Below are 43,193 nucleotides of genomic sequence, written 5' to 3' on the forward strand. Positions count from 1 at the left end.
ACCCCAAGCCGTTCATCTGGACCAAGACCGCCGACGACATCCTCGACACCCTCGCCGCATACTGCACACGAATTAACGACTCAGGACACTAGGAAACGCTCTTCCCAATACGTGTCGTATAGGCGCCGGTCAGTCGGCGCCGCGCCCGCGACCGCGGCGTGGAACACATCAGGACGAAGCAGCACGGCGCCGGCAGCAAGATAGCCACTGAACGACCAGCCCCGGATGCCCACTCGTTCCAAGTCCATGGCGTCGCACCGTTGAGCCGCAGCGTGCAGCCCGTCGATCTGGTCGTCCAGAACAGGTGCGAGCCGATCACCAAGAATGGCTCGCTGCCACCGCACCCCGCGCCCGGGGGTACCGCGCCCGTCCGTCGCCAGCACGGCAAACCCTTGCTCGGCATACCACTGGCACACCGCCGTGTACCAACCGTGGGCCTTTGTCACGACTTGCATGCCGGGCCCGGCGTACGGGCTGAGCAGAACCGGGAGCTTGGCCACACCCGGCTCGTACCAGGAGGGAAGATGCAGTCGACTGCGCAACTGCCGCTTCCCCAACGTCAGGTGGACTGGCCGGGGCGTGACCAGCGGCTGTTCCACCAGGACCGCGATACAGCCGACCTGCTTTCCGTCCCGCAGCACCGTCACCGTGTGCCCGTCCAGAGTTCTGCTGTCCAGCACGAGTGTGTCGCCTCCGGCGGTGGCTGTGTGCACCCCCGGAGTCTGCGTCAGCCGCTCAAAGCCATACCCAGCCTCATACGACCAGACATGCACTTCTGTCGGCTCTTCGCTCGCGGCGAATAACACCTTTTCACCCACCGACCCCAGGACGGCGCGCACCTGGAGCCCGGCTGGAGCGAAGACACCGCCTATCCGGATCGTGCGCTCATCACCGCGGACCTGAGGCAGCACCAGCACTCCCGATGCGGTGTGCAGCGGAGCACCCGGCGGAAACTCGACCCAGCCCTGATCGGTCTGCTGGGACAGTTGCTCGACGGAACCGTTCACGGGGTTGACCCGCAGAACCCACATCGTGCGCTGGTCGCGAGTCTGAAGACTGATCACCGGGCCACTACTCTGCCAGTCAGCACTGACGACGTACTCGAACGCGAGGCCCCAACTGTTGGCCGGAGCGTCCTTCGCAGGAGCCTGACGCGGCAATCGAACCGGCGTGTGCCGGCCAGCGACCGTCACCAGGTGCAACGAAGTGATCGCGTTGGCCGTACCTGCCGCTGGATAGCGAATCGACCGGGGCGATTGGCCAGGATCCGACGGATCGCTGAGATAGCGGCGCTCCACCACGGAGGTATCCACTCGGGCAACGAGCAGCGCATCGCTGCCCGGAGACCACCAGTAGCCGCGTGACCTGCCGATGGAGGCGACAGCACTGTAATCGGCCAGTCCGTAGGTGGTCTCCGCGGTCTCGGGCTCGGCGAGCGGCCGGTCTCCTGCCCCGTCCGTACCGACCACGCGAAGGGCGCCTCCAGTGACGTAGGCGATCAGGGTGCCGTCCGGGGAGGGGCGGGGATCTCTCACCGGGCCGACGGTCTGGATGCGACGTGGCAGGCTGCCGTCCGTACGCACGGTCCAGAGCGAGCCGTCGACGGTGTATGCCACCACCCGAACATGACGGTCGGTCGCGTAGGCCTGCACTCCGGCCGAGCTCACGCGGGTCGGTTCGGGACGGATGCGCTCTGCTTCCATGGCCTTCTCCTCACCCCCCGGCTGCTGCTGGATCGGCGAGGATCCGCTCCTCACCGCTCTCGTACATCCACAGCTGGACGCGCGGAACGACACCAGATTCGGAGCGGAGAAACAACACACGGTCACCGTCAGGGGAGACGGTGAACTCGCGTGGAACTCCGAGCGAGAAGCGGCGTGTCCGGGCGAACTGGCGGGGGAATCCTTCGGTATCCATGATCTTCGCAATCTCCGTAAGGGCTTCGCAGCCTGCGATACCGCAACGCAGGCGAGGTCCCCAGAACTTGGGGACAAAAAAAGGCTCCAGGTCGGAGACCTGGAGCCTGCAGCACGTGTTGTGACGGGGATCGGATGACTTCCCCATCAGCCCTCGTTCAGCGATGACGTCAGCCGAGCAAGAGCCGGGGAGCATTCTAACATTCACGATGCCGGTGGGACCAGGGAGACGTTTGCGACGGCTCGCAGGGCCACCGTCGTGTCGATCACGGGGATCCTTGAGCCCCGTTGAGACACACGGCGCTCATCCACACTTTCATTGAGTCGCGTCGTGCAGCGCGTCCTGTGAGACAGCTGGGATTCTGAGACATGCGAACTATTGATAAGGGCGGCACCATCGAGTCGGACGACGGCGAGAGCCCCCGGCAGGGCGCCCGCCGCGAGACGGCGGAGGAGATCGGACTCGACCTGCCGCCGGGACGGCTCCTCGCGGTGGACTGGACGCGCGGCGAGGCACGGCCGCCGATCGTGGCCTACGTCTACGACGGCGGGGTGCTGGCGCCGGAGCAGTTCGACGCGATCCGGATCCAGGAGGACGAACTCCTCTCCTGGCGGCTGGTGGACCGCGCCGACCTCGACGGCCACCTGCTCGGCAGGCTCCGGCTGCGCATCGGCGCGGCACTGGAGGTGCTGGACTCCGGCGCGGGCACGGCCGAGCTGGAGGACGGCGTACGGGTCCCGGACCAGGAGCACTGACTCCGGCCCTGCCGCCCGTCGGCCCGGCCGGTCCGGGAGCGGTCCGCGGGTGATCGCCGGGGACGAGCCTGCCGCGGATGGTGGCGGGGCAGACGCCGCGGGTGCCTCCGGCAGCCGGTGACCCGGCCGGGGCCGGTATGCGCCGGGGCCGGCGCGTGCGGGTGGTCACGGGGCCGGCGGGCGGCGGTGGCCGCGTCGGCCGGTCCGGCGGGCGGCGGTGTCCGCGTCGGCCGGTCCGGCGGCTCAGCCGGAGGCTCGGGTCACGCGGAGCCCTCGCCCTCCAGCCCGGCCCGGATACGGCGGGACGGGCTGAAGGCGTACAGGTCCAGGATCTCCGGCGGGTCCGCGAGCCCGGGCCCGCCCTCCCCCGCCCAGGTGGCGATGTCGGCGACGGCCTGCGGGTCGTTGACCAGCCCGAGCCAGACGGGCCGGCCACCGGCGCGACGGCCCTCGGCCGAGGGCTGCACGACGATGACGTTGCCGTGCTCGCAGGCGTCCAGGCACTCCACGGCCCGCACCGTGGCGGCCCCGTCGAGGGAGCCGCGCAGCTGCGCGAGCTGCCCGGCGTGGTCCACGCCGGGGATCTTCGGGGTGCCGCAGCAGCAGCCCCGGCAGACGCTCACGGTGGGCCGGGACGGCCCCGTTCCGGCTGCCTTGCGGGGGCGGCGGCTCATACGGGTGCACTCCCGGGGACGGCGTGGCTGGTCACCCCAGGACTGTACCGAGCCGCTCGTCCGCAGGTCCGATGGGGTATCGTTGACGGCTGCGAAGGGGAGTAGCCCCGCAAACCGGTCGTCGACACACTGGAGCCCCCGGGTTCCCGGTGGCCGGGCTCGTGGATCATCACGGGCGGGCGAGACCTTCGGTCAGGTATGACACGCCCGCGCCCTGCGGGCGCTGCCGTCATGCCGGGCCGAGTGGTCCTCCGAAAAGCCCGAGTGGCACTTCGCGGAAGGCCCCGGGGCCCGGCTCGTACAGAAAGCCACCCGGAATGCATCTCGACCTCCTGGCGATCCTCACCGCCTTCGGACTGATCTTCCTCGCGGAGCTCCCCGACAAGACGATGTTCGCCTCGCTGGCCATGGGCACCCGCATGCGGCCGCTCTACGTGTGGTTCGGCACCTCGTCGGCGTTCATCGTGCACGTCGCCATCGCGGTCGGGGCGGGTGGTCTGATCAGCCTGCTGCCCGACTGGATCGTCAAGCTCGTCTCGGCCGCCCTCTTCGCGTTCGGCGCGTTCATGCTGCTCCGCAGTGGTGGGGGTGACGAGGAGGAGGACGAGGAGATCAAGACGGTCACCGGGTTCTGGCCGGTGTACTCGACCGCCTTCATGGCGGTGTTCATCAGCGAGTGGGGCGACCTGACCCAGATCACCACCGCGAACCTGGCCGCGAGCAACGGTGCGTGGTCCACGGCCATCGGATCGGCGATCGCCCTGATGTCGGTGTCCGCACTGGCGCTGCTCGCGGGCCGGTTCATCGCCAAGCGGGTGCCGCTGCGGACCGTGCAGCGCATCGGCGGGCTGTGCATGCTCGGTCTGGCGATCTGGTCGGTCGTCGAGATCTTCACCAGCTGACCGTGCGGGCCGGGGCCCTGCGGGGCCCCGGCCCGGTGAACTCCCCGGCCCCAGCTCGCCGCGGGTCGAGGGGCCGGCGCCGCACCGGGTCGAGATGCGGCCGCGGCCGGGCCGGTGCGTGTGTGCGGGGCGCCGGGGCGGGCGGAGCTGCCCGGCCCGACCGCCGTCCTCAGAAGAGGGCCGGCACCTCGCCCTCCTCGCCCCGTTCGAAGGCGAGCAGCCGCTGCTTGCGGTCGAGCCCGCCGCCGTATCCCGTGAGGCTCCCCGAGGCCCCGATGACGCGGTGGCAGGGAACGATGATCCCGATGGGGTTCCTGCCGTTGGCGAGACCGACCGCCCGGGAGGCGCCCGGTTTGCCGAGGTTCTCGGCGAGTTCGCCGTAGGAGCGGGTCTCACCGTACGGAATCCGCACGAGTTCGGCCCAGACGCTCCGCTGGAACGGGGTGCCGGCCAGGTCGAGCGGCAGGTCGAACTCCGTCCGCTCCCCCGCGAAGTAGGCGTTCAGCTGCCGGACCGTCTCGGTGAAGGGCCGCGGATCGGGTGCGCCGAAGGTCTCCTCGGGCGGCCGGTGCCGCTGCCCCGTCATGTACAGACCGGACAGCACGCCGTCGGTCGCGACCAGGGTGAGCGCGCCGTACGGGCTGTCGACGACCGTGTGCTGCCGGTGCGTCGTGGATGTGGTGGTCATGGTCCGTCCTCACGCCCTCAGGCGGGCAGATGGTTGATGGGGTGGTCGTCGACGGTCCACAGGTACTGCACGGCGTACGCCCGCCAGGGGCGCCATCGTGCGGCACGTGCGGTGAGGGCCGCGGGGGTCGCCGGGAGGCCGAGCCGTCCGGCCGCCTTGCGGATCCCGAGGTCGGTGGGGAGGAAGGCGTCCGGGTCACCGAGGCCGCGCATGGCGATGGACTCGACGGTCCAGGGGCCGAAGCCGGGCAGTGCGGACAGCTCCGCGCGGGCCCTGTCCCAGTCGGTGCCCTCCCCCAGCCGCAGGGAGCCGTCCGCGAGCGCGGCCACCAGCGTGGTGAGTGTGGTGCGCCGGCTGCGTGGGAGGGCGAGGGTCTCCGGATCGAGTCCGGCCAGGGCCGAGGGCGGCGGGAAGAGGTGGGTCAGGCCGCCTTCGGGGTCCTCGACGGGGATTCCGTGGGCCCGGACCAGCCGGGCCGCGTGGGTGCGGGCGGCGGCCGTGGAGACCTGCTGCCCGAGCACCGCCCGCACGGCGAACTCCTCCGGGTCGACCGTGCGGGGCACCCGGCGCCCCGGGGAGGCGTCGACCAGCGGGGCGAGCAGCGGGTCCGCTCGCAGCTGGTCGTCCACGGCGACCGGGTCGGCGTCCAGGTCGAGCAGTCTGCGGCAGCGGCTGATGGCCTGGGTGAGGTCGCGTGGGTCGGTCAGGGACAGCCGGCACTCGATGTGGCCGGACCGCGGGGTGAGGGCGACGATGCCGTGACCGTGCGGCAGGGCGAGGGTGCGGCGGTAGGCGCCGTCACGCCACTCCTCCACGCCGGGGACCGCGGTCGCGGCGAGGTGCCCGAAGAGGTTTCCGGGGGTGAGCGGGGCACGGTGCGGCAGCCGCAGGACGATGACCCCGGGGGTCACCGCGGTCCGGCGTCCGCGTGCCGCACGGGTGCGCAGCTCGCCCGGGGCGAGGGCGAAGACCTCCCGCACGGTCTCGTTGAACGTGCGGATCGAGGAGAACCCGGCGGCGAAGGCGACCTCGGCCAGCGGCAGCCCCGTGGTCTCGATGAGGACCCGGGCGGTCTGGGCGCGCTGGGACCTGGCGAGCGCGAGCGGCCCCGCGCCGAGCTCGGCGAGGAGCTGGCGCTCGACCTGCCGGGCGGAGTAGCCGAGCCGGGCGGCCAGCCCCGGCACCCCCTCGCGGTCGACGACACCGTCCTGGATCAGTCGCACGGCCCGGGCGACGGAGTCGGCGCGCGCGTTCCACTCCGGTGAGCCCGGGCTGGTGTCGGGCCGGCACCGCTTGCAGGCGCGGAATCCCGCCTGCTGGCAGGCGGCGGCACTGGGGTAGAAGGTCATGTTCCGTGCCTTCGGTGCCATGACCGGGCAGCTGGGACGGCAGTAGATCCCTGTGGTCAGGACCGCGGTGAAGAACCAGCCGTCGAAGCGGGCGTCCTTCGAACGGACGGCCCGCACGCAGCGCTCGGTGTCGTGGTGCATGCTCCAAGCATCGGGCACCGGGGACCGGAGAGCTGGCGGAAATCCGACATGGGCCTCGGGCGGGATTCCGACACCCGTGCGACCGGCCCCTGCGGGACGGACGCGCGCAGGAGCGCACCGCCCCGCAGGGAGAGCACCCGCTGGCAGCGTCCTTGGCCCAGGGCCACGGGGATCGTCGTGGTCCGAGATACTGCCGCGTGGTGACCGCGCAGCCGCGCGCCCCGACCGTGCGACGGGCCCGAGCGCCCCACGGGGTCGGTGGCAGCGCCGTCGCCGGGTGCGGAGTTCCGGCAGTGCTCCTCGACATCGTCCGAGACGGTCTCCCATCGGCGTCTTCGGCGAGGACCTGCTCGCGCCCCGGCCCGAGACCGCCTTTCCCCGTCCGCCACCGGCCGGGCGTCAGCCGGAGGGGCCGGGGTGGTGGAGCGCGCGCCAGTCCCGGGGGGAGAGGCCGTAGGCGCGTGTGAACGCCTTACTGAAGTGGGTCGCGTCCGTGAAGCCCCAGCTCCGGCCTATCGCCGCGATGGTCCGCTGCCGCCCGGCCGGACCGGCCAGTTCACGCCTGCACGCGGCCAGGCGGCGCGTGCGGATCCAGTCGCCGAGGCTGATTCCCGAACGGGACAGCACGGTGTAGAGGTGCCGCACGGAGATGTCGTGTGCGGCGGCGATCCGCGCCGCCGACAGGTCGGGGTCGGACAGGTGCTCGCGCAGGTACTGCGTGATCCGCAGGGCGAGCGTCGCGTGCAACGGAGCAGCGGTCAGCCCGGAGTTGCCGTGCTGGGTCGTCAGCACCGCACGGAGGAGCTCGATGCTGGGCTCCACGACGTGGTCGCCGTGCGTTCCCCCGTGCAGGTCCTCGTTCACGGCCAGTTGGGAGAAGTACGTGAAGGCCAGGCTCGCGAGGGGGTTGCCGGAGCCCAGGGTGACCGCGCCGGTGTCCCGCAGCAGCCGGTCGGGGAGCGCGAGTGCCGCCCGGGGGAACCGCAGGAAGTGGTGGTCGACGCCCTCGTCGAAGAGCAGGGTGTACGGGGAGATCGATTCGTAGACGGCCAGCTCTCCCGGTCTCAGCACGCATTCGCGGCCGTTCTGCACCACCATGCTGCTGCCCGAGACCTGGAGGCCGAGGAAGACGGTCGGCTCCTCGTCCACCCGGGCCAGCCGGGCGGTCCGGCGGACGGTCACCGAGGAGGCCCGCGCGGCGCAGAACCTGAGCGGCCCGACGGCACCGAGCCCGATGCGGACGGAGATGTCCTCGGCCGCGGGCCGGTGGTCGATGTCGACGGCGACCAGGGATTCCCACACCGCGTGCCGGACCACTTCCTCCCGGTCTCCCGGCGCCACGAACGCGGTGTCCAGGACCGGACTCATGAGGCGGACCTCCGTCCGGCACGCTCACGGCCCGGCGCCCCCTCGGCAGCCCGTCCCGCCACAAGCCCCCCTCGACACGCACGGTTCCGGCCGTCAGTCTGCCCGGGGGCGGGCTCCGCGCGCAATGCACGCCGGGCGGGCGCGCCCCCTCCCGCCCGGCACGCGGACGGACGGCAAGCCGTGCACACCTGGCCACGTCCCGTGCACGCATGGCCAAGTCGGGCGCCCGTGGTGACCCTAGGGTTCAGGAGCGGGGCCGGAAGCAGGGGGATCCGTCGGCTCCCCTGTCCGGCCGCGCCCGACAGGGGACCGCGGCCGACCGGAGGCCGACTGCCCGGTCCGCACCGGGCCGCTCCGTTGCGCCGCGCCGCACCGGGCACCCGGTGGCTCCGGCACGCAGACGCGTCCGGCGCCGCGGTGGGGGGCGCCCTCGTCTCCGCCCGACGTCACGGGCGGCACCGGGCGACGAGCACGCGTGTGGACCGGCCCGGCGGGGCGTTCGCACGCGTACGGGCCCCGTCCTCCCTCCGTCACCGGGGAACGGAGGGAGGGCGGGGCTCACCCCGGCCGGCCGGTCGCCGCGCCGGGCTCCAGGGCGTACAGCCGCGGCAGGTTGACCACGATCGCCTCCTGGGTGCTGCGCGCGATGACGACCACCGCCTCCTCGGTGGGGTCGGGGTTCTCCTCACGGTGCGGGACGAACGGCGGGACGAAGATGTAGTCGCCCGGTGAGGTGCGCAGCCGCACCTCCTCGGGTGCGTCCCCGGAGTCGTCGACGAAGACGAACTCGGGGTGCCCGCTCACCACGTGGATGGCGGTCTCGGACTCGCCGTGGTGGTGGTCGGAGGACGCGGTGGCGGGTGCCACGTGGGTCTGGCCCATCCACAGCTTCTCGGAACCGACGGTCTTCCCGCTCACGGCGCTGAACCGGCGCATACCGCCGGTCTGCGCCGTGTCCCCGTCCAGCGCGTCCGCGCGGATGTGGTGCAGACGGGTGCGCAGGGGGGCCGCGGCGCGGCCCGGCTTCTCGTGGAGATGGGGGTGGAAGCCCTCTCCCGGGGTGGTCAACGGCTCGCTCATGGCAGGGACGCTAGGGCGGCGGCAAAAAGGATGTCAAGAGGTGTCCTTTCCGCTTCACCTGCGGCAACGTTCCCGCAACGCAGGGGGTGGGCAGTGCGGCGGAAGGGCTTCGCCCGCGGCCCTGCGCACGGGCATGATGGGGGCATGCATATCTCCGCGAAGGCGGACTACGCCACGCGCGCCCTGCTGGAGCTCGCGAGTGATCCCGGCCGTCCGCTCTCCTGCGAAGCCATCGCCTCCGCGCAGGAGATCCCCTTCAGATTCCTGAAATCCGTGGTGGGCGAGCTCCGCAGGGCCGGCCTGGTGCGCAGTCGGCGCGGCTGCGAGGGCGGGTACTGGCTGGGCAGACCGGCCGAAGAGATCGCCCTGCTGGACGTCGTGCGCGCCGTCGACGGCGAACTGCTCACGCTGCGCGGCGAGTCACTGACCGGGCTCGGCTACCCGGGCCCGGCGGCCGGTCTGCCCGGGGTGTGGCGGCAGGTCGAGTCGGAGGCCGCCGCGGTGCTCGGCGCGCTCACGCTGGCCGCGCTGCTGCCCGCCGGTGCGTCTGAGGAGCCGTCCGCGATCGGTGCCGTGTGACCGGCGTCCCGGAAGCCCTGCCGCTGGAGGTGGTGGAGTACACCGACCCGATGTGCCCGTGGTCCTGGGGCTCGGAGCCCGCCTTCCGCAGGCTGCGGACCGCGCTGGAGGGCCGGGCCCGCTGGCGGCGCGCGTACGCGGTCCTCTTCGACGACGAGGAGGACGACCCGGCACCCGACCCCGCGGCCGAGACCGCGCACTACGCGGGCTACGTCGAGAGGATCGCCGGGCACACCCGTGCACCCCGGGCGGCCCGGCTGAGCCGGGTCGCGGTCAGCTCCTGGCCGTCCTCGCTGGTCGCCGTGGCGGCCGAGCTCCAGGGGCAGGACGTGGCCGAACGGGTGCTGCGGCGGCTGCGGGAGACCGTCTTCGTGCAGGGCGAACCGGCGGACACCACGGAGGGCGCGATGGCCGCCGCGCACGGCGTGCCGGGGCTCGACCCGGTGCGGCTGAGGGCGGACGCGGCCTCGGCCGGTGTGCGGGAGAGGGTGCGGTCCGACCGGGCCGAGGCCCGGCGCCCGGTCCCCGAGGTCCTGTCGGAGCAGAGCGGGTCGCCGCACCCGGGTACGGCCAGGGAGACCCCGGACGGCGGATTCCGCTACGCCCTGCCGACGCTGGTGCTGCGTACCGCGTCGGCCCGTCGGACGGTCCCCGGCTGGCGGACGTACGCGGTCTGCGCGGCGGCCGTCCAGGAGCTGTGCCCCGGACTCCTGGACCCCGCGGCGCCGCTCTCCCCGTCCGAGGCGCTGGAGCGCCAGGGGAGCCTGACCGAGCCGGAGCGTCATCTGCTGGCGGACGGGGTGTGGCCCCCTCCGGGCGCGGTCCGGCTGGAGACGGCGAACGGCCCGCTGTGGCTGCACCCTGACGAGGCGTCGGTTCATCCGGCCCTGCGTTCCGGGCCTCCCCCGTCGCCCTGAGCTGCGGTTGAGCACCGTCCCGCCCAATGAGACACCTATAGGTGTCCATTGACAGGCGCGGACGGCTGCCCCGAGGATATGGACATGCTCTCGACGCACCCCGGTGTGGTGTGCCGCTACGTGGACCTGCGGCGCACTTCCAGCGCACTCTGTCGCTGACCGACCGCCGCTCCCGTTCCACAGGCGCCCGCTGACCTCGGTCGGCGGCACCGGCCGCAGGCCGGCCGACCGCCGCCTGTCCTCACGTCGGCGCTCCGCCCTCCGTCGCTCTTTTCCCGCCGCATCCCGTACGGCGCCGTGCGTGTCACGGCACTCCGCCCGGGACCGCTGCCGCGCGGCCGCACGCCCCCGTACCGACGACGCACGCCGTGCCCGCGGCGACGGTCGGGCGCGAGCCTGCGCGCCGCCCCTCCTCGCTCCCCCGCTCCCTCCTGCCCTTTTCCGGGGCCGGGGCCCACCAGAGAGAACACGATGCCCGCACGACTCACGTTCCGACACCGACCGGACGTCCGGTCGGACCGACGGCCGGGCGGCCTGCGGGCCGCCGCCCTCGGAACCGTCCTGGCCGCCCTGCTCGTCCCGGCTCTGAGCGCATGCGGCGGCGCCTCGTCGGCGGCCGGCGGCGCCACCCTGAAGTGGGCCTCCTCCTACTTCCCGGGCCACTGGGATCCGGTGGTGTCGGGCAGCGGCGCACAGTTCCGCGAACTCGCGCTCGTCTACGCCTCGTTGACACGCACCGACGAGGAGGGCAAGGCCGTCCCGGACCTCGCCGAGAGCTGGGAGTACAACGAGAAGGGCGACCGGATCACCTTCCACGTACGTCCCGGGCTGAAGTTCAGCGACGGCGAACCGGTCGACGGCGCGGCCGTGAAGGCCGCCGTCGAGCGTGCGCAGAAGCAGAAGAACTCCGCGCTCTTCGGTGACCTGACGTCGATCGGGTCCGTGACGGCCGACGGACTGGATGCCACCCTCGATCTCACCCAGGTCGACCACCAGATACCGCAGTTGCTCGGCGAGCGCGTCCTGCAGATCGCCAGTCCGGAGGCGGCGGCGGACCCGGCGAAGCTGGACCGGACCCCCGTGGGTGCCGGGCCGTTCGTCGTCGACCAGCTGGTCCCGGGCACCAAGGCGGTCCTGCGGAAGAACCCCGACTACTGGGACGCGAAGAACATCCACATCGACCGCGTCGAGCTGGTGTCCGCCCCCGACGCCTCCACCGTCGTCTCGGGCCTCCGGACCGGCGTCTACAACTTCGCCGATCTCGACCCGAGCCAGGCCGACGCCGCCGAGAAGGCGGGGCTGGACGTGTTCTCGCTGCCCGGCTTCAACGCCTCCAACATCAGCCTGAACGTCAACAAGGCGCCCTTCGACGACGGCAGGGTCGTCGACGCGTTCCGCCACGCGATCGACCGCCAGGAGTTCGTCGACAAGCTGACGTTCGGTCACGGGGAGCCGACCGACCAGCCGTTCCCCCCGGGATACGTCGCCTACGACCCCGATTCGGAGAACGCCTACCCCTACGACCCGGCGAGGTCGAGGAAGCTCCTCGCCGCGGCGGGTCACGAGCCGGGCGACATCAAGCTGGACCTGGTCATCCCCGCCGAGGACCCGCAGGCCGAGATCGTCCAGTCCCAGCTGGCCGCCGTGGGCGTCAAGGTCACCATCAAGATCGACAAGAACTGGGCCACCCCCTTCTTCGCCAAGGACCTGACCTTCTCCCTGTACGCGACGACGGGGCGCGACTCCGCGGTGCAGACCCTGACCGCCCACTTCGGCCCCGACGGCCCCTTGAACCTCAGCACTCCCTACGAGCCCGACGGCTTCAAGGAGGCCGTCGCCGAGGTCCGCCGGACGCCCCTGGACGCGCCCGCGTACCCGCAGGTCCTCCGGGCGGCCACGCGTGCGGGCCTGGAGAGCAGGGCGCTGATCTTCACCTTCTCCTCGCCCAACCTCTTCGCCAAGAGCGAGGGCCTGTCCGACCTGCCGAAGAACCCCGCCCACATCGACTGGACCGGCGTGAGGATCGCCGGCGGCTCCTGATCATCCATCCACTCCAGAGAGGGGGGAGCCCCATGACGACCACCACACCGGAGGCCGGTCCCGAGCGCCGCCGCGGGCTCACCGAGGCCACGGCCCGGCACGCGGCGGGGCGGGCGGCAGCCACCCTGGGACGGTCGGTGGCGATCTTCGTACCGGTGTTCCTGGTGGCGACCTTCGTGACGTTCGCCCTGCGGTCCCTGAGCGGGCTCAGCCCGGCGCGGATCCAGCTGGGCGAGGAGGCGACTCCCGAGGCGATCGGGCGCGTCGAGGCCGAATGGGGGCTGGACCAGCCCTTCCTGACCCAGTACGCGAACTGGTTCACCGATGTCCTGCACGGACAGCTCGGCACCAGCTGGGTCAACGGGGCCGACATCTCCACCCTGATCGGCCTCGGTCTGGGGGTGAGCCTCTCGGTCGCGACCTTCGCGCTGCTGATCGGCGTGGTCGCCGGATTCGTCCTCGGCACGGTGGCCGCGCTCCGGCGCACCACCCTCGTCGACCGGGCGATCACCGGATTCGTCACCGTGATCTCGGTGATGCCGGCCTTCGTCGTCGGCATCGTGCTGGTGGCGGTCCTCGCGGTGGGATTCGGCCTGTTCCCCTCGGCCGGGTACGTGCCGGCCGAGCAGGGGGTCGGTCCGTGGCTCGCCCACATCACCCTCCCCGCGCTCGCGCTCAGCTTCGACGTCGTCGCCGACGTCGCCCGTCAGCTGCGCTCCAGCCTCGTCGCGGCCTACGGCGAGAACTACGTGACGGGGGCGGTGGTCCGGGGCCTGAGCCCTCGGCGGATCTTCTTCGGGCACGTCCTGCGCAACGGCCTCGGGCCCGCCCTCGTCACGGTCGGCCAGAAGTTCCCCGCCCTGGTCGGCGCCTCCGTGATCACGGAGTGGATCTTCGGACTCCAGGGCTTCGGCCGGTTCGCCAACGACTCGGCCCAGGCCGGTGACGTGCCCGCCGTGCAGGGCGTCCTCGTGGTCTCGATCGTGCTGGTCGTCTCCTTCAACCTGATCATCAACCTGGTGCTGGCGCGTGTGATGCCGGCGTCACAGAGGGGGGTATGACGATGGTGCGCCGCGTCCTCGCACTCACATCCGGCCGGATCGCCGTGGCGATCCTCGTGCTGATCGCCCTGCTGGCCGTCTGCGGCCCCTGGCTCGCGCCGCAGGACCCCCTGGCGACCAGCGACAACACCCTGGCCTCGGCCTCGGGCGCCCACTGGCTGGGGACGGACCACCTGGGCCGTGACGTGTTCAGCCGCCTCCTGGACGGCTCACGGATCAGCGTGCTCGGATCGCTGGAGGTCGCGCTGACGGCCCTGGTCGTCGGCGCGGTCCCGGGCATCCTGTCGGTCTATTCGGGGCGGGCCTTCGAGTGGCTGACCCTCCGTCTGGCCGACACCCTGGTCGCCCTGCCGTTCCTGCTGTTCGCCATCGCCGTGATCGCGCTGCTCGGCAACGGCATCACCCAGGCCATGCTCGTCACGGGCGCCCTGGTCTCCCCGCTCTTCTACCGGGTGTCCCGTGCCGCCACCCTGGCCGTGGCCCGCTCCCCGTACGTGGAGGCCGCCGTCATCTCCGGCGCCTCCGTCGGCTGGATCGTGCGCCGCCACGTCTGGGTCAAGGTGCTCCCGCCGATCGCGGTGGCGCTCGCCCAGACCATCGGCACGGGCTTCGTCATCGTGTCGAGCCTGACCTTCCTCGGCATCGGCGTCCAGCCGCCGGCACCCACGTGGGGCGGTCTGCTCGCCTCCGACCTGGGCTATCTCAGCCATCAGCCCTGGGCCCCGGTGGCACCCGCCCTGCTGATCATGGTGACGGTCTGGGCGTGCAACCTGCTCGCCGACGCCATCCGCGACGTCTCCGGCGAAGCGGGCCGCGCCCTGGCCGGCCGGCGAGCCGTACGCACCCGCACCTCCACCCCCGTCCCCGTGGGAGGTTCCCGATGAGGACCCTGTACCGGAGCACCGTCCCCGAACACCGCGCGGAGCACCCGGCCGCCGGACCGCCCGCCCCGCCGGTGGTCGCCGTCCGGGACCTGCACCTCACCGACCGGGTCACGGGCCGGGAGATCGTCCACGGCGTCGGCTTCGAGCTCACGCCGGGCAGGACGGTCGGCATCGTCGGCGAGTCCGGCAGCGGCAAGACCCTCACCTGCCGAGCGGTGCTCGGCATCCTGCCCCCGCACTTCGAGGTCTCCGGAGGCTCCGTCGAGATCGACGGCACCGACATCGCCACGCTGACGCCCCGTCAGTGGACGGCCCTGCGCGGCACCACGGTCGGAGCCGTGTTCCAGGACCCGGCGTCCTACCTGAACCCGTCGATCCGCGTCGGCGCCCAGATAGCCGAGGTCATCCGGGTCAAGAAGGGCGTGAAACGGCGCGAGGCGCGCCGGCAGGCCCTCGAACTCCTCGCGGCGGTGGAGCTCCGGGATCCGGAGCTGGTCTACGGGCAGTACACCTACGAGCTGTCCGGCGGCATGCTCCAGCGCGTCCTGATCGCGGCGGCGATCGCCGTCGAGCCGCGGGCCCTCATCGCCGACGAGGCCACGACCGCGCTCGACGTCACGGTCCAGGCGGAGATCCTCGACCTGCTCGCCGATCTGCGCGAGCGCACCGGCCTGGCGCTCGTCGTCGTCTCCCACGACCTGGCGGTCGTCGCCCAGCTCTGTGACGAGGTCCTCGTCCTGCGCCAGGGCGAAGTGGTGGAGCAGGGCCCGACACGGTCCGTGCTCCACGACCCGCAGCACGCGTACACCCGGCTGCTCATCTCCGAGCACGAGAGCTACGGCCTGGACCGGTTCCTCACCGACCGGGAGGCGTCATGACCAGCACCGCACAGGAGCAGGGCACCGGCGGCCGCCAGGCCCCCGTCCTGGAAGTCGAGGGCCTGGAGGTCCGTTACGGCCGGGGGCGCCGGGGCCGTAGCGCACTGCGCGGGGTCTCGCTGAGCGTCGCGCCCGGGGAGACCGTCGGCGTCATCGGCGAGACCGGATCCGGCAAGTCCACGCTGGCGCGCGCGGTGCTCGGCCTCGTGCGTGCCTCGGCGGGCTCGATCCGGGTCGGCGGCGAGGACGTCACCGGATTCGGCGACCGCCGGTGGCGCGCCCTGCGCCGACGGGGCGTCGTCCAGTACGTCTTCCAGGACCCGCTGCGCAGCCTCGACCCGGACCTCACCGTCGCGGACTCCCTGACCGAGCCGCTGCTCGTCCGGGGTGTACCGCGCGCGGAGGCGGACGAGCGGGCGCGCGCGTTCCTCGACCGGGTCCACCTGTCCGCGGACCTGCTCGGGCGGCTGCCCGGAGAGCTCTCCGGCGGCCAGCGCCAGCGGGTCGCCGTGGCCCGCGCCCTGGTCACCGAACCGGCCCTGGTCATCCTCGACGAACCGGTCAGCGCCCTGGACTCCGCCAACCGCGTCCAGGTCCTGGAGATCCTGAAGGAACTCCGCGCCTCCGGCACCTCCCTCGTCTTCATCTCCCACGACCTCGGCTCCATCGCCGGGACCGCCGACCGCGTCGCCGTGCTCCACCGGGGTGAGCTCGTCGAGGTGGGAGCGGCCCGTGACGTCATCGGACGGCCGAGGCACGCGTACACGCGCCTGCTCGTCGGATCCGCCCCGACGCTGCACACACGGACCGCCTCCCGGTCCGAGCGCGACGCCCTGCGCGCCCGGCTGAGCGACTGACAGCAGGGCTTACGGCCTTCGTCGCATCCCGCGGCACCACTGAGAGGAACACACCCATGTCCCGCAGGATCCACCTCGCACTGCACCCGTACGGAGTCGGCGGCCCCGGTCAGCACGGCCTCTGGAAGGACCCGGGCGTCGCGAAGAACGCCAGCATCGACATCAACTACTACATCCAGCAGGCCCGGGCGGCGGAACACGCCCTCTTCGACGCGCTGTTCGTCGTCGACAGCCAGTTCATCAACGCCACCTACCCCTCGCACTACCTGAACCGGCTGGAACCGCTCACCCTGCTCTCCGCCGTCGCCACCCACACCAGGAACATCGGCCTGGTCGGCACGGCGAGTTCCACCTACAACTCGCCGTTCAACCTGGCCCGCAGGTTCGCGTCGCTGGACCACATCAGCGGCGGGCGCGCCGGCTGGAACGTGGTGACCAGCTTCGACACCGGTACGTCCCGGAACTTCGGGCTCGACGAACACCTCGACTACACCACCCGCTACGGCCGCGCCCTGGAGTTCGTGCAGGTCGCGCGCGGTCTGTGGGACTCCTACGAGGACGACGCCTTCCCGGCCGACGTGGAGCGCGACGTCTTCCTCGACCCGTCCAGGCTGCACGCGCTGGACCACGACGGGGAGCACTTCAAGGTCGCCGGACCGCTCAACATCTCCCGGTCCCCGCAGGGACAGCCCGTCATCTTCCAGGCCGGGGTCTCCGCCGAGGGCCGCGACCTCGCGGCGCGCGTCGCCGAGGGCGTCTACGCCCCGGGCGGCACGCTGGAGCAGGCCCAGGAGTACTACGCCGACGTCAAGAAGCGCACCGCGGCCCACGGGCGCGACCCCGAGCACCTCAAGGTCTTCATCCACGGCGGCCCGGTCGTCGGGGCGACCGACGCGGAGGCACGGCGCCGGGAGCGGGAGATCTTCGAGGAGGACAACGACTTCGCCGGCAACCTCGCGCTGCTGGGCCGTTCCTTCGGGGCGTACGACTTCGGCGCGCACGACCTGGACGCACCGTTCCCCGACGTCGCCCACCTCGCGGAGAAGGGCGGCCGGACCGGAGCCGCGAAGATCATCGAGCGGGCCCGGGCGGAGAACCTGTCGCTGCGTCAGGTGGCCGAGTCCGTCAGCACCTTCCGCCGCTCGCCGTTCGTGGGAGCCCCGGAGACCGTCGCCGACACCATCGAGCAGTGGTACGCCGCGGGCACCCTGGACGGGATCAACCTGGCGTTCCGCAACAACGCCGACCTCGAACGGTTCGTGGACGGTGTGGTGCCGCTGCTCCAGAAGCGCGGCCTGTTCCGGACCGAGTACGAGTCGGACACCCTGCGCGGCAACCTCGGGCTGCCGCTTCCCGCGAACCGCCACACCTCCGCGCGCACGGGCGTGGCCGGCTGATGCGGTCCGCGCCCGCCCCTGACAGCCGCCCGCACCCGCCCGTACAGGAGCCTGGAATGACCGAGTACACCGACCACCACGGCCCCGCGGGGCTGCGCACGCGCGGCACCGTCCTCGTGGTGCCGGGCCGGGGCGAGACCCGGTCGGCGTACGCACGGCTCGGCGCGCGGCTGGCCGCCGACGCCTACCGGGTCCGGGTCGTCGACGCCCCGGACCTCGACGCGGGGGACCCGGACGGTTCGCTGGCCCGCTTCGGGGACCGGCTCGCCGCCGCGGCCGAGGACACGGCCGCCGGCGAGGACGGCCCGGTGCGGCCTCTCGTGCTGGTGGGGGCGGACCGGGGCGCCGTCGCGCTGGCGGCGCTGCTCGGCGGGGGCGGCGAGCCGTCCGCCGTGCGTCCGGACGCCGTGGTCCTCGCGGGGATCCCCGGCGGCGGGGCGTCCGCCGGGTCTCCCCGCGGCTGGGAGGAGGAGCTCGACGTGCGCACCGCCTGCCCCGCCCACCGGGGCACCCTGACCCGGGACACCGGCACCCGGCGCGGTGCTCTCGACGAGGCGGTTCCGCAGGCCCTGCTCGCCGCGGCGTACGCGGGCCGGACCGGCGTCCCCGCCCTGCTCCTGGTCGGCGACGCCGATCCGCTCGCGGACCGCGAGGCTCTCGTCCGCACGGCGAAGGCGCTGCCGCGCGCCCGGCTCTCGGTGGTGCGCGGCGCCCGCCACGACGTGCTGAACGACCTGCAGCACCGCTCGGTGGCGGCGGAGGTCGTCACCTTCCTGGAGACCCTGCGCAACGCACTGGTGCCGGTCGTCACGGTCGACGCGAGCGCGTGGTGAACACCGCCGGTGCCGCCCGCACCCCCGCCCCGTGGAGATCCGCCGAGCCCCGCGGCGATCCGCCGGCGTCCGCGGCGATCCGCCGGTCCGCCGGGACCTGCCGAGAGCCGCTCCGGTCCCCCGTGATCCGCCGCGCCCGTACCGATCCGTCGAGCCCCGTCGAGACCCGTAGAGAGAGGTCCCCCATGGCCACCGTCCTGTCCGTCTCCGGCAGCCCCTCCGCCACGTCCCGCACCGCACGTCTCCTGCGCCACCTGGACGACCGGCTCCGCCGGCAGGGCCACGAGGTGACACCGCTGGACGTGCGCACCCTTCCCGCCGAAGCGCTGCTGGGTGCCGACTTCCGGCATCCTGCGGTCGTCGAGGCCACCGCGCTGTTCGCGGAGGCGGACGGGGTGGTCATCGGCACGCCCGTCTACAAGGCCGCGTACTCGGGGCTGCTGAAGACCCTGCTGGACCTCCTCCCGCAGTACGCGCTGACCGGCAAGACCGTGCTGCCGCTGGCCACCGGGGGCAGCACGGCCCATGTGCTGGCCCTCGACTACGCGTTGCGCCCGGTGCTGAGCTCCATGGGCGCGGCGCACATCGTGCCGGGATGGTTCACCCTCGACACGGACCTCACCGCCGGCGCCGACGGCACGCTGACCGTCGCACCGGGCACCGCGGAGGCCCTCGCCCAGGTCACCGACGCCTTCTCCCGGGCGCTGGGCGGGCGTCCGGCCGTGCTGGCCCCGGCCGGCTGAGCGCTCACGCCTGCCGCAGGCGCCGCCAGACCGCCTTCGCCGCGTGGTGTCCGGACATGCCGTGCACCCCGGGACCGGGCGGGGTGGCCGACGAGCAGAGGAAGACGGCGGGGTGCGCGGTGGCGTACGGCACCCGGGCGAGCCTGGGCCGGATCAGCGTCTGGAGGCCGGCGAACGCCCCGGTGGCGATGTCGCCGCCGACGTAGTTGGCGTTGCGCACCGCGAGCTGCGGCGGGCCGGCGACGGCGCGGGCCAGCACCAGGTCGCGGAACCCGGGTGCGAAGCGATCCAGTTGACGCTCGACGACCTCGGTGGCGTCGCCCTGCCAGCCGGCCGGGACGTGTCCGTACGCCCAGAAGACGTGCCGCCCCTCGGGGGCCCGGCCGGGGTCGACGACGCTCGGCTGGGAGGTGATGAGAAAGGGCACCTCGGGGTCACGGCCGGCCACGGCCGCGCGCAGCGCCGCGTCGATCTCGGGGGCGGAGGGGCCGACGTGGACCGTGCCGGCCCGGCGGGCCTCCTCCGCCGTCCAGGGCACCGGCCCCGACAGCGCGTAATCGATCTTGAAGCAGGAGGGTCCGTAGCGGTAGTGGTCGTAGGCGCCGCCGAGGCCCGCGATCCGGGCGAGCGCGGTGGGCGAAGTGTCGAAGACGTAGGCGCGGGCGGGCGGGAGCTCGTCGAGGCGCCTGACCTCGACGCCGGTGCGGACGGTGCCGCCCTGTTCGCGCAGGAAGGAGGCGAGGGCGTCGGAGATCGCCTGGGAACCGCCCCGGGGCACCGGCCAGCCGTTCTCGTGCGCGGCGAGCGCGAAGAGGAGGGCGATGCCCCCGGTCGCGAAGCCGGTGGTGGGCGCGATGGCGTGTCCCGCGAGGCCCGCGATCAGGCCGCGGGCCTTCTCCCCGCGGAAACGCCGGGCGAGCAGCGCGGCCGGCTGGACCGCGTCCAGCCCGAAGCGCGCCCAGCGGTACGGGTCCCGGGGCAGGCCGTCCCACGGGGTGCGCAGGAAGTCCTCGGCGAGGGTGTCCCAGTGGCCGGTGAAGGGGGCGACCAGCCTGCGGTAGGCGCCCGCGTCCACGGGCCCCAGCGACATGGCGCTCTCCCCCACGGACCGGGTGAGCACCACGGCGGTGCCGTCCGGGAACGGGTGGGCGAGCGAGAGCGGCGGCTGGAGCCATTCGAGGCCGTGCCGGGCGAGCGGCATCGCTTTGAAGGCGGGTGATCCGATGCCGAGGGGGTGCACGGCGGAGCAGGGGTCGTGGCGGAAGCCGGGGAGGGTCAGCTCCTCGGTGCGCGCACCGCCACCGACGGTGTCCCCGGCCTCGAACACCTCCACGGAGAGGCCGCGGCGGGCCAACTCGACCGCGGCGGTCAGCCCGTTCGGGCCCGCTCCCACGACGACGGCATCCAGCATCGATGGCACCTTCGGACTCCTTTGTCAGCCGGTGACCGGGAGACCCAGGATATTCGGGGACACCGACAGCGGGCCCCCGGGTGGCCCTCCACCCCGTGCACGGGGCACGCGCCCCCTCACCGGCGGTCCCCCGGCTCGCTCCTGCGCCCGTCGCGGAGGCCGTCGCGGAGGCCGTCGCCCCGGCCGGAAGCGGAATCCGCGGCACGCGTCCGGTCCGGCTCCGGAGACCTCGGCGAGGAGGGGCCGGTCCTCAGGCCTGTGCGCCGGTGCGCAGGGCCCGGAGGATCCGCTCGGCGGTCTCCGCGTCCCGGGCCGCGGTGAACGGGAGGTCGTTCCCGCCGGTGATGCGGAACGGGACGCCGGAGAGTGTCGACTGGGTGCCGCCCGCCTCGGTGACGAGGAGCAGTCCGGCCGCGTGGTCCCACGCGAACTCCCAGTTGAAGGCGATCGCGTCCTGCGCGCCACAGGCGACGGCGAGGTACTCCAGGCCCGCCGATCCGCAGGCGCGGGCGTCGATGCCCTCGGTGCGCAGGCCGAGCAGGGCGCGCTTCTGGGCGTCGGAGGTGTAGTCGGGGTGGGACATCGCCACCTTGAGCACGGCGCCGGGCGCGGGCGAACCGCTGTGCACCGGCCGGCCGTTGAGCGTGGCGCCCCGGCCCCGCACGGCGACGGCCATCTCGTCGAGCACGGGGGCGTACGTCCACGAGGCGTGGACCTCGCCGTGCAGGGCGAGGGCCACCAGGGTGCAGAAGCCGGGCTCGCCGCGGACGAACTGGCGGGTGCCGTCCACAGGGTCGACGATCCACACGGGTGCGTCGCCGCCGAGGGCGTCGTAGACGGCGGGGTCGGCGTGCACAGCCTCCTCGCCGACGACGGCCGAGCCGGGCAGCAGCCGGGTCAGGGACGCGGTGAGGTGTTCCTCGGCGAGCCGGTCGGCGGCGGTGACCAGGTCGTGCGGGCCGCTCTTCTCGACGATCTCGTGCGCGGCGAGCTGCCGGTAGCGCGGCAGGATCTCCGCGGCTGCCGCCGCCCGGACCGCCGCCTCGACCGCGGCCGTCGCCCCGGTGGTCCCGTACAGGAAGTCATCGATCATGCGTCCAGCTAAGCACGGTCCGCCTGGGCCGCCACGGGCAGGTGCTCAGCGGCCGACGGCGTATCCCTGCATGCCGCGGGGGTTCGCGGCCGCGGAGAGGACGCCGGTCCGCGGGTCGCGGGCGACGGCGCACAGGCGGCCCTCGGACCAGGGGTCGCCCACCGTGACCTCGTGGCCCCGCCGGCGCAGGTCCTCGACGATCCCGGGGTCCGTGCCCTCCTCGACGGTGACGCTCCCCGGGCGCATCCCGCGCGGGTGGAAGGAGCCGGGGAAGCTGTCGTTGTGCCAGTTGGGGGCGTCGATCGCGCCCTGGAGGTCGAGGCCGCCGCGGACCGGGTCGCGGAGCACCACGGCGAGGAAGAAGTGCAGCTGCCACTGGTCCTGCTGGTCCCCGCCCGGGGTGCCGAACGCCATGACGGGCACCCCGTCGCGCAGGGCGAGGGACGGGGTCAGTGTGGTGCGCGGGCGCCGGCCCGGGGTCAGCGTGTTCGGCAGGCCCTCGTCGAGCCAGGCCATCTGCAGCCGGGTGCCCAGCGGGAAGCCGAGCTCGGGCACGACCGGGTTGGACTGGAGCCAGCCGCCGCTCGGCGTGGCGGCGACCATGTTCCCCCAGCGGTCGACGATGTCGAGGTGGCAGGTGTCGCCGCGGGTCGCGCCGTCCCGGGCGACGGTGGGTTCGCCGGCTCCCGGCGCCGTGGCGCCCGGGGTGCCGGCACCGGCGGCGACCGCGCGGGCGTGCGCGCTGAGGAGGGGGGTGCGGCCCCCGGGGCTGCCGGGGCGCAGCTCCCGCGAGGCGGTGTCGCCGATCAGGGCGCGGCGTTCGTCGTTGTAGGCGTCGGAGAGCAGGGCGTCGAGGGGGACCTCGGCGGCGTCGCCGTACCAGGCCTCGCGGTCGGCCATGGCGAGCTTGCAGCCCTCGACGAGCAGGTGGACGTAGGCGGCCGAGCCGTACGCCGGGAGTTCGGCCGGGAGGAGCGCGAGCTGCTGGAGGAAGGCGGGGCCCTGGCTCCAGCCGCCCGCCTTGGCGAGGGTCCAGCCGTTCCAGTCGTACGTGGCGGGCGCCTCGTACGTCGCGGACCAGCCCGCCAGGTCGGCGGCGGTGAGGGTGCCGGTGTGGCGGGCCCCGCTGGTGTCCAGGGTGGGGACGGCTGCCAGGCGGACCAGCGCCTCGGCGACGAAGCCCGTGCGCCAGATGTCGCGGGCGGCCTCGATCACGGCGACCCGGTCCCCGCCGCCCCTCTGCTGCGCCTCGGCGGTCAGGCGCCGCCAGGTCGCGGCGAGGGCCGGGTTGCGGAACAGCGTGCCGGGCTCGGGGGCCTTCCCGCCGGGGAGGTAGACCTCGGCGGAGGTCGGCCACTCGGTCTCGAACACCTCGCGGACGGTCTCCACGGTCCACCCGACCCGCTCCACGGGGGCGTGGCCCTCCTCGGCGTATCCGACGGCGTACCGCAGGACCTCGGCGAGGGACTTGGTGCCGTGGTCGCGCAGCAGCAGCATCCAGGCGTCGAACGCGCCGGGCACCGCGGCGGCGAGCGGTCCGGTGCCGGGGACCAGGTCGAGGCCGAGCGAGCGGTAGTGCGCGGCCGACGCCCCGGCGGGGGCGGGTCCCTGGCCGCACAGCACCCGCACCTCGCCGTCCTTCGGGGCGAGGATGATCGGGACCTCCCCGGCCGGGCCGTTGAGGTGGGGTTCGACGACGTGCAGGACGAAACCGGCGGCGACGGCCGCGTCGTAGGCGTTGCCGCCGTCCTCCAGAACAGCCATCGCGGACTGCGAGGCGAGCCAGTGAGTGGACGACACCATGCCGAAGGTGCCCTGGAGGGTGGGGCGGGTGGTGAACATACGGGGTCTCACCTCGCTGTGTACGCGCGTCGGACGATCGGATCCGCACTCAGGACCGGGCCTGGGCAGAATCTGGGGAATCGGGACCGGAATTCCCCTCCGCCCGCTCCCTCAGCAGGATATCGATCGCCCTGGAGCTCATCTCCCCCGCCTCCGGCATGACATGCGCAGAGTGATCGAGCGTGATGGCCGGCGAGGAATGCCCCGCCCACGTGGTGCGTGTGACGGCGCAGCACCACGTCGATGAGCCGCGCCCGGGCACCACGTACAACACCTACCTGCCCGACGCCGAAGCCGTCATCATCGGCGAGCAGCAGAACTTCGCCCCGAACCACACCGCCGGCATCGACCCCACGCCGTTCGTCCTGCTCGCCGGACGCACCGGCCAGAGCTGGTGCTGACTGAAGTCGCCGGTACGTCAGCTCGTCCTGGGGCAGCCGGGCAGGCCCTCCCGCACATCACAGGCCCGTCCCCAGCACCACGGCGAGCGCCGTCAGCAGCATGCACAGGGCGATGTTGACCGTCCGGTGCTCCCAGAAGACCGCGACGAACTCGCGGATCGTGGCGCTCGGCCAGAAGTAGGAAGCGGTGGGAGAGCCCAGGACCTGACCACGTACGCCTTCCCGGCGAGCGGTCATCGCTGCGCGGAAGGCATGGAAGTTGTTCGTCACGACCACGCACACATAGCGTTCGTCGGTCTCCTCCATCATCCTGCGGCTGAAGCGCAGGTTCTCCGACGTCGTGCGAGAACGGGGCTCCTCCAGCACGAGATCCGGGTCGGCACCTTCGGCGATCAGCCAGCGGCCCATCGCCTCGGCCTCCGGCAGCTGTTCGTCCGGCCCCTGCCCGCCGGAGACCAGCAGCACCGGAGCAACCGCGCCGCGCGCCACCTGCTGCGTGTGGATGCTCAGGCCGGTGCGCAGGCGTGAGGCGAGCAGCGGAGGTACACGTTCACCGCCGATGAGACCCGAACCCAACATCACTACGAAGTCCACGTCGCCTCGCACACGGATACGCCCGTACAGAAAGGCGTAGACGAGAAAGCAGAGGAAGAGGAACGCGATGTAGCCAGTGACCAGCACCAGGGCAAGAACGAAGGAACGATATGCCTTCGAGTTGCCGAGGTAGTCGGCCGTGGCGACCAGCGCGAGGATGGCGAAGATGCCGACCCCGGCCAGCCCTGACAAGAGGTTGGCGGGTCTGCGGCCCTCCTTGCGGATCATGGTGAGGCCGTTGGCGACGAGAAAGCCGCCGAGGACCATGATGGCGAGCACGGGGACAAGGAAGACCAACGAGTACACCAGGACAGCCCGTTGTTGCGGCAGCCGGTCCACCTGCGTGAGCAGGGCGTTCGAGAGGGCCAGCACGGTCAGGCCGAGCAGGACGGCGTTGCGGAACTGCCGGCGGTCCTGCCGTACACCCCAGCAGAACCACAGGAGGAAGACGGCCGGCGGGGCGAAAGCGAACACGAAGAACCTCGGATGCATCAGCGGCGCGGTGAGGACGGTGTGGAGCAGAGGGTTGCAGCGGGTGCGGTGCGAGAAGTGGCTACTTCCCGGACCGGCGGTTCTCCTCGAGCCAGTCCTTGTTCGTCTGCCAGGCGTACAGGGTGCCGTTCTCCAGCGAGACGTAGTAGGAGTCGCACCGGCCGGTCGCACGGCCCGCGGCATCCGGCGGGAACCACGTCGCACTCATCTCCGGCCCCGGGGCCGGTTGCCCGTCGAGCGGCTCGCATGACGCGGGCAGCCTGCCGTTGCCGAGTTTCGCCTTCAGGATGCGTTCACCGCCGGTGGTCCGCATCGCGTACTCCACCGAGGCGGCGTCATCCGGCAGCCAGTGCGGCACCGATCCACGTTCTTCCTTGGCCTCTTTGCCCGTGGCGTAGGACGACTTCTGCTCATGGCGCCCGTCATACCACTGCGTGGCCTCGGGTACGGCCACAGCGGCCGCCACTCCGACCACCGCCAAGGCCCCCACGATGCCTATCAGAACGCCGCGCATGCTCTCTCCCGTTCGCATTCGCCTCCGCGTGAGGCCACGCGAGGGCGCTGATCTTTGCCTCCCGTCATCCTTCCATCCCGATAATCATTAATCGTCACACTTTGAGGCATTTGGTCGTACGCTTTCAGTCGCATACACCCCCTAGGGGTGCATACGAGATCGGTTGCCTCATCCGGCCCGGCGAGCCTTCCCGGGACTCCGGCGGCACCGCCGATACACGCCCGCCTCGCAGTGGCTCCCGGACCCGCCGGCCGGTGGCCCGGCAGCGGGCGGAGCGCCGCTTCCGGAGGTAGACATGGGGAGGGGTTCCGGGGCGGGCCCGGGCTCCTCGGCGGAGCGGGAAGGGGAACGAGGACGTGCATGGTGAGTACAAGGTGCCCGGCGGCAAACTCGTCGTCGTGGATCTGGACGTCCGGGACGGCGTGCTGCGGGACGTGCGGGTCGCCGGCGACTTCTTCCTGGAGCCCGACGAGGCCGTCCTCGCGATCGACGCGGCCCTGGAGGGCGCGCCGTCGTCGACGGACGCCGCGGGCCTGGCGGCCCGGATCACGGCGGCGCTGCCGGACTCGGTCGTGATGCTGGGGCTGACCGCGGAGGGCGTCGGCACCGCCGTCCGGCGGGCGCTGGCCCACGCGACCGAATGGAGCGACTTCGACTGGCAGTTGGTGCACGTGGAGCCGCAGGCCCCGGCGCTGCACATGGCGCTGGACGAGGTCCTCACCGCCGAGGTGGCCGCCGGGCGCCGCGCCCCCACACTGCGGGTCTGGGAGTGGGCCTCCCCCGCCGTGGTCATCGGGAGCTTCCAGTCGCTGCGGAACGAGGTGGACCCCGACGGGGCGGCCAGGCACGGGATGACCGTGGTGCGGCGGGTCTCCGGGGGCGGGGCCATGTTCGTGGAACCCATGAGCACGATCACGTACTCGCTGTCCGTACCGGATTCCCTGGTGTCGGGCCTCACCTTCGCCGACAGCTACGCCTACCTCGACGACTGGGTCCTGGAGGCGCTCGCCGATCTGGGCGTCCGCGCCTGGTACCAGCCCCTCAACGACATCGCCACCGACGCCGGCAAGATCGCCGGGGCCGCCCAGAAGCGGATGGTGGGCCCCGACGGCGGTCCGGGAGCCGTCCTGCACCACGTGACCATGTCGTACGACATCGACGCGGACAAGATGCTGGAGGTCCTGCGCATCGGCAGGGAGAAGCTGTCCGGCAAGGGGACCGGGAGCGCCGCGAAGCGCGTGGACCCGCTCCGCCGGCAGACCGGCCTCGCCCGCGAGCAGGTGATCGACCACATGATCGCCTCGTTCCGCGACCGCTACGGGCTGGCCACCGGCCGGATCACCCCGGACGAGCTGGCACGGGCGCAGGAGCTGGTGCGGACCAAGTTCGCCACCGAGGAGTGGACCGCGCGCGTGCCCTGAGCGCACTCCGGCCGCGTGGCCGCCGCCCGCTGCCCTCCACCCGGACCCGGCCCTGCCACATCGCCGGGAGGTCCGCCGCGCGGGCCGGGACGCCTGCGCAGGGGGCGCATGGACCGAGGCGCCTGGGCCGTGGTGCGTGAGCCGGAGCGCCCGGCCCCACCCGTTTCCCGGGTGCCGTCGGTCCGCGCTCCGCCGGCGGGGCCCGCGGCGCCGGACGCGCGAACGCCCCGACGGGCGCGCGGGGCGCCTGCCGGGGCGTTCGGGTGCGGCCGGGGATCAGCCCAGGGTCGCGATGGCCTTGTTGAAGGTGGCCGAGGGACGCATGACGGCCTCCGCCTTGGCCGGGTCGGGCTGGTAGTAGCCGCCGATGTCGGCCGGCTTGCCCTGGACGGCGATCAGCTCGTCGACGATGGTCTGCTCCTGCTCGGCCAGCGTCGCGGCGAGCGGGCCGAACGCCTCGGCGAGCGCGGCGTCGTCGGTCTGGCGCGCCAGCTCCTGGGCCCAGTACAGCGCCAGGTAGAAGTGGCTGCCGCGGTTGTCGATCCCGCCGAGCTTGCGGCTCGGGGACTTGTCCTCGTTGAGGAAGGTGCCGGTCGCCCGGTCCAGGGTGTCACCGAGCACCCGGGCGCGCGCGTTGTCCGTGGTGGTCGCCAGGTGCTCGAAGCTGACCGCGAGCGCGAGGAACTCGCCCAGGCTGTCCCAGCGCAGGTAGTCCTCCTTGACCAGCTGCTGGACGTGCTTGGGCGCGGAACCGCCGGCGCCGGTCTCGAACAGCCCGCCGCCGTTCATGAGCGGGACGACCGAGAGCATCTTCGCGCTGGTGCCCAGCTCCAGGATCGGGAACAGGTCGGTGAGGTAGTCACGCAGCACGTTGCCGGTGACCGAGATGGTGTCCTCGCCGCGGCGGATGCGCTCCAGGGAGAACGCCGTGGCCTCCTGCGGCGTACGGATGGAGAGGTCCAGGCCGTCGGTGTCGTGCTCGGCGAGGTAGGTGTTGACCTTGGCGATGAGGTTGGCGTCGTGCGCGCGGCCCTCGTCGAGCCAGAACACGGCCGGGCTGCCGGTCGCGCGGGCGCGGGTGACGGCGAGCTTGACCCAGTCCTGGATGGGCAGGTCCTTGGTCTGGCACATGCGGAAGATGTCGCCGGCGCCGACGGCCTGCTCCAGCAGGACCTCGCCCGAACCGTCGACGACCCGCACGGTGCCGGTGGCGGGGACCTCGAAGGTCTTGTCGTGGCTGCCGTACTCCTCGGCCTTCTGCGCCATCAGGCCGACGTTGGGCACGGAGCCCATGGTCGACGGGTCGAAGGCGCCGTTGGCGCGGCAGTCGTCGATGACGACCTGGTAGACACCGGCGTAGCTGCTGTCCGGGAGGACGGCGATGGTGTCGGCCTCGTTGCCGTCCGGACCCCACATGTGGCCGGAGGTGCGGATCATGGCCGGCATGGACGCGTCGACGATGACGTCGCTGGGGACGTGCAGGTTGGTGATGCCCTTGTCGGAGTCGACCATCGCCAGGGCGGGGCCCTCGGCGAGCTCGGCCTCGAAGGACGCCTTGATCTCGGCGCCGGCGTCCACGGAGTCGAGCCCCTTGAGGATGCCGCCGAGGCCGTCGTTCGGCGTCAGGCCGGCCGCGGCGAGCACGTCGCCGTGGGCGGCGAAGGTCTTCGGGAAGAAGGCGCGGACCACGTGGCCGAAGATGATCGGGTCGGAGACCTTCATCATGGTGGCCTTGAGGTGCACGGAGAACAGGACGTCCTCGGCCTTGGCGCGCGCGACCTGGGCGGTGAAGAACTCACGCAGCGCGGCGACGCGCATGACGGCCGCGTCCACGACCTCGCCCGCCAGGACCGGGACGGACTCGCGCAGCACGGTGGTGGTGCCGTCGTCGCCCGCGAGCTCGATGCGCAGCGTGCCGGCCTCGCCGATGACGACGGACTTCTCCGTCGAGCGGAAGTCGTCGACGCCCATGGTGGCGACGTTCGTCTTCGAGTCGGCGCTCCAGGCACCCATGCGGTGCGGGTGGGCCTTGGCGTAGTTCTTGACCGAGGCAGGGGCGCGGCGGTCGGAGTTGCCCTCGCGCAGGACGGGGTTCACCGCGCTGCCCTTGACCTTGTCGTAGCGCGCGCGGACATCCTTGTCCTCGTCGGTCCGCGGGTCGTCCGGGTAGTCCGGGAGCGCGTAGCCCTGCTCCTGGAGCTCCGCGATCGCGGCCTTCAGCTGCGGGATCGAGGCCGAGATGTTGGGCAGCTTGATGATGTTGGCACCGGGGGTCCCGGCCAGCTCACCGAGCTCGGCGAGCGCGTCATCGATACGCTGGTCGGCCTTGAGACGCTCCGGGAAGCCGGCGATGATCCGCCCCGCCAGGGAGATGTCGCGGCGCTCGACCGTGACGCCGGCGGTCGAGGCGTACGCCTCGACGACGGGCAGGAACGAGTACGTCGCCAGGGCAGGGGCCTCGTCGGTGTGCGTATAGATGATGGTCGAGTCAGTCACCGGGTGCTCCGCTCCACGTCTGCAACATTGCTTGACATCAAGATATCTCGTGCCCGGCACCCTCTCCACAGTGGCCCGCGCCATCGCGGCGGAACCGGTCGCTCCTGTCCGGTGGGGCCGGGCCTGCCGTGCGGTCAGTGTCCGGGCGCCCCGCGGTGTGCCGGCGGCCGGTGGGCGTACCAGCGGCGGTCGGCCTCCAGCTGGGCCGCGAGGGAGACCAGCAGGGCCTCGCTGCGGGAGGGGCCGAGGAGCTGGGCGCCGAGGGGCAGCCCGTCCCGGGTGAAGCCGGCGGGGACGTTGACGCCGGGCCAGCCGAGGACGTTCCAGGGCCAGGCGTAGGGGCAGGCCGAGGTCATCGCGAGGTCGGTGCGCCAGGCGCCGAGCCGGTCGAAGGCCCCGATCCGTGGGGGCGGTGCGGCCGTGGTCGGGGTGAGCAGCACGTCGTACCCGGTCCCGCCGCGGGCGGTGTCGAAGAAGGCGCCGATCCGGGCGTGCTGGCGCACCTCCCGTGCGCGGGCGGCCCGCACGATCCGGCCGCCGAGCCGGGTCCCGGTGCGCAGGGCGCTGCGGGTGCGCGGGTCCAGGAGCCCTGGTTCGGGATGCAGTGCGGCGAGTTCGGCGATGCCCGCGGTCGCCCGGGGCACGAAGGAGAGGCCGATCAGTCCGTAGCGCGGGCCGGCCTCCTCGACGTGGTGGCCGAGTCCGGCGAGGGCGTCGGCGAGCGCGGTGACGGCGCGGACGACCTCGGGGTGCGGCGCGTTCCGGGTGAGGGTGAGCGGGGGCCGCAGGGACAGGCCGATGCGCAGCCTGCCCGGGTCGCGGCGGGCCGCGGCGGAGGCGTCGACGGCGGGCGGGCGGTGCGGGTCCCCGGGGTGCGGTCCCGCGGCGGCGTCCAGGAGGAGGGCGGCGTCGGCGACGGTACGGGCGAGCGGGCCGTTGACCGTGAGGCCCTGGAAGGCGTCGGTGCGGGGGTGCACGGAGATCCGGCCCCGCTGGGGTTTGATGCCGACGAGGTGGGTCCAGGCGGCGGGGATGCGGATGGAACCGGCACCGTCCGAGCCCAGTGCGGCGGGGACGAGTCCGGCGGCCACGGCCGCCGCGGAGCCGCCGGACGAGCCGCCGGGTGTGTGGGCGGGGTTCCACGGGTTGCGGGTGGCCCCGAACGCCGGCCCCTCGGTGAACGCCCACTGCCCCAGCTCGCAGGAGTTGGTCTTGCCGACGACGACGGCCCCGGCGGCCCTGAGCCTGCGGACGGCTTCGCTGTCGGTGGTGGCGGGCGGGCGCACGCCGTCGCAGCCGAAGTGGGTGGGCAGGCCGGCGACGTCGGTGTCGTCCTTGACCGCGACCGGCACCCCGAGCAGCGGGAGCCGCTCACCGGCGCCGAGGCGCCGGTCGGCCTCGGCGGCCTCGGCGAGCGCGGCCTCCGTGCGCAGGTGCCGGAAGGCGTTGAGGGTCGGCCGGCTCGCCTCGATGCGGGCCAGTGCCGCGGTGACCAGCGCGGTCGAGGTGGTCCGGCCCTCGGCCAGCTCCCTGGCGCAGTCCACGAGTCCCGGCCGGGCGGACGGCTCCGCCGGCCCCGGCGGACCGGTCCGCTCCCTGGGATCCGCTGCGGACATCGCCACCGCCTCCTCGGGTCCGCCGGAGCACCGGCCCCGGCGTCCGTCCGGGGCCGCCCGAACGGCTCTACCGGAGAGTAACGAGGCACGGGGGCCCGCTCAAGCACCCCGCGCGCCGACCGGGCACCGCCTGCCCGCCCCGCCGGGCACCCGGGCACGGGCGGGACGCCGGTGGACACGCGGGGCGGGCGTACGCCTCCGGGAGGCGGCTGCCCGGCGGCCCGCTCTACGGGCGTACCTGGATCTCGCCGATCCCCGTGCCGAGGCCCGCGCAGTGGGCGGTCGACTGCCCGGACTCGCCCGGCCCCAGGGTCACGTGGTCACCGTCCACGTCGGGCGACCAGCCGCAGACCAGGTGCACCCAGAAGGTCTGGGTGGCCGAGCCGTTGTTCCTGCAGAGCGCGTACCCGGTGTGGTCGTCGACCGCGTGCTTGCCCGTGTCGCACGACAGGCCGGGCGGGGTGGCGGGGGCGAGGGCCGGTGCCGCGGTGGCCGGCACGGCGAGTGCGACGGCCAGACCGGCGGCGGCCGCCCCCTCGGCGAGTGCGCGTACGGCGTTTCCCCTGATCGGCTTCTTCATGTCTCCCCTTGGTCCCGGTGAACGCCCGGTGGGTTGCGGTGCTCCTCGCGGCTGCACTCCCCCGCGGGCCTCGCGGAAAACAGCGCCGAACCTCACCCTCCGTACTCCGCCCGCGGGCCGGACGCCGGACCTGCCCGCGGGGCCGCCCGGTCCGCTGCCGGGGCGGGAGCGGCACGTTCACCCCGACGGTGAGGGCGCCCCGCACCGGCTGATTGACCGGCCCGGACGGGGGCGCCGCGCGGACCTCGACGCTCCGGCGGGAGCGGCCGGGAAGCGGGGCGGTGGTCCTCACCCCCGGTCACCGCCGGTCCACCGGGCAGGCCCCCGGGTGCGGGCGTACGCTCGCCAGGGGGGACGGATCACGCTCGACGTGCCGCTGCACGGGACGTTTCCGAGGAGGCGCGGTGACAGGACAGCGCATCGCCACACGGTCCGCCGCCTGCGCGGCGGTCGCCCTGCTCGCCGTCACGGGCGGCACGGTGGCGCACGCGGACGACGGCATCGAGTCGCTCCCCGCCCGGCAGATCGCCGACCGTTCCCGCGACGCCCTGCTGGGCGTCGGCTCCGTGCATCTGCGGGCCCGGGGCGACCTGGGCCGCGGCCGTCCCCCGATGACGGTCGACCTCGGGCTGGACCGTAGCGGCAACTGCGCGGGCGGGGTCGACCTGGGCGAGGGCGAGGGCACGGTGCGGATCGTCAAGCGCGGCGACTCGGTCTGGCTGAAGCCGGACGCGGCCTTCTGGAAGAACGAGGTCCCGATCGGCGGCTCGGCCTTCGCGTCGGTGCTCGCCGGGCGGTACATGAAGGGCTCGGCCTCGGACTCCCGGCTGCGGCCCGTCGTGGACGCGTGCGATCTGGACACCTTTCAGAAGCTGGTCTCCGACCACGCCGACACCAATGCGGGCACCTACACCAAGGGAAGGGTGACGACGGTCGACGGGGTGCGCACCGTACCGGTCACCAGGACCCTGCACGGACAGGAACTGACGGCGTACGTGGACACCGGGGGCCGGCACTACCCGGTGCGGATCACCGTCCGGGGCGACGGGGCGGACGCGGCCGTGGACTTCTCCGGCTTCGGTACACCGGTGCCCGCGGCCACGCCGTCCCCGCAGGACACCGTGGACATCAACGCCGTGCTCGGGCGGGCTCCCGCCCAGTCGTGAGGGAGCCCGCTGCGGCGCGGTCGACGCGTCAGCCGGCGGCCGACCGGCCGGTCCCCCTCTCGCGCAGGCCGAGGCTGAGCAGGGTGTGGAGGACCAGGGACGAGGCGAGACCGACGGCCCAGCCGTAGTCGGCGAGCGGGGCGAGGACGGGGATCAGGCCGTCCGTGGGGAACGGCCCCTGTGCGGCGCCCTCGGCGTCGACGGTCGAGGAGGAACCGCCCACCGCGAGGACGCCGCCGACGGCGAAGGCCACCACCGCGCGCCAGTTCCAGCCGCCCGTGTACCAGTAGCGTCCGCCGGGACGGTAGAGGTCCGGGAGGTGGAGCACGGTCCGGCGGACGATCCAGTAGTCGGCGATCAGGATCCCGGCCACGGTGCCGAGCAGTCCGCCCACCAGGCCGAGCCAGGTGAAGATGTACAGCTCGGGCGTCCCGGTCAGCTTCCACGGCATGATGAGCACCCCGACGACCCCGGTGACCAGGGCGCCGGTGCGGAAGTCGATGAACTTCGGGGCGAGGTTGGCCAGGTCGTACGCCGGTGAGACGACGTTGGCCGCGATGTTCACGGAGACGGTCGCCACCAGCACGGTGACCAGCCCGAAGAGCAGACCGAAGACGTTGTCGGTCTTCGCGACCAGCTGCACCGGGTCCCAGATCGTCTCCCCGTACACGGCCTGGGAGCCGGAGGTGACGAAGACGGAGAGCAGCGCGAAGAAGGTCATCGTGGTCGGCAGCCCGAGCGACTGGCCGCGGATCTGGGCGCGTTGGCCGGCGCCGAAGCGGGTGAAGTCGGGGATGTTGAGGGAGAGCGTGGACCAGAAGGCGATCATGCCCATCAGGGAGGGGAAGAAGACCGGCCAGAAGTCCGCGCCCCAGCCGAGGGCGGACGGCTGGTCCAGGAGCGGCCCGAAACCGCCGGCCTTGACCGCGACCCAGACGAGCAGGGCCACCGCGCCGACGAGGACGAAGGGCGCGGCCCAGTTCTCGAAGCGGCGCAGGGTGTCCATGCCCCGGTGGATGATGGCGAGTTCGAGTGCCCAGAACAGCGCGAAGCAGAGCCAGAGCGTCCAGGCCTGTCCGCCGATCTCCGCGGCCCCCGCCCAGCCGCCGAAGATCTTGCCCAGCAGGGTGAAGATCCCGACGCCGCCGATCCAGGTCTGGATGCCGAACCAGGCGCAGGCGACACCCGCCCGGATCAGGGCCGGCAGGTTGGCGCCGCGCAGCCCGAAAGAGGCCCTGGCCAGCACCGGGAAGGGTATGCCGTACTTGGGTCCGGCGTGCCCGGTCAGCAGCATCGGTGCCAGCACGATCAGGTTCGCCAGGGCGATCGTGAACACGGCCTGCTTCCAGTCCATGCCGAGCGCGACGAGGCCGGAGGCCAGCAGCCAGGACGGGATGTTGTGGGCCATGCCGATCCACAGCGCGGCGAAGTTGTACGTCGTCCAGCGGCGCCTCTCCAGGGGCACCGGCAGCAGGTCGTCGTTGACGAAGCGGGAGTCCTCGGGGACCGCCCCGGGGGCGAGTTCGACCCGGCCCGACGGGTCGTCCGCCGGCGCGCCGGACGGGGAGGGCGGTACGGGTGGGACGGTTGCGGTCATGGTGGCGTGACCCTTCGCTCGGATGAGGTGCCGTGCGGGGCGTGGGCGCGTGGTGACGGGGCAGCCGCTGCGGGGTGCCGAGGTCAGGCGGACAGGGCGGGGACGACCGTGGAGCCGTAGGCGTCGATGGTCGCCTCCCGCGCGTCGTGCATGGCGTAGACGGCGAACTGGTCGACGCCCAGATCGCGCAGGGCCCGGAGCTTCTCGATGTGCGCGTCGGCGGGCCCCAGCAGGCAGAAGCGGTCCACGATCTCGTCGGGCACGAAGGCGGTGTCCGGGTTCCCGGCGCGGCCGTGGTGGCTGTAGTCGTATCCGGTGCGCCCGGCGATGTACGCGGTGAGCGCCTCGGGCACGAGCGCGGAGTGCTCGCCGTACCGGGAGACCAGATCGGCCACGTGGTTGCCGACCATGCCCCCGAACCAGCGGCACTGCTCGCGCGCGTGGACCAGGTCGCCGCCGACGTAGGCGGGGGCCGCGACGCAGATGGTGACGGAGTCCGGGTCGCGGCCGGCCGCCGCCGCGGCGTCGCGCACCGACCGCACCATCCGCTCGGTGAGGTAGGGGTCGGCCAGCTGGAGGATGAAGCCGTCGGCCTTCTCCCCGGCCAGGGCGAGCGCCTTGGGGCCGTACGCTCCCATCCAGACGGGCAGCCTGCCGTCCTTCACCCACGGGATCCGGACCGGCTGTCCGTCGACGACGGCCTCGCGCCCCTCGGCGAGGTCCCTGATCACCTCGATGGCCTCCCCCAGCCGGGCCAGGGTGTTCGGTCTGCGGCCCGCCACTCTCATCGCGGAGTCGCCGCGCCCGATGCCGCAGACGGTGCGGTTGCCGTACATGTCGTTGAGTGTGGCGAACGTGGAGGCGGTGACCTCCCAGGTGCGGGTCCCCGGGTTCGTGACCATCGGTCCGACGATCAGGCGGTCGGTGTGTTCGAGGATCCGGCTGTAGATGACGAAGGGCTCCTGCCACAGCACGGCCGAGTCGAAGGTCCAGCCGTAGCGGAAACCGTTCCGCTCGGCGCGGCGCATGAGTCCGACGACGTCCGATGCGGGCGGATCGGTCTGGAGGACGAGTCCGAAATCCATACAGATGCTCCTGGTCCGGTGCTGGCGGGGAACGCGGGTGTGCGGATGCCGGAGCCGCGGCCGGTGCGGCGTCCCGGCCCTGCGGCGCCCCGCCGCCCGCGAGGAGGGCGGCGGGGCGCCGCAGGGCTCAGCGGAGCGGGCCGGTGCCGCGCGGGAGGTAGGTGCCGTGGCCGGCGCGCCCCACGTAGGCGCGGTCCTCGATCACCGGGACACCCCGCGACAGGACCGTCCTGACCTGCCCGGTCACCCGCTTGCCCTCGTAGGCGGAGTAGTCGACGTTCATGTGGTGGGTCGCGGCGGAGATGGTCTGCTCGGCGGCGGGGTCGTAGAGGACGACGTCCGCGTCGGAGCCCGGGGCGATGGTGCCCTTCTTGGGGTACAGCCCGAACATCCGGGCCGGGGAGGCACAGGCGATCTCGATCCAGCGCCGGCGCGAGAGGTGGCCCTCCACCACGGCCTGGTGCAGCAGGTCCATCCGGTTCTCCACCCCGGGCAGGCCGTTGGGGATCTTCGAGAAGTCCTCCCGGCCCCTCTCCTTCTGGCCCGAGAAGCAGAAGGGGCAGTGGTCGGTGGAGACGACCTGGAGTTCGTCGTTGCGCAGACCGCGCCAGAGCGCCTCCTGGTGCTCCCGGGGGCGCAGCGGGGTCGAGCAGACGTACTTCGCGCCCTCGAAGCCGGGTTCGGCCAGCTGGTCCGTGGAGAGGAACAGGTACTGCGGGCAGGTCTCGCCGAACACCGGGAGCCCCTGGTGGCGGGCGGCGGCGATCTCGGCGACGGCTTCGTCGGCGGAGACGTGGACGACGTACAGCGGCGCCCCCGCGACCCGGGCGAGCTGGATCGCCCGGTGCGTGGCCTCGGCCTCCAGCGCCACCTTGCGCACATCTCCGTGGTGGCGCGGGTCGGTGCGCCCCTCGGCGAGCGCCTGTTCGACCAGGACGTCGATGGCGATGCCGTTCTCCGCGTGCATCATGATCAGGCCGCCGTTGCCGGAGGCCTGCTGCATGGCGCGGAGGATCTGCCCGTCGTCGCTGTAGAAGACGCCCGGGTAGGCCATGAACAGCTTGAACGAGGTGACGCCCTCGGCGACCAGGCGGTCCATCTCCTTGAGCGAGGACGCGTTCACGTCGGAGAGGATCATGTGGAAGCCGTAGTCGACGGCGCACCTGCCGTCGGCCTTCGCGTGCCAGGTGTCGAGCCCCTCGCGCAGCGAGCGCCCCACGGTCTGGATCGCGAAGTCGACGATCGTGGTGGTGCCGCCCCACGCCGCGGCCCGGGTGCCCGTCTCGAAGGTGTCGGCGGCGTAGGTCCCGCCGAACGGCATCTCCATGTGCGTGTGCGCGTCCACACCGCCCGGGACGACGTACATCCCCGTGGCGTCGATGCGGCGGTCGGCGGTCCAGCCCGCGGCGGCGTCGGTGCCCTGGGCGGCGAGGGCGGCGATGCGTCCGCCCTCGATGAGCACGTCGGCGTGGATCTCGTCGGACGCGGTGACGACGAGGCCGCCGTGGATGACGGTGCGGCTCATGTGTCCCTCCTCGCAGTGGCGGAACCGGCCCGCTCGCACGGGCCGGGTGCGTGATGACGTACGGGACGGGGTCCGCGCCGCGGCGGGGACCCCGCGGCGGGGTCCCCGCGCTCAGACCGCCGCGTGCAGCGCCTCGCCCAGGATCTCCGCGCCCTGCTCGGCCTCGGCGACGGTCAGCGACAGGGGCGGCGCGATGCGCAGCACGCTGGTGTTGTGGCCGCCGCCCTTCCCGATCAGCAGTCCGCCGGCCCGGGCCGCCTCCAGGACGGCGGTCGCGGCCTCCGGATCGGCCTCGTCGGTGCCGGGCTTCACCAGCTCGATGCCGATCATGAGACCCCGGCCGCGCACCTCCCGCACGGCGGGCGAGCCGGCGGCGACCGCGCGGAGCCGTTCGGCGAGCAGTCCGCCGACCCGCCGGGCGTTGCCCTGGAGGTCGTGCTCCAGCAGGTAGGAGAGGTTGGCGAGGCCGGCCGCCATGGTGACCGGTGAACCCCCGAACGTCGAGATGGAGTTGGCGTCGAGGCAGTTCATGACCTCCGCGCGGGCGACGACCCCGCCGATCGACATGCCGTTGCCGATGCCCTTGGCGAAGGTGAGGATGTCCGGCGGCCCGTTCGACGCGTGGGCCTGCCAGCCCCAGAAGTGGTCGCCGGTGCGCCCCCAGCCCGTCTGGACCTCGTCGGAGATCCACAGGATGCCGTGCCGGTCGAGCACTTCGCGGAAGGCCGCGTACAGCCCGTCGGGCGGTGCGGTGAACCCGCCGACCCCCTGGACGGGTTCGGCGATCAGCGCCGCCACACCCCGGGTGTGCCCGAGCAGGTCCTCCAGGTCCGCCACACAGGCCCTGATGAAGCGCTCGTCGCTCAGCTCTGCGTAGGGTCCCCGGGTGCGGACCCCGCCGTGGACGTACAGCGTCTGCAGGGGCGACAGGCTGGTGGTCGACCAGGACCGGTTGCCGGTGATGGAGACGGCCGAGAACGACCTGCCGTGGTAGCTGTTGCGCATGGCCAGGATCTGGTTGGACGCACGGTGGGCGGTGGCCAGCAGCAGGGCCGCGTCGTTCGCCTCGGTGCCGGAGGTGGTGAAGAAGACCCGGGCGTCGGGGATGCCGGAGAGGGCGGCGATCCGCTCGGCGAGCTCGACCATGGGGCGGTTGAGGTAGAGCGTCGAGGAGTGGACGAGGCGGCCGGCCTGCTCCGAGACGGCCTTGGTCACCTCGGGCAGGGCGTGTGCGGTCATCGTGGTGAGGATGCCGCCGAAGAAGTCCAGGTAGCGGTTGCCGTCGGCGTCCCAGACGTGGCGGCCCTCGCCGTGGGTGAGTTCGAGGGGGTGCCGGTAGTACAGCGCCATCCATGCGGGGCTGACGGCCAGGTGCCGCTCGTGCAGTCCGGTCACGGCTGCACCAGCCCGTCGTACGCGTCCGGCCTGCGGTCCCGGTAGAACGCCCACTGTCGGCGGACCTGCTCGATCATCTCGAAGTCCAGGTCGCGCACGAGGAGTTCCTCCTCCTTGTCGCTCGCGACGTCACCGACGAACTGTCCTCGCGGATCGACGAAGTAGCTCGTGCCGTAGAAGTCGTTGTCGCCGTACTCCTCCCGGCCGACGCGGTTGATCGCGGCGACGAAGTACTCGTTGGCGACGGCGGACGCGGGCTGCTCCAGCTGCCACAGATGGCTGGAGAGGCCCCGGGAGGTCGCGGACGGGTTGTAGACCAACTGCGCTCCGTTGAGTCCCAGTTGGCGCCAGCCCTCGGGGAAGTGCCGGTCGTAGCAGATGTAGACGCCGACCTTGCCGACGGCGGTGTCGAAGACCGGCCAGCCGGCGTTGCCCGGCTTGAAGTAGTACTTCTCCCAGAAGCCCTCGACCTGCGGGATGTGGTGCTTGCGGTACTTGCCGAGGTAGGAGCCGTCGGCGTCGATCACCGCCGCGGTGTTGTAGTAGAAGCCGGACTGCTCCACTTCGAAGACCGGCACGACGACGACCATGCCCGTCTCGCGGGCCAGGTCCTGCATGCGCCGTACCGTCGGCCCGTCCGGGACCGGTTCGGCCCAGCGGTAGTGCTCGGGCTCCTGGACCTGGCAGAAGTAGGGGGCGTTGAACACTTCCTGGAAGCCGATGATCCGAGCACCCTGCCGGGCGGCCTCACGCGCGTGTTCCTCATGTTTGGCGATCATGGATTCGGTGTCGCCGGTCCAGGTCGCCTGGACGAGTGCGGCGCGTACGACATGGGACATGAGCTGCTCCTTCGACGCGGCGTCAGAGAGAGCCTCTGTGTTCTCTACGCCCGTAGACACGGGGCGTAGGAGGAGAACGTAAGCCCCGTCACACAGCGGGGCAAGACCATCGCCGTGAACCGGCTGAGTCGATCATGTTTCATACCCGAGCGGTCCACACCCCTCCGGAGGGCCCCGGAACCAGTCCGCACAACGCCCCGTACGCGGACTGGACGAAGGGCGCGAGCGGGGTCGGAGCGGTGTTCGTGAGGGCCACGAGCGCGGTGTCCGACGCGGGGAGGAATCCCGCGAAGGCGGTGAAGCCGCGGGTCCCCCCGGAGTGGTGGACCAACGGCCCGTCCGGGCGCGGGCGGAGGTTCCAGACGAGGCAGAGCCGGGACCCGGTCCTCGGCACGACCAGCCGGGGCCGCTGCACCTCGGCCAGGGCGGTGCGCAGCACGGGGCCCGGGGCGGTGTCCGGGTGCAGCAGCAGGGTCAGGAGGCGCAGCAGGTCGCGGGCGCTGGAACGCACGGCCCCGGCCGCGACCAGCCCGGGCATCAGCAGGGCGGGGCGCGGGCGCCCGTGCCAGTGCCCGGTCGCCTGGGGGCCGTTGGCCGAGCAGTCCGTGTCGAGCAGGCCGAGCGGCCCGGTGACGCGCTCGGCCAGCAGGGCGGCGTAGTCACCGCCGGTGCCGCCCGCCGCCCGGGCGAGCACATGACCGAGCAGGCCGCCGCCGAAGTTGGAGTACTGCACCCGGATCCCGGGGCTGTGCCGCAGCCGGGTGCGACGCAGCGAGGCGAGCAGGTCGTCCTCGTGGAACCCCGCGTAGGGGTTGCTGAGCCAGCCGCTGCGGACCGCCCGGGCGAGGAGTCCGGGGGGCAGGCGCGGCAGCCCCGAGGTGTGGGTGGCCAGGTGCAGGAGGGTGAGCGGCGGCCCGGGCAGCCGGAACGGCAGGTAGCGGTCGGCCCGGTCGCCGTAGCGGACCTCGCCCCGGGCGGCGAGCTCCGCGAGCAGCAGGGCGGTGAACGTCTTGGTCAGCGAGCCCGTCTCGAAGCGGGTGTCCGGTCCGGCCGGTCCGCGGCACAGCACCACCCGCTCGGTGCCCCGCACCGCCGCGACCGCCGCCGCCGGACCGCGGGCGGCCGTCAGCAGCGGCCGCAGGGACGCGGTCAGCGGCGGCCGGGTCACGCCCTCACCGCTGCCCCGCCGCCCTGGCGAGCGCGACGGAGCCGGCGACGGCCGCCACGACGACCGTGTGCTGGTGGTCGGTGAACCGCTGCTGCGGGTCGTCGTCGACGGGATCGCTGTCCCGGGGGACGAGTCCGTCCTCGTGCTGGAGCGCGGCGAGCGCCTCCCAGTCCTCGGCCCGGCAGTACGGGTCCTCGATCGAGGCGCCGACGACGAGCAGTTCCGCGACGAGGTCCCACTGCCCCACCTCGCGCCAGACGTCGATCCACACGGGGAGCCAGGTGCGCACGTAGTCGGCGAGCTCGGGCGGCAGCCCGCCCGGGTTCCCGCCCCAGTCCGTGAGGTGGAAGACGGTGTGGGTCACCGCGTAGGCCGTGATCCAGTTGACCGCCCACGGTTCGGGCCGGGCACCGAGCCAGGTGGCCGCGGCGAGTGCGCCCATGTCCTCGGTGTGCCGCAGGCCCACGATCCGGGCGGCGTTGGCCACGGCCAGCCGGCGGTTGGGCAGGACCTCGACGCTGCCGGCCGACCGCATGCGCGCGCGGTGGGCGAGGAGCTGGTCGAGCCCCTCGTGCCGGTAGCCGCAGCGGACGAAGGGCGCGTACATCTCCAGGGGGTCCGTCATCAGGGTGTGGCGGAGCTGGCGTTCGTAGATCATGTCGCCGCGCCTGAACTGCTCCCAGGTGAAGTCCATGAGGCTCTGGGCGGCGGCCAGCCGGCCGGCGCCCGCGACGCCGTCGCGCAGGATCAGCGAGGCCGCGAGCGTGGTCTCCCCCAGGGGTTTGTAGACGCTGTCCGGATCGGCCATGGTCTCGGTCGTGCCCGGGGGCAGCCCGCCGAGGTCCCGGTTGGCGTGCAGCCACGACAGCGCTCGGTCGGCCATGGTGCGGGCCGCCCGGGTGACCGGCTCGGGGATCGTCGTCGTCATGGGCGTGCCGTCTCCTTGGGGGCCCCGCCGGGCCGCTGGTCGAGGAAGTGCCGGGCGATCGCCAGGTCCAGGGCGGTGCGCGGACCCGCTCCGCCCACCAGCCAGGCGTGCTCGGCCGCGATGTCCGGATCCAGGGGGAGCTCGGCCCCCTCGGACTGCAGGAGGGCCAGCCAGCGGACGAGACGCACGGCGGTGGGGAAGTCGCGGCGCAGGATCGACCGGCTGACACCGCGGCTCAGCGACAGCGCACCCGCACGGGCCGCCTCGTGGACCGCGCCGTCCAGCCCCGGGGTGGCGAGCGGGGCCAGCTGGGCCATCCGGACGCACCAGCCGCTCCAGTCGTCGGAGCGCGCGAGGGCGGTGCCGTCGGGCGGCGCCGAGGCGAGCGTCCGCAGGGTGTCGTCGCCGGAGAGCCGGGCGAGCAGGGACACGGTGGCGTGGTCGCGGTGGGCGACCGCGGGCTCCTCGGAGGAGCCGGACGCGGGGAACGCGTCGAACGCCTTGGCCACGACGGCGGCGTCCTGAGCCTCGAAGGGTGCGTCGTGGAGGAGGTGGGGGCTGAAGACGTCGGGCCCGAGGACGCGGACGGCTGCCAGGGCCGCGAGGGTGTCGGGGGCGTCGTCGACGTGCCGGGCCAGCTGCACAGCGCCCCCGGTGCCGCTGAGGGCACCGAGGACACTGGCTGCCAGGGCGTCAGCCGCCTCGGCGAATGCGGAGTGGGAACTCACTTGCCCCGGGGCTCCTTCGGCTCCTTGGGAGACAGGAGGAGGAGTGCGAGCAGGAAGCCCGCCGCCTCGGGGGTGTAGAGCGGGGCGTCGCTGACGGTGGCTTCGGGCTCCGCCATCAGGGCGCTCAGCGTCGTGGTCTGAGCCGGTGTCGCGGTGAGAGCGAACTCCTGGGTGAGCATGGTTGCCTCCACATCACTGGGGGGACATGTACCACTTGTGTGGTGATGCCGCGTCCGACGATAGGGGGTTCGTCCGGATTTATCTCGCCAACCCCATGAGCACTGGCGACGTGTACACACCACATGCCGCAGAGCCCGGCGGACCGCCCCGCCGGGCCGGGGTTCCCGGACCCCCGATCTCCGGTTCCCGGGACCTCGGCGGCGCCCGGCACCGGGGGGCGGACCTGCCTCGGGGCGCCTGGCCTCGGACAGCGTGCCCCGGGGGACTGCGCGCCGGGGCCCGGGTGGCCCGGGGGCTGCGCGCCGGGGAGCCCCCGCGTGGCGTGACCCCCGCGCGTCACGGATCCGTGGCAGCGGCATCGGCTTCGCGCGGGCCGCTCCCCGGGACCACGCCGGTGCCGGCCGACCGACCGCCCCCGGGCCCGACAGGACCCGGGTCCCGACAGGACTCAGGCCCCGGCCAGGCGCGGGCCCCGCCGGGCGTGAGGCGGGTCGGGGCGGTCACGGAGCCGCGATGCCCGCCACCCGCAGCGCGTGGACCAGGTCGCGCTCGCGGGCCGTGGACACCTCGCGGGCCGCGGCGAGCAGACGGGCGGCCAGGTGGCGCGGTCCGCCCCGCGCGATGCCTGCCGCCTCCTGCGGGGTGCGTACGCGGACGAACGCGCCCAGCAGTGCCCGCGCCTCGGGTTCCAGGCCGGCCCGGTCGAGGGCGACGACGGCCTCGGCGACCTCGTCGGCCGGCCGCGCGGCCCCCTGCCGCAGCAGCCGCTCCCCGTCGCCGGTACGGCCCGCGACGGTCAACGCACCTGACACGGAAACGAGTTCGAGAAGCGGGAGGGAGGCCACCTCCCACAGCAGGGTCGCCCAGTCGGCGTCGAGCCCCGCCCCGTGCAGGGCGGCGGCGAGGACCGGCAGATGCCCCGCGGGCCATCCGGCCGCTTCGCAGAGCACACCGTGCGCCTCACCGCTGCGGCCGTCCGCGCGCAGGCGGACGAGCAGCGCGACGGCGGCCTCGGCGGCCCGGCGTGCGGCGGGGTCCGGTTCCGGCGCGCGGGGTACC

The 43,193-nt window shown here is 73.1% G+C and carries 38 protein-coding genes and 1 pseudogene; 15 read left to right on the top strand and 24 right to left on the bottom strand.

Going from position 1 to position 43,193, the window contains the following annotated elements; all coding sequences use genetic code 11:
• Positions 1–80: 80 nt before the first annotated feature.
• Complete coding sequence (locus tag ABZ172_RS26720) at positions 81–1,703, bottom strand: prolyl oligopeptidase family serine peptidase (RefSeq protein ID WP_356887299.1); 1,623 nt, start codon at positions 1,701–1,703, stop codon at positions 81–83.
• A gap of 582 nt (positions 1,704–2,285) precedes the next feature.
• Here ABZ172_RS26720 and ABZ172_RS26725 point away from each other — a divergent pair.
• Positions 2,286–2,672 carry an NUDIX hydrolase gene (locus ABZ172_RS26725; RefSeq protein ID WP_356887301.1) on the top strand — a complete coding sequence of 129 codons (387 nt, stop codon included), beginning with the start codon at positions 2,286–2,288 and terminating at the stop codon, positions 2,670–2,672.
• Between the two features lie 260 nt (positions 2,673–2,932).
• On the opposite strand, the gene ABZ172_RS26730 is transcribed toward ABZ172_RS26725, so the two are convergent.
• Entirely contained in the window at positions 2,933–3,346 is a 414-nt protein-coding gene (locus ABZ172_RS26730; protein ID WP_356887303.1) for a (2Fe-2S) ferredoxin domain-containing protein, read from the bottom strand.
• 317 nt (positions 3,347–3,663) lie between these two features.
• On the opposite strand from ABZ172_RS26730, the gene ABZ172_RS26735 reads away from it, so the two are divergent.
• On the top strand, positions 3,664–4,248 hold the full coding sequence (locus ABZ172_RS26735) for a TMEM165/GDT1 family protein (RefSeq protein ID WP_356887305.1): 585 nt from the start codon (positions 3,664–3,666) through the stop codon (positions 4,246–4,248).
• Positions 4,249–4,417: 169 nt separating this feature from the next.
• Here the strand turns inward: ABZ172_RS26735 and ABZ172_RS26740 are convergent, their stop codons facing one another.
• The 4 genes from ABZ172_RS26740 to ABZ172_RS26755 form a co-directional block, all read right to left on the bottom strand.
• Positions 4,418–4,936, bottom strand: a complete 519-nt coding sequence (locus tag ABZ172_RS26740; RefSeq protein ID WP_356887307.1) for a methylated-DNA--[protein]-cysteine S-methyltransferase — start codon at positions 4,934–4,936, stop codon at positions 4,418–4,420.
• Positions 4,937–4,953: 17 nt separating this feature from the next.
• The gene (locus tag ABZ172_RS26745) at positions 4,954–6,426 is read right to left on the bottom strand and encodes an AlkA N-terminal domain-containing protein (protein ID WP_356887309.1); all 1,473 of its coding nucleotides are present in this window, start codon (positions 6,424–6,426) and stop codon (positions 4,954–4,956) included.
• Positions 6,427–6,825: 399 nt separating this feature from the next.
• The gene (locus ABZ172_RS26750; RefSeq protein WP_356887311.1) at positions 6,826–7,794 is read right to left on the bottom strand and encodes a helix-turn-helix domain-containing protein; all 969 of its coding nucleotides are present in this window, start codon (positions 7,792–7,794) and stop codon (positions 6,826–6,828) included.
• Between the two features lie 558 nt (positions 7,795–8,352).
• The gene (locus ABZ172_RS26755) at positions 8,353–8,874 is read right to left on the bottom strand and encodes a cupin domain-containing protein (RefSeq protein WP_356887313.1); all 522 of its coding nucleotides are present in this window, start codon (positions 8,872–8,874) and stop codon (positions 8,353–8,355) included.
• 144 nt (positions 8,875–9,018) lie between these two features.
• Here ABZ172_RS26755 and ABZ172_RS26760 point away from each other — a divergent pair, with 144 nt between their 5' ends.
• The 10 genes from ABZ172_RS26760 to ssuE all read left to right on the top strand — a co-directional run bounded on the left by ABZ172_RS26760 (position 9,019) and on the right by ssuE (position 19,063).
• Positions 9,019–9,453, top strand: a complete 435-nt coding sequence (locus ABZ172_RS26760) for an Rrf2 family transcriptional regulator (RefSeq protein WP_356887315.1) — start codon at positions 9,019–9,021, stop codon at positions 9,451–9,453.
• A gap of 50 nt (positions 9,454–9,503) precedes the next feature.
• Positions 9,504–10,370, top strand: coding sequence for a DsbA family protein (locus ABZ172_RS26765; protein WP_356887371.1), 867 nt, complete (start codon positions 9,504–9,506; stop codon positions 10,368–10,370).
• Between the two features lie 471 nt (positions 10,371–10,841).
• Positions 10,842–12,410, top strand: coding sequence for an ABC transporter substrate-binding protein (locus tag ABZ172_RS26770; RefSeq protein WP_356887317.1), 1,569 nt, complete (start codon positions 10,842–10,844; stop codon positions 12,408–12,410).
• A 32-nt stretch (positions 12,411–12,442) separates the two neighbouring features.
• Complete coding sequence (locus ABZ172_RS26775; RefSeq protein WP_356887319.1) at positions 12,443–13,471, top strand: ABC transporter permease; 1,029 nt, start codon at positions 12,443–12,445, stop codon at positions 13,469–13,471.
• A 2-nt stretch (positions 13,472–13,473) separates the two neighbouring features.
• Positions 13,474–14,355 carry an ABC transporter permease gene (locus ABZ172_RS26780; protein WP_356887373.1) on the top strand — a complete coding sequence of 294 codons (882 nt, stop codon included), beginning with the start codon at positions 13,474–13,476 and terminating at the stop codon, positions 14,353–14,355.
• On the top strand, positions 14,352–15,233 hold the full coding sequence (locus tag ABZ172_RS26785) for an ABC transporter ATP-binding protein (protein WP_356887321.1): 882 nt from the start codon (positions 14,352–14,354) through the stop codon (positions 15,231–15,233). The genes ABZ172_RS26780 and ABZ172_RS26785 overlap by 4 nt, the downstream gene beginning before the upstream one ends.
• The gene (locus ABZ172_RS26790) at positions 15,230–16,090 is read left to right on the top strand and encodes an ABC transporter ATP-binding protein (protein WP_356887323.1); all 861 of its coding nucleotides are present in this window, start codon (positions 15,230–15,232) and stop codon (positions 16,088–16,090) included. Before ABZ172_RS26785 ends, ABZ172_RS26790 begins: the two co-directional genes overlap by 4 nt.
• A 56-nt stretch (positions 16,091–16,146) precedes the next feature.
• Positions 16,147–17,487 carry an NtaA/DmoA family FMN-dependent monooxygenase gene (locus tag ABZ172_RS26795; protein WP_356887325.1) on the top strand — a complete coding sequence of 447 codons (1,341 nt, stop codon included), beginning with the start codon at positions 16,147–16,149 and terminating at the stop codon, positions 17,485–17,487.
• 56 nt (positions 17,488–17,543) lie between these two features.
• Entirely contained in the window at positions 17,544–18,320 is a 777-nt protein-coding gene (locus ABZ172_RS26800; protein WP_356887327.1) for an alpha/beta hydrolase, read from the top strand.
• Positions 18,321–18,505: 185 nt separating this feature from the next.
• The gene (gene ssuE / locus ABZ172_RS26805; RefSeq protein ID WP_356887329.1) at positions 18,506–19,063 is read left to right on the top strand and encodes an NADPH-dependent FMN reductase; all 558 of its coding nucleotides are present in this window, start codon (positions 18,506–18,508) and stop codon (positions 19,061–19,063) included.
• Between the two features lie 4 nt (positions 19,064–19,067).
• Here ssuE and ABZ172_RS26810 read toward each other — a convergent pair whose 3' ends face one another.
• From ABZ172_RS26810 to ABZ172_RS26820, 3 genes are all read right to left on the bottom strand, one after another.
• Positions 19,068–20,483 carry an NAD(P)/FAD-dependent oxidoreductase gene (locus tag ABZ172_RS26810; RefSeq protein ID WP_356887331.1) on the bottom strand — a complete coding sequence of 472 codons (1,416 nt, stop codon included), beginning with the start codon at positions 20,481–20,483 and terminating at the stop codon, positions 19,068–19,070.
• A gap of 241 nt (positions 20,484–20,724) precedes the next feature.
• Positions 20,725–21,567: an inositol monophosphatase family protein gene (locus tag ABZ172_RS26815; protein WP_356887333.1), complete on the bottom strand. Its 843-nt coding sequence runs from the start codon at positions 21,565–21,567 to the stop codon at positions 20,725–20,727.
• Between the two features lie 45 nt (positions 21,568–21,612).
• Complete coding sequence (locus ABZ172_RS26820; protein WP_356887335.1) at positions 21,613–23,409, bottom strand: gamma-glutamyltransferase; 1,797 nt, start codon at positions 23,407–23,409, stop codon at positions 21,613–21,615.
• Between the two features lie 212 nt (positions 23,410–23,621).
• Here ABZ172_RS26820 and ABZ172_RS26825 point away from each other — a divergent pair, with 212 nt between their 5' ends.
• A complete protein-coding gene (locus ABZ172_RS26825) occupies positions 23,622–23,810 on the top strand; it encodes a hypothetical protein (RefSeq protein WP_356887337.1) in 189 nt (62 codons plus the stop codon).
• A 57-nt stretch (positions 23,811–23,867) separates the two neighbouring features.
• Here the strand turns inward: ABZ172_RS26825 and ABZ172_RS26830 are convergent, their stop codons facing one another.
• Both ABZ172_RS26830 and ABZ172_RS26835 read right to left on the bottom strand, forming a co-directional pair.
• Positions 23,868–24,878 (bottom strand): YdcF family protein, encoded by a 1,011-nt coding sequence (locus tag ABZ172_RS26830; protein WP_356887339.1) that lies wholly within the window; start codon positions 24,876–24,878, stop codon positions 23,868–23,870.
• Positions 24,879–24,957: 79 nt separating this feature from the next.
• Positions 24,958–25,410, bottom strand: coding sequence for a hypothetical protein (locus tag ABZ172_RS26835; RefSeq protein ID WP_356887341.1), 453 nt, complete (start codon positions 25,408–25,410; stop codon positions 24,958–24,960).
• Between the two features lie 356 nt (positions 25,411–25,766).
• Here ABZ172_RS26835 and ABZ172_RS26840 point away from each other — a divergent pair, with 356 nt between their 5' ends.
• Entirely contained in the window at positions 25,767–26,831 is a 1,065-nt protein-coding gene (locus ABZ172_RS26840) for a biotin/lipoate A/B protein ligase family protein (protein ID WP_356887343.1), read from the top strand.
• Between the two features lie 276 nt (positions 26,832–27,107).
• Here ABZ172_RS26840 and ABZ172_RS26845 read toward each other — a convergent pair whose 3' ends face one another.
• The 3 genes from ABZ172_RS26845 to ABZ172_RS26855 all read right to left on the bottom strand — a co-directional run bounded on the left by ABZ172_RS26845 (position 27,108) and on the right by ABZ172_RS26855 (position 31,523).
• Complete coding sequence (locus ABZ172_RS26845) at positions 27,108–29,327, bottom strand: NADP-dependent isocitrate dehydrogenase (RefSeq protein WP_356887345.1); 2,220 nt, start codon at positions 29,325–29,327, stop codon at positions 27,108–27,110.
• Between the two features lie 134 nt (positions 29,328–29,461).
• Positions 29,462–30,943 carry an amidase gene (locus tag ABZ172_RS26850; protein ID WP_356887347.1) on the bottom strand — a complete coding sequence of 494 codons (1,482 nt, stop codon included), beginning with the start codon at positions 30,941–30,943 and terminating at the stop codon, positions 29,462–29,464.
• Positions 30,944–31,169: 226 nt separating this feature from the next.
• On the bottom strand, positions 31,170–31,523 hold the full coding sequence (locus tag ABZ172_RS26855) for a hypothetical protein (RefSeq protein ID WP_356887349.1): 354 nt from the start codon (positions 31,521–31,523) through the stop codon (positions 31,170–31,172).
• Between the two features lie 404 nt (positions 31,524–31,927).
• Between ABZ172_RS26855 and ABZ172_RS26860 the strand changes: the two genes are divergently transcribed.
• Positions 31,928–32,689 carry a hypothetical protein gene (locus tag ABZ172_RS26860; protein WP_356887351.1) on the top strand — a complete coding sequence of 254 codons (762 nt, stop codon included), beginning with the start codon at positions 31,928–31,930 and terminating at the stop codon, positions 32,687–32,689.
• Positions 32,690–32,717: 28 nt separating this feature from the next.
• On the opposite strand, the gene ABZ172_RS26865 is transcribed toward ABZ172_RS26860, so the two are convergent.
• The 10 genes and pseudogenes from ABZ172_RS26865 to ABZ172_RS26910 all read right to left on the bottom strand — a co-directional run.
• Positions 32,718–34,286 carry an NCS1 family nucleobase:cation symporter-1 gene (locus ABZ172_RS26865; protein ID WP_356887353.1) on the bottom strand — a complete coding sequence of 523 codons (1,569 nt, stop codon included), beginning with the start codon at positions 34,284–34,286 and terminating at the stop codon, positions 32,718–32,720.
• Between the two features lie 83 nt (positions 34,287–34,369).
• Positions 34,370–35,371, bottom strand: coding sequence for a TIGR03842 family LLM class F420-dependent oxidoreductase (locus tag ABZ172_RS26870; RefSeq protein ID WP_356887355.1), 1,002 nt, complete (start codon positions 35,369–35,371; stop codon positions 34,370–34,372).
• A gap of 127 nt (positions 35,372–35,498) precedes the next feature.
• Positions 35,499–36,896 carry a dihydropyrimidinase gene (gene hydA / locus ABZ172_RS26875; protein ID WP_356887357.1) on the bottom strand — a complete coding sequence of 466 codons (1,398 nt, stop codon included), beginning with the start codon at positions 36,894–36,896 and terminating at the stop codon, positions 35,499–35,501.
• Positions 36,897–37,007: 111 nt separating this feature from the next.
• Complete coding sequence (locus ABZ172_RS26880; protein ID WP_356887359.1) at positions 37,008–38,291, bottom strand: aspartate aminotransferase family protein; 1,284 nt, start codon at positions 38,289–38,291, stop codon at positions 37,008–37,010.
• On the bottom strand, positions 38,288–39,130 hold the full coding sequence (locus ABZ172_RS26885) for a nitrilase-related carbon-nitrogen hydrolase (RefSeq protein WP_356887361.1): 843 nt from the start codon (positions 39,128–39,130) through the stop codon (positions 38,288–38,290). Before ABZ172_RS26885 ends, ABZ172_RS26880 begins: the two co-directional genes overlap by 4 nt.
• A gap of 139 nt (positions 39,131–39,269) precedes the next feature.
• The gene (locus ABZ172_RS26890) at positions 39,270–40,298 is read right to left on the bottom strand and encodes a serine hydrolase domain-containing protein (protein WP_356887363.1); all 1,029 of its coding nucleotides are present in this window, start codon (positions 40,296–40,298) and stop codon (positions 39,270–39,272) included.
• A gap of 4 nt (positions 40,299–40,302) precedes the next feature.
• Positions 40,303–41,226 (bottom strand): hypothetical protein, encoded by a 924-nt coding sequence (locus tag ABZ172_RS26895; protein WP_356887365.1) that lies wholly within the window; start codon positions 41,224–41,226, stop codon positions 40,303–40,305.
• Positions 41,223–41,954 (bottom strand): hypothetical protein, encoded by a 732-nt coding sequence (locus ABZ172_RS26900; RefSeq protein ID WP_356887367.1) that lies wholly within the window; start codon positions 41,952–41,954, stop codon positions 41,223–41,225. Before ABZ172_RS26900 ends, ABZ172_RS26895 begins: the two co-directional genes overlap by 4 nt.
• Positions 41,951–42,133, bottom strand: coding sequence for a hypothetical protein (locus tag ABZ172_RS26905; protein ID WP_356887369.1), 183 nt, complete (start codon positions 42,131–42,133; stop codon positions 41,951–41,953). The genes ABZ172_RS26900 and ABZ172_RS26905 overlap by 4 nt, the downstream gene beginning before the upstream one ends.
• Positions 42,134–42,634: 501 nt before the next feature.
• A pseudogene (locus tag ABZ172_RS26910) lies at positions 42,635–43,193 on the bottom strand (hypothetical protein); the annotation flags it as partial.

Origin of the sequence: Streptomyces sp. NPDC006296 (genome assembly GCF_040613235.1) — a bacterium.
In the GTDB taxonomy this organism is placed as follows: Bacteria; Actinomycetota; Actinomycetes; order Streptomycetales; family Streptomycetaceae; genus Streptomyces.

What these genes read in the sequence shown, in the direction of transcription:
- ABZ172_RS26790 (WP_356887323.1), top strand. Translation starts at nt 15,230, where the DNA reads ATGACCAGCACCGCACAGGAGCAGGGCACCGGCGGCCGCCAGGCCCCC.
- ABZ172_RS26850 (WP_356887347.1), bottom strand. Translation starts at nt 30,943, where the DNA reads ATGTCCGCAGCGGATCCCAGGGAGCGGACCGGTCCGCCGGGGCCGGCG.
- ABZ172_RS26775 (WP_356887319.1), top strand. Translation starts at nt 12,443, where the DNA reads ATGACGACCACCACACCGGAGGCCGGTCCCGAGCGCCGCCGCGGGCTC.
- ABZ172_RS26895 (WP_356887365.1), bottom strand. Translation starts at nt 41,226, where the DNA reads ATGACGACGACGATCCCCGAGCCGGTCACCCGGGCGGCCCGCACCATG.
- ABZ172_RS26740 (WP_356887307.1), bottom strand. Translation starts at nt 4,936, where the DNA reads ATGACCACCACATCCACGACGCACCGGCAGCACACGGTCGTCGACAGC.
- ABZ172_RS26755 (WP_356887313.1), bottom strand. Translation starts at nt 8,874, where the DNA reads ATGAGCGAGCCGTTGACCACCCCGGGAGAGGGCTTCCACCCCCATCTC.
- ABZ172_RS26800 (WP_356887327.1), top strand. Translation starts at nt 17,544, where the DNA reads ATGACCGAGTACACCGACCACCACGGCCCCGCGGGGCTGCGCACGCGC.
- ABZ172_RS26720 (WP_356887299.1), bottom strand. Translation starts at nt 1,703, where the DNA reads ATGGAAGCAGAGCGCATCCGTCCCGAACCGACCCGCGTGAGCTCGGCC.
- ABZ172_RS26785 (WP_356887321.1), top strand. Translation starts at nt 14,352, where the DNA reads ATGAGGACCCTGTACCGGAGCACCGTCCCCGAACACCGCGCGGAGCAC.
- ABZ172_RS26855 (WP_356887349.1), bottom strand. Translation starts at nt 31,523, where the DNA reads ATGAAGAAGCCGATCAGGGGAAACGCCGTACGCGCACTCGCCGAGGGG.
- ABZ172_RS26760 (WP_356887315.1), top strand. Translation starts at nt 9,019, where the DNA reads ATGCATATCTCCGCGAAGGCGGACTACGCCACGCGCGCCCTGCTGGAG.
- ABZ172_RS26870 (WP_356887355.1), bottom strand. Translation starts at nt 35,371, where the DNA reads ATGGATTTCGGACTCGTCCTCCAGACCGATCCGCCCGCATCGGACGTC.
- hydA (WP_356887357.1), bottom strand. Translation starts at nt 36,896, where the DNA reads ATGAGCCGCACCGTCATCCACGGCGGCCTCGTCGTCACCGCGTCCGAC.
- ABZ172_RS26820 (WP_356887335.1), bottom strand. Translation starts at nt 23,409, where the DNA reads ATGTTCACCACCCGCCCCACCCTCCAGGGCACCTTCGGCATGGTGTCG.
- ABZ172_RS26815 (WP_356887333.1), bottom strand. Translation starts at nt 21,567, where the DNA reads ATGATCGATGACTTCCTGTACGGGACCACCGGGGCGACGGCCGCGGTC.
- ABZ172_RS26770 (WP_356887317.1), top strand. Translation starts at nt 10,842, where the DNA reads ATGCCCGCACGACTCACGTTCCGACACCGACCGGACGTCCGGTCGGAC.
- ABZ172_RS26780 (WP_356887373.1), top strand. Translation starts at nt 13,474, where the DNA reads ATGGTGCGCCGCGTCCTCGCACTCACATCCGGCCGGATCGCCGTGGCG.
- ABZ172_RS26865 (WP_356887353.1), bottom strand. Translation starts at nt 34,286, where the DNA reads ATGACCGCAACCGTCCCACCCGTACCGCCCTCCCCGTCCGGCGCGCCG.
- ABZ172_RS26835 (WP_356887341.1), bottom strand. Translation starts at nt 25,410, where the DNA reads ATGCGCGGCGTTCTGATAGGCATCGTGGGGGCCTTGGCGGTGGTCGGA.
- ABZ172_RS26730 (WP_356887303.1), bottom strand. Translation starts at nt 3,346, where the DNA reads ATGAGCCGCCGCCCCCGCAAGGCAGCCGGAACGGGGCCGTCCCGGCCC.
- ABZ172_RS26885 (WP_356887361.1), bottom strand. Translation starts at nt 39,130, where the DNA reads ATGTCCCATGTCGTACGCGCCGCACTCGTCCAGGCGACCTGGACCGGC.
- ABZ172_RS26795 (WP_356887325.1), top strand. Translation starts at nt 16,147, where the DNA reads ATGTCCCGCAGGATCCACCTCGCACTGCACCCGTACGGAGTCGGCGGC.
- ABZ172_RS26735 (WP_356887305.1), top strand. Translation starts at nt 3,664, where the DNA reads ATGCATCTCGACCTCCTGGCGATCCTCACCGCCTTCGGACTGATCTTC.
- ABZ172_RS26745 (WP_356887309.1), bottom strand. Translation starts at nt 6,426, where the DNA reads ATGCACCACGACACCGAGCGCTGCGTGCGGGCCGTCCGTTCGAAGGAC.
- ABZ172_RS26765 (WP_356887371.1), top strand. Translation starts at nt 9,504, where the DNA reads ATGTGCCCGTGGTCCTGGGGCTCGGAGCCCGCCTTCCGCAGGCTGCGG.
- ABZ172_RS26750 (WP_356887311.1), bottom strand. Translation starts at nt 7,794, where the DNA reads ATGAGTCCGGTCCTGGACACCGCGTTCGTGGCGCCGGGAGACCGGGAG.
- ABZ172_RS26725 (WP_356887301.1), top strand. Translation starts at nt 2,286, where the DNA reads ATGCGAACTATTGATAAGGGCGGCACCATCGAGTCGGACGACGGCGAG.
- ssuE (WP_356887329.1), top strand. Translation starts at nt 18,506, where the DNA reads ATGGCCACCGTCCTGTCCGTCTCCGGCAGCCCCTCCGCCACGTCCCGC.
- ABZ172_RS26905 (WP_356887369.1), bottom strand. Translation starts at nt 42,133, where the DNA reads ATGCTCACCCAGGAGTTCGCTCTCACCGCGACACCGGCTCAGACCACG.